Source organism: Nostoc sp. GT001 (genome assembly GCF_030382115.1).
Classification (GTDB): Bacteria; Cyanobacteriota; Cyanobacteriia; order Cyanobacteriales; family Nostocaceae; genus Nostoc.
The window spans coordinates 1-57,671 of sequence record NZ_JAUDRJ010000002.1 but is presented as its reverse complement, the minus strand read 5'-3'; the positions used below and the strand labels follow the sequence as shown (position 1 = coordinate 57,671).

53 protein-coding genes are annotated in these 57,671 nt (G+C 39.5%); 37 read left to right on the top strand and 16 right to left on the bottom strand.

Going from position 1 to position 57,671, the window contains the following annotated elements; translation table 11 throughout:
• Window positions 1-49: 49 nt before the first annotated feature.
• From QUD05_RS01915 to QUD05_RS01805, 23 genes are all read left to right on the top strand, one after another.
• The gene (locus QUD05_RS01915) at window positions 50-2,770 is read left to right on the top strand and encodes a DEAD/DEAH box helicase (protein ID WP_289794693.1); all 2,721 of its coding nucleotides are present in this window, start codon (window positions 50-52) and stop codon (window positions 2,768-2,770) included.
• A 101-nt stretch (window positions 2,771-2,871) separates the two neighbouring features.
• Window positions 2,872-3,618 (top strand): hypothetical protein, encoded by a 747-nt coding sequence (locus QUD05_RS01910; RefSeq protein WP_289794692.1) that lies wholly within the window; start codon window positions 2,872-2,874, stop codon window positions 3,616-3,618.
• 29 nt (window positions 3,619-3,647) lie between these two features.
• The gene (locus tag QUD05_RS01905; RefSeq protein ID WP_289794691.1) at window positions 3,648-3,866 is read left to right on the top strand and encodes a hypothetical protein; all 219 of its coding nucleotides are present in this window, start codon (window positions 3,648-3,650) and stop codon (window positions 3,864-3,866) included.
• Window positions 3,867-3,939: 73 nt separating this feature from the next.
• Window positions 3,940-4,962, top strand: coding sequence for a bifunctional DNA primase/polymerase (locus QUD05_RS01900; protein ID WP_289794690.1), 1,023 nt, complete (start codon window positions 3,940-3,942; stop codon window positions 4,960-4,962).
• 2 nt (window positions 4,963-4,964) lie between these two features.
• Complete coding sequence (locus tag QUD05_RS01895; protein WP_289794689.1) at window positions 4,965-5,459, top strand: hypothetical protein; 495 nt, start codon at window positions 4,965-4,967, stop codon at window positions 5,457-5,459.
• 5 nt (window positions 5,460-5,464) lie between these two features.
• Window positions 5,465-5,887, top strand: a complete 423-nt coding sequence (locus QUD05_RS01890) for a hypothetical protein (RefSeq protein WP_289794688.1) — start codon at window positions 5,465-5,467, stop codon at window positions 5,885-5,887.
• Window positions 5,888-5,930: 43 nt separating this feature from the next.
• Window positions 5,931-6,659 (top strand): hypothetical protein, encoded by a 729-nt coding sequence (locus tag QUD05_RS01885; protein WP_289794687.1) that lies wholly within the window; start codon window positions 5,931-5,933, stop codon window positions 6,657-6,659.
• Entirely contained in the window at window positions 6,656-7,378 is a 723-nt protein-coding gene (locus QUD05_RS01880) for a hypothetical protein (protein WP_289794686.1), read from the top strand. Before QUD05_RS01885 ends, QUD05_RS01880 begins: the two co-directional genes overlap by 4 nt.
• A gap of 2 nt (window positions 7,379-7,380) precedes the next feature.
• Window positions 7,381-7,977, top strand: coding sequence for a Mov34/MPN/PAD-1 family protein (locus QUD05_RS01875; protein ID WP_289794685.1), 597 nt, complete (start codon window positions 7,381-7,383; stop codon window positions 7,975-7,977).
• Window positions 7,965-8,804: a ThiF family adenylyltransferase gene (locus tag QUD05_RS01870; protein WP_289794684.1), complete on the top strand. Its 840-nt coding sequence runs from the start codon at window positions 7,965-7,967 to the stop codon at window positions 8,802-8,804. The genes QUD05_RS01875 and QUD05_RS01870 overlap by 13 nt, the downstream gene beginning before the upstream one ends.
• 62 nt (window positions 8,805-8,866) lie before the next feature.
• Window positions 8,867-9,550, top strand: a complete 684-nt coding sequence (locus QUD05_RS01865) for a hypothetical protein (RefSeq protein ID WP_289794683.1) — start codon at window positions 8,867-8,869, stop codon at window positions 9,548-9,550.
• On the top strand, window positions 9,547-9,897 hold the full coding sequence (locus tag QUD05_RS01860) for a hypothetical protein (protein ID WP_289794682.1): 351 nt from the start codon (window positions 9,547-9,549) through the stop codon (window positions 9,895-9,897). Before QUD05_RS01865 ends, QUD05_RS01860 begins: the two co-directional genes overlap by 4 nt.
• A complete protein-coding gene (locus tag QUD05_RS01855) occupies window positions 9,857-10,909 on the top strand; it encodes a DNA methyltransferase family protein (RefSeq protein WP_289794681.1) in 1,053 nt (350 codons plus the stop codon). The genes QUD05_RS01860 and QUD05_RS01855 overlap by 41 nt, the downstream gene beginning before the upstream one ends.
• Window positions 10,910-11,129: 220 nt before the next feature.
• Window positions 11,130-11,477 (top strand): hypothetical protein, encoded by a 348-nt coding sequence (locus tag QUD05_RS01850; protein ID WP_289794680.1) that lies wholly within the window; start codon window positions 11,130-11,132, stop codon window positions 11,475-11,477.
• Between the two features lie 131 nt (window positions 11,478-11,608).
• Window positions 11,609-12,601: a DUF5895 domain-containing protein gene (locus QUD05_RS01845; protein WP_289794679.1), complete on the top strand. Its 993-nt coding sequence runs from the start codon at window positions 11,609-11,611 to the stop codon at window positions 12,599-12,601.
• 80 nt (window positions 12,602-12,681) lie between these two features.
• Window positions 12,682-14,058 (top strand): DNA polymerase III subunit beta, encoded by a 1,377-nt coding sequence (gene dnaN, locus QUD05_RS01840; protein WP_289794678.1) that lies wholly within the window; start codon window positions 12,682-12,684, stop codon window positions 14,056-14,058.
• 66 nt (window positions 14,059-14,124) lie between these two features.
• On the top strand, window positions 14,125-15,486 hold the full coding sequence (dnaX, locus tag QUD05_RS01835) for a DNA polymerase III subunit gamma/tau (RefSeq protein WP_289794677.1): 1,362 nt from the start codon (window positions 14,125-14,127) through the stop codon (window positions 15,484-15,486).
• A gap of 247 nt (window positions 15,487-15,733) precedes the next feature.
• Window positions 15,734-15,874: a hypothetical protein gene (locus QUD05_RS01830; RefSeq protein WP_289794676.1), complete on the top strand. Its 141-nt coding sequence runs from the start codon at window positions 15,734-15,736 to the stop codon at window positions 15,872-15,874.
• A gap of 35 nt (window positions 15,875-15,909) precedes the next feature.
• The gene (locus tag QUD05_RS01825; protein ID WP_289794675.1) at window positions 15,910-17,727 is read left to right on the top strand and encodes a 3'-5' exonuclease; all 1,818 of its coding nucleotides are present in this window, start codon (window positions 15,910-15,912) and stop codon (window positions 17,725-17,727) included.
• A 329-nt stretch (window positions 17,728-18,056) separates the two neighbouring features.
• Window positions 18,057-18,782: a hypothetical protein gene (locus QUD05_RS01820; protein ID WP_289794674.1), complete on the top strand. Its 726-nt coding sequence runs from the start codon at window positions 18,057-18,059 to the stop codon at window positions 18,780-18,782.
• 144 nt (window positions 18,783-18,926) lie between these two features.
• Window positions 18,927-19,886: a DNA polymerase III subunit delta gene (gene holA, locus QUD05_RS01815; protein WP_289794673.1), complete on the top strand. Its 960-nt coding sequence runs from the start codon at window positions 18,927-18,929 to the stop codon at window positions 19,884-19,886.
• Entirely contained in the window at window positions 19,883-20,731 is an 849-nt protein-coding gene (locus tag QUD05_RS01810) for a DNA polymerase III delta subunit-related protein (RefSeq protein ID WP_289794672.1), read from the top strand. The genes holA and QUD05_RS01810 overlap by 4 nt, the downstream gene beginning before the upstream one ends.
• 78 nt (window positions 20,732-20,809) lie before the next feature.
• Window positions 20,810-21,484 (top strand): hypothetical protein, encoded by a 675-nt coding sequence (locus QUD05_RS01805; RefSeq protein ID WP_289794671.1) that lies wholly within the window; start codon window positions 20,810-20,812, stop codon window positions 21,482-21,484.
• On the opposite strand, the gene QUD05_RS01800 is transcribed toward QUD05_RS01805, so the two are convergent.
• Both QUD05_RS01800 and QUD05_RS01795 read right to left on the bottom strand, forming a co-directional pair.
• A complete protein-coding gene (locus tag QUD05_RS01800; protein ID WP_289794670.1) occupies window positions 21,485-22,183 on the bottom strand; it encodes a hypothetical protein in 699 nt (232 codons plus the stop codon).
• Between the two features lie 41 nt (window positions 22,184-22,224).
• Window positions 22,225-23,403: a hypothetical protein gene (locus tag QUD05_RS01795; protein WP_289794669.1), complete on the bottom strand. Its 1,179-nt coding sequence runs from the start codon at window positions 23,401-23,403 to the stop codon at window positions 22,225-22,227.
• Window positions 23,404-23,640: 237 nt separating this feature from the next.
• Here QUD05_RS01795 and ssb point away from each other — a divergent pair, with 237 nt between their 5' ends.
• A complete protein-coding gene (gene ssb, locus QUD05_RS01790; protein WP_029631537.1) occupies window positions 23,641-24,024 on the top strand; it encodes a single-stranded DNA-binding protein in 384 nt (127 codons plus the stop codon).
• Between the two features lie 72 nt (window positions 24,025-24,096).
• Entirely contained in the window at window positions 24,097-24,516 is a 420-nt protein-coding gene (locus QUD05_RS01785) for a hypothetical protein (RefSeq protein WP_289794668.1), read from the top strand.
• Between the two features lie 229 nt (window positions 24,517-24,745).
• Here the strand turns inward: QUD05_RS01785 and QUD05_RS01780 are convergent, their stop codons facing one another.
• Together QUD05_RS01780 and QUD05_RS01775 are read right to left on the bottom strand one after the other, a co-directional pair.
• On the bottom strand, window positions 24,746-25,036 hold the full coding sequence (locus tag QUD05_RS01780) for a hypothetical protein (protein ID WP_029631541.1): 291 nt from the start codon (window positions 25,034-25,036) through the stop codon (window positions 24,746-24,748).
• 31 nt (window positions 25,037-25,067) lie between these two features.
• Window positions 25,068-26,006: a ParM/StbA family protein gene (locus QUD05_RS01775; protein WP_289794667.1), complete on the bottom strand. Its 939-nt coding sequence runs from the start codon at window positions 26,004-26,006 to the stop codon at window positions 25,068-25,070.
• A 696-nt stretch (window positions 26,007-26,702) separates the two neighbouring features.
• Between QUD05_RS01775 and QUD05_RS01770 the strand changes: the two genes are divergently transcribed.
• The gene (locus QUD05_RS01770) at window positions 26,703-26,957 is read left to right on the top strand and encodes a hypothetical protein (protein WP_289794666.1); all 255 of its coding nucleotides are present in this window, start codon (window positions 26,703-26,705) and stop codon (window positions 26,955-26,957) included.
• A gap of 409 nt (window positions 26,958-27,366) precedes the next feature.
• Here QUD05_RS01770 and QUD05_RS01765 read toward each other — a convergent pair whose 3' ends face one another.
• From QUD05_RS01765 to QUD05_RS01750, 4 genes are all read right to left on the bottom strand, one after another.
• Complete coding sequence (locus tag QUD05_RS01765) at window positions 27,367-28,518, bottom strand: ParB/RepB/Spo0J family partition protein (RefSeq protein WP_289794665.1); 1,152 nt, start codon at window positions 28,516-28,518, stop codon at window positions 27,367-27,369.
• Between the two features lie 3 nt (window positions 28,519-28,521).
• A complete protein-coding gene (locus QUD05_RS01760; protein ID WP_289794664.1) occupies window positions 28,522-29,325 on the bottom strand; it encodes a ParA family protein in 804 nt (267 codons plus the stop codon).
• Between the two features lie 692 nt (window positions 29,326-30,017).
• Window positions 30,018-31,253: a ParM/StbA family protein gene (locus tag QUD05_RS01755; protein WP_289794663.1), complete on the bottom strand. Its 1,236-nt coding sequence runs from the start codon at window positions 31,251-31,253 to the stop codon at window positions 30,018-30,020.
• A 641-nt stretch (window positions 31,254-31,894) separates the two neighbouring features.
• Complete coding sequence (locus QUD05_RS01750; protein ID WP_289794662.1) at window positions 31,895-32,494, bottom strand: carboxymuconolactone decarboxylase family protein; 600 nt, start codon at window positions 32,492-32,494, stop codon at window positions 31,895-31,897.
• 100 nt (window positions 32,495-32,594) lie between these two features.
• Between QUD05_RS01750 and QUD05_RS01745 the strand changes: the two genes are divergently transcribed.
• Window positions 32,595-33,170, top strand: a complete 576-nt coding sequence (locus QUD05_RS01745) for a TetR/AcrR family transcriptional regulator (protein ID WP_289794661.1) — start codon at window positions 32,595-32,597, stop codon at window positions 33,168-33,170.
• A 306-nt stretch (window positions 33,171-33,476) separates the two neighbouring features.
• Here the strand turns inward: QUD05_RS01745 and QUD05_RS01740 are convergent, their stop codons facing one another.
• Window positions 33,477-34,055, bottom strand: a complete 579-nt coding sequence (locus QUD05_RS01740; protein WP_289794660.1) for a hypothetical protein — start codon at window positions 34,053-34,055, stop codon at window positions 33,477-33,479.
• Window positions 34,056-35,078: 1,023 nt separating this feature from the next.
• Between QUD05_RS01740 and QUD05_RS01735 the strand changes: the two genes are divergently transcribed.
• Window positions 35,079-35,465: a plasmid mobilization protein gene (locus QUD05_RS01735; protein ID WP_289794659.1), complete on the top strand. Its 387-nt coding sequence runs from the start codon at window positions 35,079-35,081 to the stop codon at window positions 35,463-35,465.
• Between the two features lie 41 nt (window positions 35,466-35,506).
• Window positions 35,507-37,039, top strand: coding sequence for a relaxase/mobilization nuclease domain-containing protein (locus QUD05_RS01730; RefSeq protein ID WP_289794658.1), 1,533 nt, complete (start codon window positions 35,507-35,509; stop codon window positions 37,037-37,039).
• Window positions 37,040-37,302: 263 nt separating this feature from the next.
• On the opposite strand, the gene QUD05_RS01725 is transcribed toward QUD05_RS01730, so the two are convergent.
• Window positions 37,303-37,557 (bottom strand): hypothetical protein, encoded by a 255-nt coding sequence (locus QUD05_RS01725; RefSeq protein ID WP_221704775.1) that lies wholly within the window; start codon window positions 37,555-37,557, stop codon window positions 37,303-37,305.
• A gap of 47 nt (window positions 37,558-37,604) precedes the next feature.
• Window positions 37,605-37,934, bottom strand: a complete 330-nt coding sequence (locus QUD05_RS01720; RefSeq protein ID WP_289794657.1) for a hypothetical protein — start codon at window positions 37,932-37,934, stop codon at window positions 37,605-37,607.
• Window positions 37,935-38,215: 281 nt separating this feature from the next.
• Between QUD05_RS01720 and QUD05_RS01715 the strand changes: the two genes are divergently transcribed.
• The 4 genes from QUD05_RS01715 (at window position 38,216) to QUD05_RS01695 (ending at window position 49,188) form a co-directional block, all read left to right on the top strand.
• On the top strand, window positions 38,216-38,545 hold the full coding sequence (locus tag QUD05_RS01715; RefSeq protein ID WP_179064380.1) for a hypothetical protein: 330 nt from the start codon (window positions 38,216-38,218) through the stop codon (window positions 38,543-38,545).
• A 145-nt stretch (window positions 38,546-38,690) separates the two neighbouring features.
• Window positions 38,691-39,368, top strand: a complete 678-nt coding sequence (locus QUD05_RS01710) for a hypothetical protein (protein WP_289794656.1) — start codon at window positions 38,691-38,693, stop codon at window positions 39,366-39,368.
• 1,167 nt (window positions 39,369-40,535) lie between these two features.
• A complete protein-coding gene (locus QUD05_RS01700; protein ID WP_289794654.1) occupies window positions 40,536-48,410 on the top strand; it encodes a hypothetical protein in 7,875 nt (2,624 codons plus the stop codon).
• 7 nt (window positions 48,411-48,417) lie between these two features.
• Window positions 48,418-49,188 (top strand): hypothetical protein, encoded by a 771-nt coding sequence (locus tag QUD05_RS01695; RefSeq protein WP_289794653.1) that lies wholly within the window; start codon window positions 48,418-48,420, stop codon window positions 49,186-49,188.
• Here QUD05_RS01695 and QUD05_RS01690 read toward each other — a convergent pair.
• Window positions 49,185-49,430: a hypothetical protein gene (locus tag QUD05_RS01690; protein WP_289794652.1), complete on the bottom strand. Its 246-nt coding sequence runs from the start codon at window positions 49,428-49,430 to the stop codon at window positions 49,185-49,187. The two genes, QUD05_RS01695 and QUD05_RS01690, sit on opposite strands and share 4 nt — an antisense overlap.
• A 258-nt stretch (window positions 49,431-49,688) precedes the next feature.
• On the opposite strand from QUD05_RS01690, the gene QUD05_RS01685 reads away from it, so the two are divergent.
• A complete protein-coding gene (locus tag QUD05_RS01685) occupies window positions 49,689-50,477 on the top strand; it encodes a response regulator (protein ID WP_229485707.1) in 789 nt (262 codons plus the stop codon).
• A gap of 4 nt (window positions 50,478-50,481) precedes the next feature.
• On the opposite strand, the gene QUD05_RS01680 is transcribed toward QUD05_RS01685, so the two are convergent.
• The 4 genes from QUD05_RS01680 to QUD05_RS01665 all read right to left on the bottom strand — a co-directional run bounded on the left by QUD05_RS01680 (window position 50,482) and on the right by QUD05_RS01665 (window position 54,185).
• Entirely contained in the window at window positions 50,482-51,102 is a 621-nt protein-coding gene (locus QUD05_RS01680; protein WP_289794651.1) for a DUF6753 family protein, read from the bottom strand.
• A gap of 55 nt (window positions 51,103-51,157) precedes the next feature.
• Complete coding sequence (locus QUD05_RS01675; protein ID WP_289794650.1) at window positions 51,158-51,964, bottom strand: hypothetical protein; 807 nt, start codon at window positions 51,962-51,964, stop codon at window positions 51,158-51,160.
• Between the two features lie 23 nt (window positions 51,965-51,987).
• Window positions 51,988-52,869, bottom strand: a complete 882-nt coding sequence (locus QUD05_RS01670) for a P-loop NTPase family protein (RefSeq protein ID WP_460341453.1) — start codon at window positions 52,867-52,869, stop codon at window positions 51,988-51,990.
• 1,028 nt (window positions 52,870-53,897) lie between these two features.
• On the bottom strand, window positions 53,898-54,185 hold the full coding sequence (locus QUD05_RS01665; RefSeq protein WP_289794648.1) for a hypothetical protein: 288 nt from the start codon (window positions 54,183-54,185) through the stop codon (window positions 53,898-53,900).
• Between QUD05_RS01665 and QUD05_RS01660 the strand changes: the two genes are divergently transcribed.
• The 3 genes from QUD05_RS01660 to QUD05_RS01650 all read left to right on the top strand — a co-directional run bounded on the left by QUD05_RS01660 (window position 54,175) and on the right by QUD05_RS01650 (window position 57,530).
• Window positions 54,175-54,456, top strand: coding sequence for an anthrone oxygenase family protein (locus tag QUD05_RS01660; RefSeq protein ID WP_289794647.1), 282 nt, complete (start codon window positions 54,175-54,177; stop codon window positions 54,454-54,456). The two genes, QUD05_RS01665 and QUD05_RS01660, sit on opposite strands and share 11 nt — an antisense overlap.
• Window positions 54,457-55,080: 624 nt before the next feature.
• Window positions 55,081-56,175 (top strand): cysteine synthase family protein, encoded by a 1,095-nt coding sequence (locus QUD05_RS01655; protein ID WP_289794646.1) that lies wholly within the window; start codon window positions 55,081-55,083, stop codon window positions 56,173-56,175.
• Between the two features lie 29 nt (window positions 56,176-56,204).
• Window positions 56,205-57,530, top strand: a complete 1,326-nt coding sequence (locus QUD05_RS01650; protein WP_289794645.1) for a hypothetical protein — start codon at window positions 56,205-56,207, stop codon at window positions 57,528-57,530.
• Window positions 57,531-57,671 lie beyond the last annotated feature (141 nt).

The window sequence follows — 57,671 nt, the reverse complement described above, 5'->3', positions numbered from 1 at the left end:
TACTTTTGACTAACGCCTACCTGCTAAAACAGCAAGTAGGTAACTTTTTATGACCCAGCTTGAATGGTTACAAGCAAATAAACAGGTTTATTCTAAAGAACATGGTGTTATCCATATCGCCGCCATCATCGAGAAAAATCTTTACTTCAAAAAGGGAAGTGTAAATCAAATTATTTTTGACTGGGAGCATGAGGTAAATAGCGGTAATTTATTACCTCTTAATCAAGCACCAACAGGTAAAAGTATTCTTTACCAAGAGATAGCCGCTATTCTTGATGGCTCAGGAAAACTACAAAGTTGTGATATAATTCCGGCTCAAGAAGCTAAACTTTGTCCGATACCAGATGATATTCACCCTCTAGTTAAATATGCCCTGAGTCAGTCAGGAATTACGCAACTATACTCTCATCAAGTCGAGGCATGGGAAGCTTACAAAAAAGAGGAAGATATTATTCTTCAAACTCCAACCAGCAGTGGTAAAAGTATCTCTTTTTTAATTCCAATCATTCACGAGTGCCTAAAAGGTAAATCAGCTTTAGTATTTTTTAACTTGAAAGCACTTGCATTTGATCAGGTAGAGAAAATTCGCTCGTTTGTTAGCCACCTAGATGAAGAAATTCGCCCCCAAGTTCTCAATATCAATGGTGATATTCCTCCCCAGGAGCGCAAACAACTTTACAGCCATCAACCCTCGATTTTATGCGTGACACCCGATGTATGGAACCACGAACTGAACAACTATCAGTTTGACTCAAACTGGGGATTTAGAGAAACAATCAGAAAAATTTCAATCCTCGTCTGTGATGAAGCGCATTTCTATCAAGGCATCTTTGGCTCACACTTTGCCCTACTTAATCGGCGAACTCAATTAATGATAGAATCTGCTGGCAATAATATTTCTAAATTACAGTACATCTTTGCTTCTGCAACAATTAGTAACAGCAGCGAAATTGCCCAGAAGATATCCAATCGAGTAGAACAAAGCAACCTTGCTATTATCGACCAAAGTGGGGCAAAACGCTCGGAGATTACTTTCCTTAGCCTCAAAGCACGAAACAATACTCTTTACCAAACTGCCCAAGTTGCAGCGATGCTCGTAAGTAAAGGAATAGTCGGGATTTGTTTCTGCGATAGTAGAGAACTGGTAAAGGTTTTAACTAATGCCATTCGTAAAGCTTTAGTGGAGATGCAATTACCTCACTTGGGAGAAAGCATCTCAGCATTTTATGGCAGTATGAAGGCAAATCAGCGTAACAAAATTATTGCAGATATACAGGGCGGGAAGGTCAAGTTCATTATATCCACGAGTGCTTTAGAAGCGGGTCTGGATATAGGGTCTATCGATGCAACTATCGTACATAGTTACCCAGGCTCAATTCTTGCCTTTCGCCAAAGGGCGGGGCGTGCAGGCAGGCAAGAAGCAGGGCTATTGATATTTATCCCGTCGAAAAGGTCGATTATGGATTCTTACTACGCCAATCACCCGGAACGCCTCTTATCTGACCCTCCAGAAATTATCAACTTTAACCACAATTATGAAACAATTTTGGAGCAGCACATTCTCGCCTGTTGCAAAGAAAGTAAACCGACACAAGCTCAAATTGCTCGACATTTTGGTACTTCTGGCGATGCGATCGCACGACAGCTAATCGGTAATAATCAACTAATTTTCAGTTATAACCAAAAACTGACAACTAATCGAAACCTCGGTTATGTCCACTCAAAAATTAAATTCAGAGGCAACACTGACCAAAACATCAGTTATATCAATCAAGATAGCGCGGAAGAGTTTGAGGAAAGTTCGGCATCATCTGCACTACGAGAAGTTTATCCTGGTGCCATATATCTTGCTCAAGACTTTGACGGCAACCCCGTACAGTATAAATCACAAGAGCTAAATTTAACCGAAGGGAAAGCAATTCTCAAGCCAATTGAGGCAACCAACCTATTTAGTCGTCCCGAAGGAAGCCTAAATTTCGAGGAAATCAAAATTGTAGGGGAAGCCAAAATTATCAATCTTTCCCAAGGGGCAGCTAGATTTACACCTGTTTCAGCCAAAATCAAAGAAGAAATTTACGGGTACAACTTGTACAGGCTGGAACAAAAATGGACTTGCACTAATAACAGATGTCGCAACTTCAATTTAAATTTACCCGGACACATACAAACTTGTCCTGCTTGCAATACCCAACTTATTGAACGAGAATTTGTCGAACTATTGGAGGAAAATAAATACAAGGAAGCATTTGCTCTTAACTACAATACATTCTGCGTTAGGGTTGAAATTAACACTGATGCGAGAAAATATTTTTCAGCTATCGTCAAAAATCTCCGAAAAGAGATACTCAACAAACAGAAATATATTTCCAATGAAGAAAAACAACTATTTGAAAGCAATGAGACTCAGATTTGCGTTCATACTCTCGCACACCAACTCATGCTCAGTTTACCACTTGTCCAACATGGAGCAAACAGTCGAGATATCGATTTCATGTTAATTGAAGTACCATCAAATCATAACATAGTAGGCTATTTCTTCGATACATGCGAACACGGTACAGGTATGTGCGATACTCTCATCAAGTATTTAGAAACCGCTTTTATGAAGGCAAAGTTTCTAGTAGATAATTGCCCTTGCAAATACGGCTGCTCATCTTGTACAACAATTCAACGCTGCCCTGATGATAACAAAGCACTGTTTAAATCAGTTGGGCTATCTCTACTAGAGGAAATAATCAATTCGACACAAACAAAAATCATTAATCAATAATTAAGATAATCCTACCCAAGATGGGTAGGATTATCTTTTCAGTAATTAAACCACATACATCGCTTACGCACAAGATTTATGAAAGTTTGTGATAATAAGCAATGTACATCGAACTATTAGCCGATTCAAGTCAAAACCCTAAACGGTTTCAAATTCTCCATGCACCAACAGATATCCTCCTAGAAACAGATTTTAAGTTAGGAGATTTTGTTGAGTCTAATAGCATCGATTTTATTATCAATCATGCTGTAAATCTAGGATATGAAGTAAAAATATCCCATCCCAAAGAGCAAGACAATGAAAAATATACTCTCCCTCAAATCAGTGAGGAGCTTGCTGATTTGATGATTAATTATCCATCAGACTTAAAATTACGAACTAATGGGATGGTTTTTGAACAAAGGGCATATTTAATGTCTAAAGTTTACGATGAAGTGTGCCAAAATCTCGAATCAAAAGCTCTCTTAAAAGAAGCCGAGTATTGGCTAATAAATTACGCACGAGAGGTAATTGCCAAACAATGCCATTACTTACCAGATATCCTTCTTAAAGTAGATAACCCGGTTATTAGAGCAATGGCAATAGATACACTCATGCTCTGGCAGCCAGATTGGAAAAACGCTATCTCCCAATATGTAGGAAGCAGATTTGAAGCTGGTAACAATGAGTTTGAGGTTATCAGCTACTATCACAATCAAGAAAAAAAGGGTAGGGACGGGATAATGGTACTGTGCAAGGTAACAAAAACCATGAATAATTATCTTGAATTTCCTACGTTTCCCTTCAATACAAACTGTACTCTTGGAACTTATCAAGTCGAAAATGCACTTAACCAAAGGTTGGCTTAAAACAGAAATCAGAAGCTAAAATATCACTCATGAGCGACCAACAAATCAGTTATTTAATAACAGGCATTTGCACGTTTCATTGGAATGCTGACTTTCATAAATTCTGTGAAGTCTGCAACTTTGACCCCAATCATGCTTACTCAAAGGAGAAATGGCAGCAGTGGCAACAATTTGTATCTGGCATAAAGGCGTTTGACCAAAATACCCTTGCCAAGCTAGTTGAAGCAGGCCATCAGTTAGCACCGTAATCATAATATCAAACCACCACACTCACTAACGCAGCTGTGCATGAATTATCGAAATAATTAGCCACATGAATTCATGCACGCCCAAATCCGTCATTTGGTATCTTCGCTTGACAACTTACCCGAAGAATGGCGAATCGTCCCTACCTTTGGTAAACGTCCTCTAGGGAAAGAATGGGAAAAAAATACCTACTCTCCCAGAGAACTACAAGCCGAACTCGTCCGCCGCCGCCTAAAAGTTTGGACAAATAACAGATTGATCACCCCCACTGGTGTAGCCTTGGTATGCGGTTCTAATCATCCCCAAGGATATTTAGTAGCTATTGACTGCGACGGCGAAACCTCCTGGCGACAAATTATTCAAATTAACGAACATACAGAACCAGAAGAACTCAACCAGATAATACCCGCCGAAGCAACCGATGTTCCTACGGAGTCGTTGTGCGATACTCCTATGGAATCGTTGTGCGATCGCGCTCAAAAATACCTTCCTCCCACAATTGCATTTACCTCTGGGAGAAAATATCGCAGCCAGCGCTTATACCTCATCCCAAATTCAAAAGCTTGGGAAGTAAAATCTCGCAAAATCAAAACTGGGAAGGATGAACACCTGGAATTTAGAGGCAAAAACCTAGCCTCGATCCTTCCCCCCTCCTTTCACCCAGAGGGCAGAAATTACAGATGGCTTCCTGGCTGTAGTCCATCTGAGCGCCAAATAGAAATAGCCCCCGACTGGGTAATTGCTCAGATGCTTGCCAAACAGGAGAAAGCAAGAAAGTTTAACCTACCCCAAGAAAAATATAACCGCAGATATGGAGTAGACAGATACGCTCATTTAATTTCCTCAATCGAGACAAATATCCAAACCGCACTTGTACTACTTGAAGTTATCCACCCTCGATTTGCAGATGATTACCACTCGTGGATTCAAGTCGGGATGGCACTTCATAGTGTTAGTCCCATTTTATTTAGAGCATGGGACACCTGGAGCCAACTTTCTCCTAAGTACAAATCAGGCGAATGCGCCTACAAATGGCAGTCTTTTAACAAGACAGGTATTACTATCCGCACCTTATTTAGATTAGCCAATCTCTCTTAATTATGAGCAGTCAAATATTACCTGACGAGAATGTAACTAACCTTGAAGACAGTTATAGCAGTAGAGATTTTAATCCTGATATTCAGGAGAATAGCGATTTAGAAGAAACATTAGATGAATTAGTAAACACTGAAGTTATAAACCAAGATTCATCTACCGAGATAGATTTAGGCAATTCTGACACAAAAACCACCTTAATAACCATTCAACTAATACCAAACTCTGAAACAGTAATTGTCTCAATTGGAATCAAAGGCGCACCTCCAATTATCAAGACGATGAACCTTGCTGAGATAACATCTCATCCTGTCATAAATAACTTGTTACAGGATTTAGAAAAATCTTTACCAAAGATGTTAGATATCTGCAAGCAAAGGATGGAAAAGCAGACTATACATCAGAATAGACAGGAACAATCAAGACAAGTACAAAAGCGTAACCTGTCTGAAGATAAAGACAAAACACCCGCGCCTAACAACCAACTGTCACTATTTTAATTACCATGAAGTACATTGCGATTATCGAAGGACAAGAAATTTCTCTTGATGAGGCGATCGCCCAAGATGACAATACCCTCAAAACAGCCATTAGCGTCTACTTTCCAGAATATGCTAATGCCGAAATTGAACGACAAACAACTGATGATACAGTTTCAATTCGTCTGGTAAAAAAAGCAGGTACTAAGGGAAGTCAATTCAGAGAATTGAAAAATAGTTCTGAAGAAATAAATCCTGCACTAAAGTTAGGGTGGCAGATAAAGCTTCTGGAGATAAAAAATCAAATTAGTCTCGAAAATTTAATTACCCTACAACCTGAGATAGAAAAAGCTATCAAGCTCGGTCAAAATTGGGAAACCTACATCGAAAAAGTAACTCGAAGCCTTAAGCATCAACCTGCTGCCACGAGTAAATATCCCGTACTGTAATAACAAATTTATAGCCGCTATGAGTTATGGCGGCTGATTAATTATGCTTGCGAACATACAATCATTCAAAATACCCATTACTTGTTTAACAGCAATTATCTACCTAGAAAATCTCTCCGAACGAGTAAATTTTTTAAGTCTGTATCAAAAAATATTCCCAGAACAATGGCTAGAATCAACCATTACTATTGATAAACAATCACATCCAACAAGTGCCTACATAGATAGAGAAATTGAATTTATTCAATTGGTGAATGATCATCTATTCCCAATAGAATATATCGATGAGATTGAGTCTAGTTCCGAATATAATAGTATTCCTGTCTCACCACAAAGAGTTGAGTGGTGGTATGAAGATTTTGAGGAACTAGAATACTCAGAAAAGTTCCTACTGTCGTTGATGGGGCAAGGGTACAATATAAGTCAATGGGAACTAAATTTTGGTTTTACTCCTGATTATATTGCTCTAGCAGAAGGAATTTACTTCAATAAACTTGTCAAGCTATGCCGTCGTTATAAAAGTCCTCTTCACTATTTAGATACAGCCATACGAATTATAGATTACTCGACTGAAAATATCTGGCTAGATGTTACGTGTGAAACAAGCGATTGGCTGGAATGGACTTATGAGAATATCATGTTTCTCAATCAAAAGTGGAAAGAAGCCGTCTCGATGATGGAAAAATCAAATAAGCTTACCCACTTTCTAGAAACATCCCTTCCTGCTCGAAAAGCAGCAGTCAAAATTTGGAATCAAGCATCAAAAGCATGAATGTAGATACAAATATATTACCAAGAATTAACTTAGAAAGTATATCGCAAATTCTGCTTGCAAATATTCCCCAAGATGAGTTACTAGCGCAGTTAGTTATCCTCAAAGGACAGTTTATTTTAGTCGAACACGAAGGCAAAAAATCTAAGTACAAATTTCTTTCCCCTGAAGCAGTCGAGAAAGCCTTCACAAGTAAAACTGCTACATCTGGATGGCTTTCTAGCAACACGATTTGGTGGGGTAAAAATCCAGAGGGAGAGGCAATTATTCAGTTTTACTCTCCCCAAAAATATCAAATTCAAATTATGGGACAGGAAACTAAAGTAATTACTGTCCCCATGCCTGCATTTTTGTTGGCTGGATGCGGTAGTAGATATTACCTGTGGGCAGTTAAAGGGAGGGTATTTAAACCAGACGCGCAACTGTACAAGCCACCTCTACCTAACGTCTGGGACGACTCTAGTATTTGCTTTGGGGGAAATTCTCCCGGTATGTGCAGTGCTGCAACTATAAGCCAAACTTGGGATCTGTTTTGGAAATCACCCTTTAATAAGGACTTGTCCCAAGGCAAGTCAAAAACTCATCCCGACAATATCTGCAACCAGCTAATCAAATTGCACGAGTCTAAACCCAAATCCTACCCTTCAAGTGACCTTGTTTCCGTTCATAGCTGGAAAGTCACAACCCCAGAAGACATTATTAACCACCTGTTCAGTTAATCATGAATCCCTTTATCGGTTATCACTTCGCTACAAGTAATAATTTTCCTCCCTACAGCCAAAAACTTCAGGAATACTGGCTGGCAGCAAATGGACTTTTCTTGCGATCGCACCGCCGCGAGTTAGAGGTTTGCTTGCAAATTGCCCAAACTCAAGTTGCTGGACTCCAACCCCTTGAACCCTACTTTCGTCTAAAAGTCCCAAAAGTCCCCAGCCAAGCGATCGCTGATATTATCAATGCTGCCAGTATCAACCCCCAACAGGAAATCCTATTCTACTTAGGAGTGACAAACAACCAATGGTGGTGTCACACGCCACTGCAAACTGCGTCTTCTACTCACGTCCTATCTTTAGAAAGCGCACTCGATAAAAGCTATACAGATGGATTAGTGGAAATACATAGTCATGGAACTCTAGCTGCTTACCCTTCAAGTGTGGACAATCAGGAAGAAAAAGGCAAATTCCGAGTGTTCGCGATCATCGGCACACTGAATACCATTCCCACAATCTATACCCGCATTGGGATATACAATCACTTTTTCGACATCAACCCTAATCAAATATTTGAACTGCCACCACAGGTAAAATGCTCGAATTAACTGCTTACCAACAAGCTTTACCCGTCTTACCTCGCAATCATACCCGTATCAACTTCATCTTAGTGGGAGCAGGAGGAACAGGGGGGTTTCTTGCAGAAGACTTATGTCGAATTATCCTGCAACTCCAGCGCACGGGAAAAGAAATTAACTTTACGATCGTCGATGGCGATACTGTCGAACTTAAGAATATCACCCGCCAAAATTATCAAAAAGCTGAAATTGGGCTACCAAAGGTACAAACACTGGCTGCAAGATGCAGCGCCAAGTATGGAATTGAGATTACAGCCATTTGCGACTGGTTTGAAGAAGATATGATTCACACCACCAATTCATGGAACACCCTAACAGTAATTATTGGTTGTGTGGATAACAGCGCCGCCAGGAGCAAAATTCACTCAGTTCTCAAACTGAACAGTGCAAATGAGCCAGCATCGCTATTTTGGCTGGATTGTGGAAACAGCAACCACTCCGGCCAAGTAGTAGTTGGAACGCACTCTAATTTTGATATAGTTCAAGCTGCCAATAACCCAGACAAACCTAAATTCTGGTTGCATCTTCCCTCTCCGGCGCTGGTTCACCCGGAATTGTTAGTTCCTCAACTGGAAGAGATCACAGACAATAACCTCTCATGTGCAGAAATTCAAGCACGAAATTATCAGTCGCTATTTGTCAATAAAATGACGAGTGCGATCGCAGCCCAGTACTTACTAGAATTAACCCTTACGGGAGGGTTGAAAAAGTTTGTCAGTTATTTTGACCTCAAAGCAATGTCAACCCGAAGTTTATACACAAGTATCGACAATCTGAAAAAATACTATATGCCGTAGACAAATCACCACAACTAGCTCACGCATATTTATCCCAAAAATCAAATTTGGGATAGATTTTTATGAATCGATTCAATCACAAAACACTTGAGTTAGCCGAACATCATCCAGAGTGTTTATCGACGAAAAATTATTCTAATCTCACTGTAAAAAGTGAATCCGAAGTTGCTGGAGGTCAGTTTCACCTCGTCATGCAACAAATTGGGTTAGGGCTACCAGTCGAACCTTTCTTAAAGGAATATCCCCAAATTAATAACTGGGTTGATAAGGTAAAACCTTTTATAAACATCCTTGGAAACAAACAATGGAGCGCTCAAATTCAATATTTATATCACGATATCCTTCTCTATAGCGAGTGTGACCTTATTATCTATGGTGAAAATCAAGTAGTTGGGTTTGACTGGACAATTCAAAAACCTCTTAAATTTGAAATTCTTGAGAGCAAGTGGCAAACCCAATTGAGATTATTTCTCCTTCACGAACGAACTGGAATGCCATTAGAACAAATAAGCCTAGTTTACTTGTTCATAAATACTGATAGTATCTACCAGTTTAGTTACTCTGATAAAAAACATTTGGCTTTCAAAGAACGGTTAGAAGAAACACTGGCTCCTTTTATAGGAGACAACAATAAAAAGAAACATTTAGCCGATAAAATAACTCCTCAAGAAGCACATGATAAATGGCTGGCAAGAGAAATATCAACTACGGAATATTTAGCAGCAATTCCTGAAGTGGAATTATGAATCCAACAGAATTAAATATCACTAAAATCGAACTCACTTCTAACGGTGGTTGGACGCTCAATATTCTCTCACGTCGGGTAGCAACTATTACTGATCCCTTGGGAAACCGGAAAACCAGCTATTTCGGGTTCGATAACAAAGAACAAGCCGAAAAATTTAGAGATTGGCTTGTAAGAAAAAACAAATGTAGTAGTGCAGTGATCCGTCACTCCGAACGATTAGCTACTGAATGGGAGGTAAAAACTTGGAATGTACCAACCTCCCTAATTCTTAAATGCGCCGTTAAAGATTTAAAGGAATCTAGCAATGCAACTATCTCTACTAAATCTGTCCTACAACGAGGATAACTCATCACTAGATATTTTCAATATTCCTAACTTAGAAAAAGCAGAAGCTCTCCGCAAACTAGCTGCCTCAATGCAGTCAAGAATTGACCAAAAGAAAAATCCTACTATTGGGAATCAAAGGGCAACCAAGCGCCGTAAAACTATAGCTCAAGGGATAATCCAAGAAGGAATTGAACTTGAGATTATCCAGTCTTGGTTATTTGCGATCGCACAAATGTGGGAAATAGGAAATATCCCACCAATACTACGCGGTATATCTCGTAAATCACAGGTGGAAGTGCTATTTAGGATTTCTCAAAGTGGAGAAATTAGCCAGAAAGTCCAAGAAATACTAGAAGGCGAATATTACCAAGACTGGGTAAAATCTCTCAGTCGCGCCGGGTTAAATACATCAGGCGAAATCATATCAGCAATAACAGAAATTCAACAGATAGTAAAACCTGAAGCAATTGATACTACCAAGCAACAACTTAATAAGCTTGAGTTAGAAATCATTGGCATGAAATCTGGAGATTTCTTTCCTACTCCCAAACCAGTCTGTCAACGGCTTATTCAACTGGCAGATATTGAACCAAATTGGCGAATTTTAGAGCCGAGCGCTGGTAGCGGAAATATTGCTGAATATATCACTAAAACCTACTCCAATGTCCAACTAGAGGTAGTTGAAGTGAATTACAACCTACGACAAATTCTAGAACTCAAAGGATTTAATCTCGTAGGGAAAAACTTTCTGGAGTTTAACCCCAGTCATTTATACAATGCCTGTATCATGAATCCTCCATTTTGCGAACTTGTCGAACATATCTATCAAGCTTGGAAGTTAATTATATCAGGTGGTGTATTAGTTTCAGTCGTCCCTGAATCGGTTTTCTTCAACCGGAAGTATCAAAGCTTCAAAGAGTGGCTACAGAGCAATAAGAGCTATGTCGAGTTGGTAGATAAAGATGCCTTTTTGAGTTCAAATAACCCTACAAATGTAGCCACCAGAATCATCAAAATAATTAAACCATAGTGTACCACAAACGTATGGCGTACTGCCAAATTGATGAAACTAGGTATGTCACGTACATTTTCCCTAAATTCGGAAACTATGCGAGATACAAAATCCTTACACAGCAAGAATTAGAACTAGCAGTTACTAAGTGTAAGCTTGCTGGTTGGAAAGTCAGTAATGTCACCAAACTTACTAATAAAATGCTTGAAATTAAACCCCAACGAACAAGGAGATAAATATGGCAATTGAAACTATTGCTTCCTACAGATTTATTCCTGGTAAAGATAGTCACATAACAACTTATGGCGCACCTGAAGAACAAACAGTTGCAATTCACAATTCAAGCACAACATCTGTGTCACTGACTTTCACAACTGAAAATACATCTGTTCTTAAACAAATCATCATCAATCTTCAGCAAATCTATCAGACACTTTTAAACACCAAAACTGGAATTATTCAGGAAGACACTTACATGAACAACTTTACCGAATTCAAGAAAGAGTGCATTGAGAACAGCACTGCGAGAGGGTTTACCTCCACAAGCGATTGCGAGGTTTTCTCGATTAAAGGTTCTAAAGTTTAAATGATGAAAACTGTATCTAAATAGTGAAAAATTAATAAATCTTTCAAGTCGTCTTTATAACAGACGACTTTTATTTTTTACAACGGCTTTTTGCTTGACGCATTAAAGATTGATTTCAATTAATTAAAATTATGGCAAGAAATCAAACAAAGCCTACTAATTCTGCTATTGAAGAAAGCGCAGCGTCCGAGTTAGAACCTCCTCAACAAACCGTTCAGAATGGGGCAAACATACAAAAGCGTAAATCAGCTATTTCTAAATTTGCAAATCCTGAGTACAATGCGCCGATTAGCAATATCTGCATCTGCCAAGTCATCAACCACATGGAAGCAGAAAAAGTTGGGTTGTTTATAAAAGATAAGTATTTAGCAGGAATTAACTGGCAAGGACAAGAACCTACACACAAGCACACCTTCTCCAGTGGTACGCCAGAAATGGGAGTGTTGTTGCAATCGCCCAGAATGCACATTCTTGATATTTCTCCCAGATATATTGAACAGCGCGATGATGGCAAAATTGTGGGAGTGTACGAATCACCTGATGGGTACGAAATGTACCAAGCACTCGGCAAAGATGCCGCAGTATTGAGACGATTCTACTTGTTGCAACTTGTCGATGAAAATAATAACAACCTGCACTCAGTACCAATTGTCTTGTCAATCAAAGGCGTTGCATCATCAAAATTTGGCGAGGCTTACAAACAGTTCCAACGCGAACTAGAGGTTGCATTCGCCCGATTTACTGATACAACTGTCGCTGAAAAACGTGCAGAGTTTCATCGCCTTGGTGCATTTCAACCTACCTTCACACCATCCCTTGAACCGAAAGAAGCAGTTAACCAAAGAGATAAATCTTGGGTAGCAGTTGTCACTTCTTACAAATCACCAAACCCGGATGGAAGCGATTTTCTAGAATTCTTCTCAGAGTCCAAAGAAATCCATATCCAAACAACGATGCAGGCAAATCCCGAATTCTCTCACCGCATCGGTAAAACATCAACCGTTGTAGCAGAACATAACCGCCTCATAGGTGCAGCCGATATGCCAATAGCAGCACTTCCTCCTAGTACAGGAGGTCATGATTATACAGCATACAGTACTGAGATGGAACAACTGCCTTACTAAAACAAACTACCTCATCTAAGCAAAAAGGGTGCTATAAATAGCGCCCGTTAAGAAATCATCCACTAAAAACCAAGTAACAAATGAAACTAACCATTGAACAATCTAAACTCGCAGAAATTCTAGAAACTGCTTACCTCGCAATCAGTCCTAAACCCACTGACCCAATTTTAGGAAATATCTTACTGATTGCAGATGAAGACGGGATAGTATCAGCAACAGGTACAAACCTTAACCTCACAATTCACACTACAACCACCGCTAATGTCGAAATTTCAGGTCAGGTAGCACTCCCTGCCAAACTACTAACTGATACTGTTAGTAATGTTAAAGGCGAAATTACCCTAGAAGTAGAAAATCAAGCCTGCATAATTACTCACAATAGCGGTAAGTGCCGACTAATTGGCGGAAAATCTGACGAGTTCCCAACACTTCCAAAGGCAGAAAATCCAACAGAGATAAACTTAAGTGCCAAGAAACTCCAAGCTGCACTTGAAGGGACGCTCTATTGCGCCAGCAGCGACGAAACAAAGTTGGTTTTAACTGGTGTCAACTTCAAAATTGATACCAACAAGTGGCAAGCTGCTAGTACAAATAGTCACAAATTAGCGCTAGTAACAGGAACACTCGATAGCGAATATTCTGACCCAATCGACTTCACCGTTCCAGGTAAGTCACTTGGCGAGTTAAACAAAATTCTCTCTCAAAGCGCCGATACGAGCGTGTGCAATATTCTTCTATCAGATAGAACTATCGAGTTTAGCCTTCCCAATACAAAGCTCATTTCCCGGCTTCTGGAGGGAGAATATCCCAAAATCAATAGCTTGATTCCCCGGTCGTTTGAGTATGAATTTACATTAGAGCGCAAGGGATTTGAGAGCGCGCTGAAGCGGGTAAGTTATCTAGCCGAACGCAAGCAAAAGGTTGTCAAAATCCTCTGGGAATTGGAAGCTACACAAGCAACACTATACACCGAAGCTACTGATATTGGGGATGCAGTTGACTCGGTACTGATGAAATCGGTAACTAGTAATTCAGAAAACATCAGTATTGGATTAAACATCGACTACCTTATCGAAGGATTAAAGCATATCAGTACCGATGAAATCGTGGTGCGGTGCAACAAACCCACGCAACCAGTCATTGTCTGCCCGATGGGAGGGCTGCTCAATCAGTTGTATCTGGTAATGCCTGTGGAAATCAAGCAGGGGTTTGGAAAGGTAAATAGCCAAAGTACAAAGGCGAAAGTCAGCACTCAAAGTGAGCCTGGTACTGAAGAAGTAACAGAAGTTAGCACTCAAACTGAGTCTAGTACTGAAGAAGTAGCAAATGTGGCACAGGCAACAGACGATAGTGAAACTCCTCAAATAGAAACGCCAACGGTAGTAGCGAAAGATATAACAAAGGGGAAGTCAACCTCACGATCGCCACGAACGAAAAAAGAAGCGGCGACTGCCTAAAAAATCAAACTTCCTACCAACCACACTGGTAGGAAGTAAATAAAACACTCGTTTATCATCGAAATTATGTACCAACCACTACATCTCAAATACCGTCCCCAGACCCTTAGTGAAGTAATCGGGCAAGAACATATCGTCCGCACTCTCATAAATGCGATACTCCCAGTAGGGAGTGACTCCGCGATCGCTAAACGCCCGCCTTCTCCTAAAGGAGACGCGCAAGGGACGGCGATCGCACTCCAGAAGATTGCACCCGCCTACCTATTTAACGGCCCCAAAGGCACAGGCAAGACTAGCACCGCCCGCATCATGGCTAAATCCCTTAACTGTCAGTTAACCGATGAGCCAACAACCAAGCCCTGCGGAGAATGCAATTCATGCAAGGGAATTACAGCCTCTTCTTCACTGGATGTAACTGAGTTAGATGCTGCCAGCAATAGCGGGGTAGAAACAATCCGCGAGTTAATTTCCACTACCCAGTTTGCAGCAGTTGAGGGAAGATACAAAATTTTCATTATTGATGAATGTCATGCCCTGAGCAGTCAATCGTGGCAAGCACTCCTCAAGACAATTGAAAATCCACCCCGTCATGTAGTTTTCATCTTCTGCACAACTGAAATACACAAGGTTCCTGAAACTATCATCTCGCGCTGTCAAAAGTTTGATTTTAGGAGAGTAGGACTAGAAACACTTGTTCAGTATTTATCAAAAGTTGCCCAGAATGAAAACATCAACATTAACGCACCTGGTATTTGGGCGATCGTCAAGTCTTGTGGAGGTTTTATTCGCAACTGTCTTGTATTGCTCGATCAATTGAGCAACCTGGGAGTAGATGAAATCACACCAAATTGGGTTTGGGAATTATCAGGTGTCGTTCCCGAACATGACCTACTTACCCTAACAGAAAACCTTGCTAAAGGAGACGTAACAACTAACTTACAAATCCTCCAAGACTTAATTGAGTATGGCAAAAACCCATTCGTCATATACTCAAGTTTAACTGGGTTTCTCAAAGACCTGCTAGTGGCTAAAACTGCTCCTGATAATAGACAAATTACTCAACTGGAGGAAGACACTTGGCAGGAACTCGTTACTATTTCTCAGATGTGGGAACTAACCCAGATTCAGGCAAGTATTGCCCTGTTAATGTCAAGACAACAGTTAATGCGTGACTCGGAGGCAGCTAAACTTTGGTTGGAAGCGACACTCATTGAGTTAACCAATATCAAAGAAGAAAAACAACCTTGGACTAATTGGAAAACAATCCAAGATGCTATCAATTGGGGTAAAGAACAACTCCCACATTTATCTCAATCTGAACTCGAAAGGCATTGGAACAATGTTACTCCCATTAAAGGTAAAAAAGCACCTGCGTGGGTACAACTGGTACAAGAGCTTCAGATGAAGTCTCAATTACAAACTGCCTAATTCAAATGTTCGTCACTTTGTAAAAGCACTTACTTTCCCCAATAAAAACTTTGGGGAAAGATTTTTTCAGGCTTATTCAAAAACTACATTAAATATAATACACTTTCATCTACAGCAATATCTACCTTGTGCAGTAAGCCTCAATATTAATAAAGACTATCCTGACTGGGAAGCAAAAAATTAAGATATCAAGTAATACCACAACAAAATTTAACAACTGGCATTTTAGAAGTATCCGATTAAAATTATGCCAGTTGCAGCAATTAGCCTTCGTACAGGACTTGAATTACCAGCAGCGATCGCAGATTTCGATACGTATATTGATGAATTACCGCGATGCTCCAAATGTTTTGGCGAATCATGCATTATCAAAGGTAAAAAATGCTGATTTATGCCAAAAAACAATAATTGATTTTGGAGATTATGAATTACAACCACCGAGATTTTATTAGCAAATCTGGTAATAAGATTATCGTTGATGAGGAAAGACTCGACATATTCTGGTCAGATACTACCCCAATACCTGAGTGGCACCCCACAGTAAATATTCCGACCTACGGAACGCTCAAAACTCTGGTAGTCGATATTGAGACGGCAGGGATAAATCCAAGAGAAAATCGTATCTATGCAATTGGCTGTATGAGGGAGATAGGAGAGATTGCCATTTTTATGGATCAAGCCGAAAGCAAAATCCTCCTGGAGTTTTTCAAACACATAGAAGCAAGCAAACCAGAAGTAATTTACACCTACAATGGAACAGAATTTGACCTACCGTTTCTCATCACCCGCTGCGAGTTACACGGCATTCCTCATCCATTTAGAATTGCATCTAAGAAGCGCACTATCCGAACTGCCCAAGTACGCGGCGAACCACTGGAAATTCGGGAGGTATTCATCCGCAACTGCCTGCACGTAGATATCTTTATCTGCGTTCTCAGGTGGGATTTTGTCGCCAAGGAACTTACTAACGGGCGATCGCTTAAACAGGTGGTACTGGAAATGGGATTGCGTAAGCAAGCGCGACTGGTTCTCCCCTATGAAGAAATTCTCGCCTGCTGGAAAGCCGGTTCTGGTAGTAGGAGATGGCAGAAAATCAAGGATTATCTTATTTACGACTTGGAAGATACGCAATTCATAGCTAACAGACTTGTACCCTCATACCACTATGAAGCACTGGTTGTACCGGGAATGAACCTCCAGCAGTTAGCCCTCGCTGGTAACGGCACCAAGTGGAAGCAAATATTCTCGCATCACTATCCAGGATACAAACCCAAACCCGACCGTAAGTATAAATTCCAAGGGGGAATAGCCTACTCTATTCCAGGACTATATAAAAAGGTTGGATACATCGATATCAGTTCTATGTACCCCAAAACCATATTGTCGAAAGGAATTGTCTCTCGTAAGGATACAAAGCGAATCGGCTTGAGCATCTTGCAATATTTGGTAAATGAGAAATCAAGGTTGGAACAAATTGCCAGCACCGGAGACATTGTTGCCAAGGAAAAAAGAGAATCCACCAAAGTTTTAGCTAATTCTCAGTTTGGGTTCTTCGGAACATCGGAACTCGCCTTCAACGATATGGAAGCAGCCGCCTTAGTAACAGCTTACGGTCGGCGCATCCTACAATTCATGATTGAGGTAATCAATCAAGCTGGTGCAACCCCTGTAGAAGTTGATACTGACGGGGTGTTCTTTACTCATCCAAACCCAGAAAAAGTATATGCCACACTTCAGTCTCAATTACCCAAAGGGATAACCGTCAAATTAGAGTTTATTGCCAATGCAATGTTTATTCCGCAAAGGGGAACTAAGAACTATCTGTTATGGCTGAAAGATAACAGAATTATCCCCAAAGGTAGTTGGAGAAACCGTTCTCGCTCAAGGCTAGAGAAAGAATTCCCTGTTGAATATCTAACCTACTTAATCCAAAACCAATCTACGGCAGAGGAATATTTCAGAGAAGTAAAATCGCAGATTTTATCAGGAAAATACCCGATAGAAAAACTCTGCATTACTCGCAAAATTCGTGTTGGGGAAAAAGAACTTCTTAAATTAGGAAAGCCTGGTGATGTAGTAATTTACTATTACGGAATCAGAGGTATTACTAATATCAGCACAAATGAGAGCTATTCACGTCAATACTATCTTGACCTAATCGAAAAAAGGCGAGAAGAAATCCTCAAAATAGCCGCTCCTGAAATACTAGAAGGTAATAAACGTCAGTTATCCCTTTTCTAGATGAACAAACTTGATATTTAACGTAACCAATGAAAATAATAAATATCAAGTCTTTTTTTAAATTCATGAATTATCAACAATTGGTAAATAATGACAAATACCTACAAGAAAATCGGCTTTCGTTAAACTATTTTCAGTCCTTCATACAAACAAAAAATTATCGCTAAAAGTCAAATTAGTAAAAACAGTATCAGTCATTAATTAACTGATTAAGTTCGTTAATTTATTGATGTATTAATGGAGATGTCATTCTTAAATTGGAAAAGTAACTAATGAAAAATAAATCCTCATATCGCAAGCCCAGGCTTAATAAAAAACAAAGGGCTTGGGTGAACTCATTCCTTGCATCTCATCCTAATGCCAGAGTTAGAAATATCTATGAATTAGATGGCGATCGCGTTGTTGAAATTGAGTGGTGGGAAAATACAAACCCAGTAATATTAGACCCAAAAACCTACATTCAAGGAATTATCAGCTACAAGATGCGGGTCAAATTAAGGAAATTTGGCGATGCAAGAAAAACAGCTGAGTTCTCGTACCGGATCACCCCGCCAGAAAAACGAACTGCATCATGGCACTTAACAGGTCAACTTTCTCTAGAACTTCCCCAGTGTTACGAAGTTGCAGACCCAAACAACCCAGTTATCGTTAAAGCAAAAAGGAGGAATACTAAAACCAAGAAAGTTAAAAAATTAATTCAGCATACTCTTCCTCTATCAGGAATTAGTGCCCAACTTCATACTATAAACATCGAAGATGGTGGTGTTCCTTTATCAGAAGAAGAACTATTACTAGAAAGGTTATCACACCTAAATTTAGATACTGGTAAAGAGACTAAACTTCCAGGAGCTATAGTCAAAATTCTTTCCAAGAAAAAAGCTAGCTTAAAGGAGTGGGAAACAGCTATTGCGCTATATGAGGTAACTGGTTCTAGTGGAGTCGTAGAGTATCTCCAACAATTGGATTATTGGCGGAAATATTTGGGTACTCAACCAGTAGAAAATACTGTTGAGAAAGTCTCAAATCATAAGTCAGTACAGCCAATACAAAATTAAGTGTAAGGATTTGCTGATCGCTATATTTTGCTAGCGGCTATATAACAAACACTAAGGATATAGAAAGAGTTAACACTAACTCTTCTTTTTTTAAACCACCGCTTACGACTAACGCCTGATAAATAAATGTTTATCTAATCTATCATGACTGTATACCTATACTACGGCGAAGATAGCTACTCACTCAATCAAAGAATTGATTATTTAGTGAATCAAAATGTTCATGCACAATGGAGAGCTTTCAATTACGTTAAGCTATCTGGAAATGAGAAAAATATTGCTACCAAAGTCTTTACCGAGGTTATGACTTTGCCCTTTGGAGAAGGTAACAAAATTATTCATACAGACAGCGACTCTCTAATTGGAAGCTTATCAAATGAAGATAATAACCAAGAACTTGAAAATCAACTTTCCCGAATACCGTCAAGCAATATTCTTCTAATTACTGGTAACAAAAAGCCAGATTCGCGCAGAACAGTAGTAAAAACTATCCTAAAATATGCCCAACAAGAAGAGTTTACCCTCGTCCCTAGTTGGGATAAAAAGGGGATAGTTAACTTGATAGGAAAGTATGCAGCCATCCATCAAGTTAAACTCACACCAGATGTCACTGATTACCTAGCTGAAGCAATTGGGAATAACGCTGCACGAGCCAATAGCGAATTCGCTAAACTTGCTGTTTATACAAGTGGAAAAATAATCTCTATTGAGGAAGTAAAACAGCTCGTTGGGAATCATAATACTGACTATATAAAGCTTACCATTGCTATGTTAAGAAACCATCCCATTTTAGCAATATTGCAAGTATCTAAACTACTAGATAATAATGAACATCCGCTCAAAATAGTAGCAACACTTACCTCTATTTTCCGCACTTGGTTAATAACCAAAGCTGGGATAGAAACTAAATTATCTGATACTAAGATTGTAGAAATAGCAGAACTGAAAAATCCCAAAAGATTGTATTACCTCAAAGATGAAGTCAAGTTTGTAGGCGTTCAAAAGCTTAAAAACAGCCTTACTTTACTTGTACAACTCGAAGCCGAACTCAAAAGCGGAGTTGACAACCTAACCAGTCGAATTGCTGAAATTTCTACGATATGAAAAACAACCCATTTACAGAAATCACCGGACAGCATACCGCCAAACTTCTCCTGACTGAAGCAATCGAACAGAATAAAATTGCTCCTGCATACCTATTTAGCAGTCAAATTGAGGGAGTGGGGAAAGGAAAAACTGCTCTGGCGATCGCCACTGAGATCGCAGGAGAAAATAACCATCTAGACATCTTACAAATCAAACCAACCCATCCCGAAAACACCTCCCAGCAGAAAGGTATACCTGCTATTCGAGTAGAACAGGTGCGCGAGGTAATTGAATTTCTTTCAACTAGTGCAGTCAAGGCCAAGCAAAAGGTGGTGATTATCCACGAAGCAGATATGCTCAACCCTACCGCCGCCAACAAACTTCTCAAGACGCTGGAAGAACCGAAAACTGGAACATTTATCCTGATCTCGTCCTATCCTCAAAAGCTATTACCCACTATCAAGAGTAGGTGTCAAATCATACCTTTCCAAAGGTTAACTGATGAGGAGGTTATTTCTGTTCTGAAAGACCAACAAATCGAGGTAACAGAAAAAATACTAGCTATGAGTTCAGGCAGTCCTGGTCAAGCGATCGCCAACATCACAATGTTAGCTTCCATCTCAAAAGAAATCACAAGTCAACTGGAAGTGCCTCCTGACGATATTCTCAACGCACTCAGTTTGAGTAACTCCATCTCAAGCTGGAATCATGAGACACAATTATGGCTGCTTACCTACCTGCAACACGACTGGTGGCAGAAATTAAAAAACACTCAATTGCTAGCTAAATTTACTCAAGCAAGGAAGCAATTGCTGCATCACGTTACTCCTAGAAGCGTTTGGGATAACCTACTTCTGCCATAGCAAAACACACCCATTATCAAAAAGCACTGCCAGTTAGAACTATTTCTAGCTGGCAGTATTTATTTACACATAAAGAATATGAACCAGCAGCAAAGCTTATTCGATGTCGAAGAAAGCATCCGTAACAGCAAAAGCCAAAAAGCTAGCGAAATTCTTACTCCTAGCACTAGAAAGATGCTTCAGCTACTAACCAGCCAAGGGATTAACAAAGCTGTAACAGCCAGTCTACTCGATCTAGCAGGAGCAAGTCGTGAAATTGTTCAATACATCGTCGGGCCAATTGTAACTCAGCAAAACGGCTGGCAACAGTCAATTCCATCCTGGGTAGGAAAAGCGATCGCAGTCGATAGATTAGATGCAGCGCTAGAAGAGATAGACAAGGGAAAAGTAGGTAAACTCGCCTCTAGTAGCGAAGTTGTTGCACTTATGATGCCAATTGCTTTTGAAGTGCCGCTTTCATCTGAATGGACGGATGTTTACCTCTGGGCAAGTTATGATGCCCTGGTAAGGCACAGACCTTTTGAGAATTTCAAATACGATAAACTGTGGGAGAAAATTGGTACAACCCCAATTCAGTATGACAAAATCCGCTCTGATTATGAAACCCTAGCTGCTGATATCCGTTCCCGTATAGTCAAACACGCGGTGAAAGAAGGTTGGGGTAAAAGGTTGTCGAATAAGAACAAACACCCTGTTAAAGCAACTACAACTGAAAGTAATATTCAGATGGAGCAATTATCACTGTTCTCATAATTAATTTTCAGTCCTTTTTTCAACACTCTTTTCAAAGTCCTTCCTCTCCTTGTCTGTGAGAGGAGGTAGTTCTTCTTTATAATAAAAATTACCTAATTTCTGACACTGATTGACATAAATTCGTCTTGCTGAATCACTAGCTCTCAAGTCCTGACGTAAAAGTAATTTAAACGATTTTTCACGCTCTTTCAATTCCTTCACTGCTACAAGCATTTCTTGTGATATGGCAGGATTTTCATAAGTAGAAGAAAGTTCCTCACTTGATGAATAAACCTTTAGTTTATTGCCAGCAGGTTGAGTTAGAAGTCGCTGAGTATTATACGAACGCCACAGACCCAGTTTCTCGCGCCGTAATGACTCAATTTCAACCTCGCCAACTCGGTCTGGAGTACTGGGCCGCACGTAGACAAAACAACCTTTATCAGCTGCTACAGTCAAACTCACTTTCACACCATTACCATCAAAATAGAACAAGTCAATTAAGTCGTTCTCTGCATTAACTTCTCCAAGCTTCTCTTTATTCGATAAATCAGGCAACACTTCTGGATTTAGCGATGGCGTAGCATTATTAACATTAGCTGAGGATAATGATGGGGTAGGTGAAGAATTTGATTCTATAGCCGAGACTTTATCTTCTTTTTCTGGAGATGAACATCCAACGAGTAAGAGTAACAATCCTATAAATAAGTATTTATTCATAAATATAAATTTGTATTTGTAAACCAACAATAAAATATTAATTATTGCTTCCCATTTAACCGACCTGTTTGATAAAAATCACGCAGACTAGGGAAAGCTTTTTCTAAAAGCCAGTTGCGCCCAACTTCTGATTCAGGAATATTTGAAGCAGCCATGTAATAACCACTTCTGTAAGCAGCTACACCCAAACAAGCTTGTAAGCTGGATATCGCCCGTGAAGAAGCTGGAATAGCCATCAAATCTTGCAGATGACTGGGATGATAATTTTGCCCTACCAGCATGAAATAAACCAAAGTATGAACCAACCGGGACAAGACAACTGTTCTATCTTGCCAACGTTCTAAATGAGACTTGATACGGAAGTAATCAGGTAAATCAGCCGCCTGAGATTCATCATCAAGGAATAAATCGCTCTGGCTTTCGATAAAGCTGGAATCCAGGCCTATAAACTGTTTTAGAAAAACAAGCGTTTTCCCCCAACGTTCGTGTCCCTCAGTTTCAGCAGAAAACGCACCTTCTGAATACTGCGAACCATACTTCTGTTGCAGTTGGGCAACAGCCTCTTGATTGATATCACCCTGCCAATCAGATTCAGTAAAAAACTCTTTTAAAATCTCTTGTAAATAGATAGGTGAAAACTCACTAATCTCTGGAGATTGATCCTCAAAATCGTCTTCATAAGTATCAATAATAAATTTATCTAATTCGATTTTTAGCTCTTGCTTTCTATTAACTGGCAGTAATGATTTAGCGTCTTCTAACGATAGAGGAAAATCTAAATAAGGATGACCTTTGGCTAAGTAAGAATCACCCAAATCTGCTAAAATTTCAAGCGCGATAGTCCGGGCAAAATACTCATCTTGTGGATGCATGCATACTCGGTCTAATTCCTTATCCACTAGCATCATGGTAGTTGCCAGTAGGGCAAACCATGACGCATCGTGCAAACAAGTCGGTAAATCAGCAATTAAATCTACTAACTTTAGTTCTAGAATTTCTCCCCAAACGCCTATCCTAGTTGTATTTGAAACATCACAAAAATGCTCTACATCTTCTCCAACAGATGTTTCTCCTAACCAGGTAAGATTTTCTACCCGCAAAGAAGATGAGTAGCCAGAAGTCAGCTGGTTTTGGCTATCCTCATCCGACTGTATCCACATCAAAGCCAAAAGCATCAGCTTACAAATACTTACTCGCTTCAGGAGAAGATATTCAGGCATAAGTCATTACTTATAATTTTTAGATACAGACCACATTAATTGCGATACCACCATAGCACAGGGTAACTTGTCGTTCCCTAGTAAAAACCACAACTTTACGAGAAACAAGGACAAAAAATAACTTATAAGTATGAATAAAAAAGAATGTGGTTTAAATAAAATAACTCGTCAAAACAATAAATCCTGAAAGAACTAATGCTGACGCAGCAATAAGAGAAATATATAAATTCTCGCGTTATGAACTATATCAACAAAGTCATGCTGGTTGGCAGATGCGGACAAGAACCAGAACTCAAATATTTCGAGTCTGGCGCAGTTAAGGCTTCAATATCTATTGCAGTCAGACCACCCTACAGAAGTGAACAAGCCCTTTGGTTTGATTTAGTAGCCTGGGGAAATCAAGCAGAAGTGATTGGAAATTACGTTCGTAAAGGAACCCAAATTGCAATTACTGGCGAGTTTGGATTTGATCGTTGGGCAGATAAAAATTCTGGCACTATGCGGCAAAAACCCGTAATTACAATCAACGCTATTGAATTGTTAGGTTCACCCCGTAAGGAAGAATCTACATCCACTTCTGCACCAAACGAAACACAGACTGTAGCTAACGCAAATTTTTAGGAAATTACAAATCGCCTATGACTATAAATCGTAGGCGATAAACCATCTAATCAATCTACAAATAAAACGAACATGATTCATAATACTGCAACTATCAATCTTAAGTCAGTGAACATTACCCACGACAAAGAAGGTTCCTTGATTGCCTTTGGGATCGCCGAATTCTACTACCGTTCCAAGGAAGGAGTAGTTGCTGACGAGATGCCATTCCGTTCCAAGGGCGCACCCGCCGTCGTTATTAACGAACAGGGGGAAGGCGTACACGGCACAGCAGAAGGATATCTCGATTTGCTAGTTGATAACAGGGGTGATTACAAAGAAAAGATTGCCACATTCGTAATCAGAAACTTTATGTCAGCACAACCCATCAACGAACTCACCCAGGTTAGTAAAACCCCTCACTCGCCTGAAACTCCCGATTTTGCCAAAGAACTACTCGAAGATAACGTTACTTCGACAGATGAAGACCTAGATCAAGAACCTCCGTTCTAGACCCAATTAACTGAATAATGCTAGTACATACAGGCTTACTTGTTAGTACTGGCATTATTTTTTTATAGAAATCCAGAATAAAAATCTACTGTTTGGTAGAATCGCTGACATCAACTCATCTTATATAGTACATAAATACTGAAATACTTACACAAGAGCTAAATTTAAAACTTTTTTAACATAATTACCCCACGAGTTGGGAATTACCGTTGTCAACTTCATCTGACGGTTATAATTCAAAATCAAGACTGAATGTTTCGCCATCAGGATCTTCTAGTTTTTGGTCTGTAGATGGCTGGGGAATTGGCTGCTGGAGTCTGTTTTCGTTAGTAGTAAGCGGCGTGAAAGCTACTTGTTGTGTGGCTAATCCAGCCTTGATGAAAACAAAATAGCAATCAATGATAAAATAAAGCGTCTCCAGGTAACTTTTACCTAGTTGTTGGGATTCTGCAAATATGCGTTCTCGGTAGTTTTCTTTGAGCCGAATTTTTACCGGAGCTAAGTCTTGTTTATCTGTCATTGTTATAACTTCACTTTCCAGATGTGTTTGGTTAATTCTTGCTCGTAATGGTTTTTGCCATTTCTAGAAGCCCAAAGACATTAGCTTCCACTGGATTGTCCAGGATTTTGAAGCCATTCTTTTCTAACAACTTTTTAAATCCTGGTAAGAGGCAGCCTCCACCTATCGCCCAGATTTCATCCCCTTGATGCTTGGCATCAAGTGTCAAATTCACCACTTTCTTCAAATATTTTTCATACCAATCTTTCAAACAAGCACTATATATATCTTTAATATCGATGTCACGGCTGTACTTGGTATGTCCCATTTCCAGACAAAATCGGATTTTGGAAGCATCCCCAATTTTTCCGCCATTCAAATGTTTCATTTTTTGGGAAATATCATCGATGAGAACTTCTACACCGATGGGGTACGCAGAGTGAACTTCTCGCTTCCCCTGGTTGTAACGAGAATACAGAGTCGTTCCATTGCCAAAGTCTAAAATTGTTAATTTTTTGGGTAGTTGATGCCCAAACAATGCACCCATCCCCTCTAGAACGACTTTTAGCACTTCTACTTTCACCTCTGATTGTTTACCAGCAAGTATCGGCTGATATTCTCCACTTAGTACTTTTTGCAATTCGTCAGCCAGACCAACATCATGTAAGCTGACAACTAATTTTAAGTGCCAAGCCTTACGGTGTGACAGATGTGCCAACGCACCGAATAATGTCAACAACGCATTATTGACTTTGTTTTCATTGTTATCCGTGTTCCGGTCAAAATGATAACCTGTACGGAAAGCTGATTCCCCGACAGTGTAAGCACTACCATTAAAAACTACCCTCCCTGGTACATCTTCCATGTCGGCTGTGGAAATATAGCTGGGGACACGAACTACTTCAAAGCCATCGACTAAAAGTTTTAGGCTTCCGTAACCGTTATCAAACCCAGCAGGAAAAATTTTTTGCAAGGCGTGAATGTTTGACATAGGGATCAAGTCAATACGTTTTGATTTTTGAAAGTTATCTGTTCAGATTATCTAGGGGAGCAGGAAAGCAGGGGAGAGAAGAATAACTTGCTATGAGTTTTTCTCCAGAACTCTGCCCCTTCCCTCTCTAACCTCAAGAGCTTATCATAACCCCTTGGGGGCTAAGTGGGGTACATTTGCTTGGACGACACTTTGTACCCCATATAGCCCCCAGATAATACCCACATGGGTGTCAAATTTCCCTAAAAGCTCTAGTCTATCTTTGGGGTACATATAGCCCCCATATAGCCCCCATTAGCAATTTTTGAAATCTTTTCTATCAACGCAGTAGAAATTAACTTACAAAAAAATAGAGAAAAAGGAATAAAAAACTTTAGTTGTGGATCTAAGCCAACTTAAAAAAATATTTCTTTCGAGACGCATAGAACGAAATACAAAGCGTCCTTGCTTCAATCCCGCGTTTCAAAACATTGGTTCCCTACACCCTCTAAAATGGTTGACTATTTGATTTATAATCTCCTGTCAATGTCTTTGTTATTAAATTAGCTTCCCGCAAGATGTCTAGCCCTATATCTGATACAGTTGGAATTTACCTACGAGAAATCGTAGCTTTCCAAGGCTATTGCCAGAGTAAAAGATTATCTACACAAGACTTGTAAGGTCAATGCAAAACTTGATAAGCAAAACGATTCTCAAGTGCAACGACTAGAGCGTTCCCCAACTAGGGCTGAACTAGCTACCGAGGTAAATAAAACAGAAGCACAGTTAACCCAAATCCAAAAGCTTGGTCAGCTGGCTAAACAAAAAATGATTACCGCCAACCTCCGATTAGTGGTTGCGGTAGCTAAAAAATGTCGCTGGAGTAACCTGGAATTTCTGGATCTGATTGAAGAGGAGTCATTCCAAGGTACGCTCTGCTCATGGACAAGGAATGAAAGCTTTACGAGGTGAGCAAGACCAGATTAAAGATTATTTGGTTTCTTGAAAACTTATTTATGTCCAAGGAGAAGGAATCGCTATTGTAGAAAGCACTTCTCCCGTACTCACTCTAATAGCAGTTTACTCAGAGTTGGGGCATTGAACTTTAACTTGGATGATTGAAGTCCGTCCATTATATTCTCCAACTACAGGCTCACCCGTAAACTCACAAAGTATCTCCTGTTGGCAGTACCAGCACTCAAATATAATTCGGATCACTGCTTTGTCGCAGTCTAGAAATCTCACATGCTGAAACCGTTCCGCTGATAATTCTGGTTTGACTCTGCGGGATTCAGGCGAAAGCCATTTGGGTAGTTTAGATAGGCACTCACAGATTACATGGACATCTCCGATTCAGGGAACTAAGTCGGACGAGATAGTATTAGTCCAACTTTTTCCGAATCTCTTTTGCCTTAGCTTCTAATACAGCCAATAAATCTCTCAGTTGCTCTTGCTGGATATCTTCGACTTTAGTTGCTGAGACATCTCGAATTAGAGAACTGATTTGGTGACTTGGTTTAGGTTTTGTTTCAGGAGCATGTTCAGCAATAGTTTGGGCAACTAGAAAACGAGTTTGAGCGACTGTTAGCCTTTCTTGCAAAACTTGTGATGTAGCATCTTGTCGGATTTTAAGAGCTTTAGTTTCCTCAATTTTTAAATTTTTAGAATTTAGTTTTTGGAGTGAACGGGCATGGTTTGCACCAAGTCCTGATTGTCTAATCGCAGTTTTTAAGTCTTCTGAAAGCCGTAAGCAAGGAAAGACATTTGCATCTACTGATGCTGGATTTTGTTGAAAACGTAGTAATAACAGAAGAATACTTTGTTCTATTTCGTCTAAATTAAATGCTTTAATGCCTTCTGACTGCTCTTTTCTAGTTAAAATAACCAATTCAGTTAATTGGGGCAAAAGCTTTTTTGCGTTTAATCTAGCTATTGCTCTCCTAAGCGCTCTAACTACTTCTTCCTGTTCAAATTCCAAAGCTAACTTAGCCTGTTGAATCAAACCTTCGGCTAAATCTAGCTCATTCAAGCTTTCTCGGTGAAGACTAGTTAATAAAGTGCGTGCATGTAATTCCTCTTCAGAAAGAACTTTCTGAAGCATCACTGCATCAAGCGTTTCAATTTCTGGCTGTAACTCTTCTGCAACTGATCTCCATCTCCGTTCTCCATCAAAAATGAGATTTCCCGGTAGTAAGATAATCGGCTGTTGTTGCCCTTCCTCTCTAATTGAAACAGCCATACTCCGAATACTATCCGAAGTAAATGTTTGCCTTGCTTGTTTCGGATTGGGTTTTATTTCACTATAGTGAATTTTAAAAATTCCAGATGCTTTCAAATGTTCTCGTAGGTCTTCAATAGTTTGATTGAGGACTGTACGTTCTTCTTCAGCGAGCTTTCCCTGTGCTTGTTCATCTTTTAATCTTGTAATCTCTGCCTGTAAATCTTCTACTCGTTCTTCAAGCTCAAATACCTGTTGAGAATCAGCAGCAGAAGCAAACATTCCAAGTACACTCGGTTTGTTTAATTTTGTCATCGATCAACCTCTTATTAGCTTAAGTTCTTGAACTAGTGCATCAACAATTGGCAGAAAATCTCCTCTTGCCTCTTTACCTGGTCTGTAAATTCCCAGAGGTAGCCCTCTACCAGAAGCATTAAGAATATCAGCTGATTCTCGAATTGGGCTAAAATACTGAATTCCCAAATTTTTACAGACTAGGGGAAGTTCCTCGACAATACTTCTATGCGCTCCCCAATCACTTTTCCAACGAGTAGGAACTATACCTAATATTTTTGGAGTCGGTTTCAATCTCAGCCGCTTGCAGTTGAAATAGTACCACTCAATCATCGCCGCAGCACTTTGAGAAGCCTTGTATTCAGGTTGAATTGGAATTAACACGTGGCTAGAAGCTGCAAGAGCAGTCAGTGGTAAAGGCTCCAATGTTGCAGGACAATCGATAATTACAAAATCGTGAGATAAGGGATAATCACTCAACCGATCTGCAAGAGTATAAGCTCCACGCAGATCCTTTGAAACTTCCCGAATTGTTTCGTGTAATTCTTTTCCGCCTTTACAAACTTGAATTTTGTCAATCTTACCTTGCCAAGCTGTAACTAAAGCCCAGTTCCCATTGAAGTCTGGATGGTAAACATTAGCCATTGTTCCCTGAGTTTTAAATTCTCCTAATCCGCAAAATAATGTCAATGATTCGTTAGGATCGATGTCTAATAGTGCCACTGAATAGCCACGAACACCCAATTCATACGCAAGATTGTATGAAATAGTACTTTTCGCCACTCCTCCAGCGTTTGTCTCAATCGAAAGGGTCAAATTGGCAGGCATAAATTTTTCTCTTTCTTGATTACTATATTTCCGACTCCCAGTCATGAGATAACGTTATATCAGTTTGGGCGAAGAATTTTGAGATAATGTTATATCATTTTTCTGATTTCTCTAACAAGGATTGCTATCAACACAGAGGTTGACTGCAAGTAATATCGACCTAGCTACACAGATTGCCTATTGTGGAATTGTACACAAAAAGAAATATACCCCGTCCAAGAGATATTCACTCAGCACTTGCTCAATCTAATAGTTCCGTAGGAAAGCATTATTGCCTTTGTGCAAGCTGGTTATTGAGTATAAAAACCAACGGCATAATTCTAATGTGATTTCAACCTTTAAAGCTGTGTCAACCAGCAGCTATTAATGCGACTTTTTTGAGCTTATTGAGAAGAAAAATCTTCTGTTGACATAATATAACCACCTTGCCATGAAGATTCTACGCTGAACAACAGTCTTTGTTCAAAGTGTACTCGATTGAAGCGGGATAACAATACTGTCTATCTACCTGATGTCATTATAGAAAGGGGCGCTGCCAACAAGGAATTATTTTCAATCCCCCTAGAACTAGCTATTCTCACCTAACCACGAGTAATCGGCTCATTCATGCAGTGGTTATTGAGAAGTTACGTAAAAAGCATCCCAGAAGTGTAGTTGCAGTCCTTGTAACTACACTACTTTTTCTGAGCTAATCAAACATTCTCGTTCACAGCAATAAAGGTACTAGGTCGCTCACAAGGCGTAAAATTATACTTACGTTTAACTTCTTCATCTGTACTACCTTCAGCGGATTTAGTTAGCAGTACAACCTCAGAGCGGGTATAACCAGTCAACTCATCAAACTGAATAATCATATATTGGTAGAGCGCCCAGACATCCGCCATCCGATTGCCAATACCGGAAGATATCTCATCAGGTATAAAAATATTACCGTGCCAAGATACCTTAATCCCCTCTTTCTGGAAGTAAGCGTCTATTTCTGGACGAATATAATCCGCAGTCCCTCCGCAAAACACCAGTTCTTCAATATCATCATCCATCTTCGAGCGCAACCATCTGACGATCGCACGCCAATATTCATCTCTAGCAAGCAATAAAGCCTTGGACATCAATTCGCCATCAAGTTGAATTTCATCACCTTTGCGCTTGCGTGAGAGTTTCTGCATCACCTGGGAGTCACAACTAACCCCAGCTTCTACCAACACCTCGATAATATTGGGATTATCAGGGCTTAGTCCCGATGTCTTGGAAGTAAAATTATTCATCAGCCAAGACATACCAAAATTACTGGTTATTCCCGTACCAATTGAACCACTGCGAAAGGTGAAAATACTTGCGTTGCGATAACCAAGCATCACATACATAGAAGCAGGCATATTATTGCCAAGCGATCGCCTACGGTGAAAAAATATCCCACTACCCTCAGAAGCTGCATCATAACGAAGCATTTTTACCCGCATCTTACCTGCTGGTGTATCAAATCCTCGAAACGCATCTTTCAACCGCACTTGTAACTGTTCTTTGTCTTGCATTTCACCGGGCGGCAGCAGGATGCTCAAGTAAGCTGCAACATCATTACCCAGGTTCAACTTCTCCTTAGCCAGCCAAAATGCACCACAAATTTTAGGGACTGCCAGTTCGTACTTTAGCTCCTTCAGTTGCGATATACCCCCAAATCGACGACGGGCAAGCTCTCCCAAGGCGCAGTACTCATCACCTATTCCTACCCAAATACGAGATTCAGGACTACCTTCTTGTTGAACGCTCTCAATCGAAGCTTTAGCAACATCTGCTACTTCTGAGTCGAAAAGTAAAACAACAGGCTTTCCCTCTGGATACTCCTGAGCGATCGCCTTGGTTTTACTTGCACCCATGTCAATCGTAATTACTACCTTTTTTACGTCTGTTTTCTCCTTAGTTTTGGGCATATCTTTATCTTTTATTACCTTTACTATCGTTCCCAATTTAACCGAAATGGGAAAAATACTGTGGTGCAAAACACTTTCTTTACAGGGTTTAACAGCTTTTTTACATAGAAAGTGCGTAGAGAAAAAACTATTACGGCGATGTTCTTCGATGGTGCTACAGCATTCATACTCAATGGAGTTGAGTAGGGAGTCCACTGCAAACTGNNNGCAACCAAGTTCAAATTGCCACGGGGCTAACTGAAGTACCTCCATAGCACTAATACCAAATCCAAACCGTAGATTCTAACTACACTAATGTACTAAAAACTGCTTTAATATTCACTGTCAAATCACCTCCTAGATCATGACTAAATTACCCCAATCACACCCAAATTCTGTATCAACTAAAAGTTGAATTATTAAACAAAATTAGCTTTTTGGCTGTAATTCAAACAATGTGATTGTCATCATTACACCCCGTATTACCTCAACCATCCCCGCAATTACCCCAGTAAAAAGTATCGTTATTGTGGAGTCTTGGGCAATAACAAGGTATGTCAGATGGGGTCAATTACACATTTGCTTTGCTGTCAAATTTTTGATTGTAGCTTTTACAGATGAGATATATGAAGTGATTATTCCAGGCGATCGCACCTCTAAAACTAGAATGCGATCGCCTTTCCAGTTCGGTCAAATACTGTTGATGCCCTCGACAAAGGCTTTGACCAAATGTATGGCTGAAATGGTTTATCAAGGGGCGTTTTAGCAATGTGATTTGTGTAGTTGTGCATCACTTTAATTGCTATGCCCAGAATGACTTCTAGCACTTGCTGTTTACCATAACCATCTGCTAAAAATTCCTCAATTTCACTATCTTCAACCCAACCCCGTGCTTGAATCATTCGTTGTGTAAAATGACGTAGTGCTTGTAATTTTGAATCTTGGAGTGGGATGCCATCACGTAACGCTTGAATATCTTCACTCTTCATACCCATCATCTTTGCCAAGCCGGAATGGGCTGCCATGCAGTAGTGACACTCGTGTTCATAATTCACTGTTAAATAAATGATTTGCTGTTCAATTGGGCTGAAACTTGTCGTAGCAAACAAATCCCATAGTGCCATCGAACCTTTAAGTAATGCAGGTGCTTGGGCGAAAACTCCCTCTAAATTTGGAATAAACCCAAACGTTTGTTGTGCGTGAACTAATGCCGCTTTAGAGTCTTGAGGTGCGGTATCAATCGTGTGAATAGTAAATTTCATCAGTTGTTGCCTTAAATATGCGCTTAAGTAGACAAGCTTGTCTACTTGAAGTTGGTGCTATTGTATTTAAAAGGAGACAATATTGTCTACTCATCCAACTATGACTGCCCAATCAAGCCACGCTCGACAACAAATCCTAGAAACGGCTTCTGAACTCTTTTATCAGAAGGGAATTCAGCATGTCGGCATTAATGAAGTCATTGCAGTATCAGGTGTTGCTAAACGCACACTTTACCGTTGGTTTCCGTCTAAAGACCTGTTAATCGAGGAAGTGATGAAATATCGCGCTGTTCAGTGGTTACGCTGGTTTGAGGATGCAGTGTCAGAGCGAGGCATTACACCCAAAGAACGTTTACTAGCAACGTTTGATGTGTTGCGTGAGTGGTACTCAAGTCCCAATTTTCGCGGTTGTCCGTTCATCAATGCTGTTTTAGAAATTGCCGATGCCTCTCATAAAGCACATCAAGTTTCAGTAGAATTACGTGAGTCGATTCGACAAATTATTGTGCGCTTGGCAGCTGAGGCTGGTGTCAAAAATCCAGAATTCTTTTCACAACAGTACCTTCTGCTGATTGGAGGAGCCAGCTTAATGGCAACAATCGAACAGTCAGCCAACGGAGCAACGTTTGCTCAAAGTGCGCTCTCAGTTCTGATTGATGCGAATATAGAGAATTGACATCGGCACTTACATGAAAGAAATTAGGTAGGCTAAAAACCTTTGCCTGATTCGTGCGCGAATCTTCGGTTCGATGCTCTATTCCAACAAGTCGCTTGTACTATAACTTATACTCCCTCAACAGTTAGCTGCGCCCAGTGGAGAGGTGAAAAGCACCTCCTAACAACAGCGCCAGGCGATCGCACTTCAGGAGATATTGCCCACAACGACAAACAGGACAAGGGCAGGACTTACGCAAGTATCACAAGCAAAGGCAGAGAGTATGCTTTTCTCCAACACCTAACCACCCATATCCTCATAATCCCCTCACTCCAGACGAAATCCCGCATCAACTTCTATTTCTGCCTTAGCAATTGGGTCATCCTCATCATCATTAAAGAACCCATCATCTTCGGAATCTTCTCCCACAACATTTGATCCGACTGGTTCTGTCTCAACAGTTAACGACACAGGACTTGGCCCAGTGGAATCAAAAAAAGAAACTGAAGGGGGAACCGAATTAGCTGAAATAGGAGTTATTTCCACGCCATTAGTTCCAACTGTTGGTTGTAACCCAGTTGCACCTTGCGAGAAAACTCCACTATGAGGATTAACAAGAACTATCTGGGGCAACCCCTCCATCCCAAACGTCCGTTTCATCTTAATGATCTGAACTTCAAGTTGCGCGATCGCATCATGGAGGGCTGACTGCAATTCAACACCACATACCCCCGCAGCAGATAGCGCAAACGGTAGGTAATACGCCCGCAGCGCCTCACATACTAACTCAGTTTGCCCTCGCTTCTTTGACTGGAGATAGCTAATTACTATACCGTCCTCCATATCTTTATTCCGCATGATACGCGCCAACTCAACCGAATCAGCTGGCTTACTCGCTCTTGCCATAACTTCTCTTCTATATAACGTGCAAATCAAGCTTCTCAGTAAGCTATTTGTCAATACTCATACTTTAACCATACGATGGGAGAACTCACCCCCGTATTTACTCCTAACTACCCCAATTCACACGCTAATTACCCCAATTAAGTGAAATTGGGTTTGATTTTTGTCAATCAAAATAAATAATTAACTTAAAAATAAACTCTAACAATCCCCATAGTTGAGGTATTCTGAGGGCAAATTAACCCAATTATTTCAGCATTACGTAGAAGTTAATCAACTTAGGATAGAACCCCACAATCCGCTCTGCACAAGCATTTACTTTAGTCGCATTCCACTACAGACCATTGCTGTCGCCGTACAGTCCTCTAACTAAAACAAGGTATGTTTAGTAGGGTCATTTTATCACTAAAGTTATTATCAATAAACTAGATTAATTGACAGTTCTTTAATACCAATCATCTTATTTTGTAGCACAAAATACTACTTTTGTCGTATATTTACTGTTTGATAAGGGATTACCAAGAAATAAATTATCCACTCCTGTGGGATGGACATCTTGTCCGCCCCTTTCCACGGGCGGGCGAGACGCCCACCCCACAAGAAAAGTTGTATATTTTTTTATTTGGAAGTCCCTAAATAAATAGATTAAAAATAATACCTATAAACAGTTGTAATTACGTGTAATTGAATCCACGATTATGGATAGTACCTACTACGCAATAGCGTTCGCGGAGCGTCTGGCAGAGAAGCGCCGACCTGTCGGTTCGCACGCTGGCGACATAGCCATACAATCTCTACAACCCAACAATTGCATCATTAAAAACAAGGTTTACGGCTTCAGTGTCAGTTACAAGACGAACCATAAGATATTACCTTGTATTATCACAAGTTACAGTACTCTCACTGGCGGCATCTAAATCAAGTATAGTTTATACCAAAAGTAGCAGCAATATTGTCCGCAATTGAGACCATACACTGTTGTCAGATTTCCGGTTATCCCCAACTCCCTCAGTGCAGTCTCTAACTATGCCACTCAGTCCCATAGTAAAACAAGGTATGGTAAGTAACTCCATAAAGCGAACCAAATCCATCAAGGTATACCTCTTTGAGCAAGAGAAAACTACCATTGAGGAAAAAGCGATCGCCACAGGGGTAACTGCATCTGAATATTTACGTTCCTGTGGGTTAAGGCGGGTACTAACGGCAAAACCATCTGTCGACTTGATAACTATCCGCGCTACTGCTGGAAACCTCAAAAGCGAACTGATGATGTTATCTCACTTAGCAAAGGAAACAAACAACCAGCAAATTTTGGATACTGTCAATAATGCGATCGCACTCGTAGATCAGACCATAGCTGCTGCATTTAACCTAGACGTTCCAGACAAATCACCCTCAAGCCAAAATAAATAAGGCATTACAGGTTCTATATATCCACTTTAAACTCCCTCAATTTGATTCCCGTCATTTATAAAAAACCGAATTTTCTCGACACGCTCAAGTATGTCTTGGGGAAAGATGATGCTGCGATTGTCGATACTAATATGATGGGAACAAAGCCAGATGAATTTAACCAGCAGTTTCTCACCATCAAGTACACCAACAAAGCAGTTAAACGGCAGTGCGCGCACCTCATCATCTCAATCGCACACCGCCCAAACTACCACGAGCATTTATCCAACAGTCAGTACAGTTATGTAGCAAGAGAATATCTCAAAGATATGGGATACTTGCCCAAGGAAGAATCATCTGTAGCAGCTACCAGTCAGTTCGTTGCAGTACGCCACCACGATCGCAACCACGAACACCTGCATATAATCACCTCCCGGATTCGGTTAGATGGCAGCTTAGTTAATGATTCCTATGATTATTTCAACTCCCAAGTCTCAACTAGACGCATCGCGGCGGTACTAGGATTGGAAGTAACACCGACAACAAATGAAGCCGTCGCCTCTAGGTTAGAGCAAGAGTACGGAATAATTACACTCACCAGTCCCAACCGATCAAAAAGTATTAGAGCAGTCAACAGTAAGCACAAAACCCCAACAAGTAAGGAAATTATTCGCCAAGCAATAGGAGAAGCCATTAAGGATAGTCCCACCGTCTCTACGTTTATTCAACGCCTGGAAGAAAATAACATTGGAGTATTGCCTAAGATGCAGGGGGAAGAACTACTAGGCTTTACCTACACTCATAATGATGTAAAAATTGCTGGTTATCAAGTATACAAACCTTATAGCTGGAACAAACTGCGGTCTGAATATGGAATCATGTACGACCCAGATAAAGATAAAGAAGTAATTCAACAAGCTAAAGCCAAAGCAATTGCTCGCATAAATAGTATAATTTTAAGTAACATTGATTACTTATATAGTGATAAACCTACTAATAGCAGTATAAGTGATAGTAATGGTGATACCGATAGTAACTCTAAAAAATTTGTTACTATATATACACTAAACAGTAATTATCCCAGTGAGATTTCGATAATACAACCAAAATTAGAATATAACCCCACTTCGGAAGCAAATAAGACCAAGAAAAAAGTTCAGCCGCATCCAAAGAAACAGAACCCACAACAGGATATTTCAGAAGAAAACGGTCTTACTACTCAACAAATCCTGGAAGAGCAATCTTCCCTTATTCCTGCTTCTGTTACCCTTCTGCCTTCTACTCTCAAACATCTGCCTTTTATAATTACTGACTATATGCTTGTTACCAATAACTTCCGTATCAAAGGACGGGAGTTGAGTGCCAGCTTAGATAACAATACTCTGAGTGTTTACCGTCATGGGGATAATACTCCTGTGATGCAAATCTGCTACAGTCAGAGAACCTGGTACGAAGAGATACCAACTCGACTAACAACAAACGAAATTGAGCAGATTGAAAGTTTGCGTTTCTTTACCCAACAAGCGTTAATGAATAAATCGCGATCTGCGCTTCGCAGCAGCGCTTCGCGATCGCAAAGAGGTATTGAGCAATAGTAAATCTGTAGATAGAGAGAGTTTAATCTACTCAAAATTAGGGGTAGGACTGGCAAAGACACTGTTGGCGAAGTTGTCACCAAGTGCAAACTAAACAGTTTAGGTTTTAAAAATTTCGTTTAGCAATCCGGGTTCTTTGTCTAGCTGGATGTGAATTTTGGGGCAGCTATTTGTGGATTTGTGGGGCATAAAAAATTGTTTTGTCTATTGGTGTCTTAGCATCAAAAGTACAACTTTTTGCGCTCGTATTTGTTAGAGATGAATTAAACCGTAAAATGCAGAAATTCACTAACTTCAAGCCAGGTGCGTTCAACAGACAAGCTATCTGGGTTGATTCCATGAAAGTCTAGATTCTTTTTCTCATAAGTTTTTAGCCTACCTATTGTGCTTTCGGCTAATTCCTTGGTTTTAAATAAGCAAGCTTCTTCTATTTCAAAAGTCCATTCAGTATTTGATACATAATAGTAATTTAAATCTAGAAAGTGACCAAATACTACCCAGACATCTTTTTTAGGCATAACTTTTATTATATCTTTTATGAAGAAGAATTTCCTTAAACTGATTTTTATCTATTTTTGATTTCATTTTTTTCATAATCGTAAGTAAATTCAGGCATTTTACTAGAGGATTCAATAAAATAAGTTAAGTAACTTTTAATAATTTTAATATCTTCTTCTAGTCGATTTTTAGTAGATTTTATTCGGAATAATGCAATGTACAAATAAGTATCGATTGAATCTTTATCAGTTCCTTCTGCAAATTCTTCTTTTAAATCTTCTAAATTTTCAATTGAAAAATCTAAGTGGCTAATATGACTGCCAAAATCATCTAAATAGCAAGAGACTCTAGCTACAGCTTCTTTAATATCAGATGCTATCGTTTCATCTATGCACATAATCAAAAGTTAGATTTTGTTTCAAAATTAGTTAGCTAATTCTATAATTTTACTTTCTTGTGACATAACTCTTGTTTTGTCATAAATGTTGAAAGTAACATAACAATTTTACATTATTTTGTATTTTTGCAGTTCTGCAATATCTGCTAAAATATAATTTTGACAACATAACTCTCACAATAAAGACAGTTGCCCAGGCGATACATTACCCTTACGTCGCGTACGAAGACTGAGGTGAAAAAATGTACACAATACACATAAGTTTGTCCGATGATTATCTTATGACACAAAATTTTATAAATTACATGGATCTACTCGATGAGCTTTATATATTAGATGAAAATAAACAACCTATTAAGCCCGGCAGTCTTGAGCAATGGTCTGATTGGCGGAAAAATGAGAACAATATACAAGTAGCTTTAGATACTTTTTCGTGGGGAAGAGTATCTACCATCTTTTTAGGAAAGGATTATTCTAATTTTCCTAATCAAGAACCACAGCTTTTTGAAACTATGGTTTTTGGAGGTGAATATAGTGGTAAATTCTGGAGATATTCAACTTGGGAACAAGCAGTTGCCGGACATCAAGAAGTTTGTATGATAGCTATTTGAGCCTATTGATGAGAAAAATTTAAACTTATAAGAATAATCTTAAACCTAATATCGTTTATCTTGCCCATAACCCCATAGGAAATAACTGTACCTAGTTCTAGCTATATTAAATTATAAAAGTAACTAGAATAAAAGGATGTAACCTATGCCCAAGAAAAAATGCGGACTTGGATTTGACTGTGCCAGTATGATGCAATACCCAGGCATAGACTCTGGCGACTGCTTAAATTACAAAACCTGTGGGAGTGCGGTTCAACTAAGCCCCGATGAAGAACTTGAACTTGTTCGTATTCGGGAAGAACAAATGCGCCAGTATCAAGAACAAATTCGCCTGACCCGTCGTTCTGCCGCTATCATGATGCTGATGAGGCGCGGTTGCCCGCAATCACCAGAATCGTTAAGTGTTATCCCCGCAATTGAGGCGATCGCCACCACATTAAATAATATTCGTACTGGACTTACCAACTTCGACGGACAGTACATCGCGCCACCTGGTTGCGAACTCCACATCTACAATGTCAAACGACCGAGTGGTACGTACTCGTACTATAAACTAACCGCCGAAAACGCAATGTTTGCACCTTCAGAGAAAGAACAAGAAGTACGGGTAATTCACCTCAGCCATCAGCATGATGCACGGTATATAGAAGCACAACTTGGTATCGAACGGCGGAACAAGTTAACCCAAGTGCGAACACTGCTTCACAACGCAAGCGCATTGCTTGAGGAAGCAACACGCCTACTCGAACAAACCACAGATATGAACAGTCCAAACGCAACAGTTGAAGTTTTAAACACCGATGAAATTATATCCATCGGCTAATAAAACCAGCAAAATGGGAAAATTTACTTCATTACTGCCACAAAATATAGATACTGAAATACAGGATTATTTGTAAAGCTGCTTTACCTACCAGTAGGCTGTGATGGTTACGAGCGAATCGCTCTGATAGGTATACCAACAGGCTAACAACCGACTAGGGGGAAATGAAAAATGACCATAAGTTTTAGAGAATGGCTCAAACAATTTAAAAATCAAGATGCACCCTTTGGTGATTTATGGAGTGATGCCACATCGACTAAAAGAGGAAGATTNTCAGACTCTTGGCAGGGTGACACTATAGAAAGCTTGATAGAGTTTATGGTTAAAAACGAAACATCATATNNNTCTCATAGTGTTCTTAATGAAGCTAATGAGGCGTATCATAATTATTTAGGTTTAGAACCTATAAAATCATCTAAATTGGAAGAGTTAGAGAACCAACTTAAAGCTAAATATTACGCAGAACGTCTACAACACTATACAAAATTATCTATTTTATATAGGAATCCTACTTGAATCTTGCTCAGTATACTGAGAAGTCAAGCTTTGTATGTCAAGCTTCTAGGCAGCTCGATTGTTCAAAAATCAAATAGGAGTCTTATATATAAACAAAATTAAATTCTCCTTTATGAGTTTGATCTCCATATAGGTGTCACTGTACTACTGCGACCCAACTACAGTGATGCCCAATTCAGTCACAGAGAGTAATCCACTTTGTTCTAGTTATTTTAAATAAAAATAATAGCTAGAACCAAAAACACACTCAAAATTGAAAAACTACAGGAGAGTAAAAAATTAGGGAGGCATAAAATTATCAAGTTGCTGCCATGCTAATTTAGCTTTCTCTCTCAAACTACAAACATCAGCACAATGGCAAACATTAAGAATGTTACTACTGATTTAGCATTAAGCAAGAAATAATTGAGAAGTTTGTATATTTTTTTCATACTTAAATTTTGAGATCACGCTGAATTATATCTTTAAAAGCTATCTTCTAAGTAATAGCTATATTTTGGTGTATAAAAAACTATATTTATTTTGCAAGTGGAAATTAGAAAATTGTTTAATAAATTACCAAGATAGAGAAAGTAAAATCAAGCTTTAAGGGTATTTTAGTGCCAAAAAGTAAAAATTTATATTTAATTTTATAAGTTTAATTGTTAATATATGACAATTCAAGCTAAACATTTTGACACTAGATTAAATCAATGGATTCATACAGATGGTAATACAAATAATCCAGATTCGCTGTTAAAGGAAGAACTTAATAATACCTTACTAGAACATTTCTTTCCTGGGGTAAACTTTTCGTTTGGGCATATAGACGAAAAGTCTACTGTGGAACAATTAATTAATCATCCTGAAGGTCATAAATTATTATTATCATCAAAAACTCGGTTGTTATATGGGCCAGAAGAATGTCTAGATACAATTAGACAATTATGCCCTGATAACAAAGATAGAGGTGCTTACGGGTCTATCTTTCTTGGTTCATGTCAAAATGCTGTCAAGAAAGAGTTAAATATTCTAATTGTCGATGATAATAATGGTGAGAATGGCGGCGTTATTAGTAATGACCAAGCATATCAGCTAACAGGAGACTGTTACGGGCAAATATCCACAGACCTATATTACGAATTAACTAAGCATCAAAAAGGTGATAAATATCGAGTAATTCAACACCGCTTCGGTTGGACTGACCAAGACGGAGATGATAATAAATACCGCTTTGGCAAAGGTACACTACGCCCTGCAAACCTTGACCAAATTCTCAATTATTCAGATCCCAAGAACTCAACTAGAATTGACTTAATTCTTCCCTTATCTGCATTCAAGGGAACTGATAAAGACAACCCTAATGGGCCAAGCAAGCCCCAAATTCAACCTGGACTGTACAGGCAAAATATCTGGCTAGGTGAAAAATCACAATCTGAACTCGGTAAAACAGCTATCTCGCAGTTACTCGCTTCATTCCCTAACGGGCTGAAAGACTTTACCGAACAGCTAGAACTTGAAGCCAAAAAGCTGAATGTTGTACAGGACGACCCCCGGCAACTTGCACAACTTTACTGCGAAAAGTACGAGAAGCGGAAAGCTTTTCTTGAAGAACAAGCAACCACACTAGAAGAACAAGCAGCAGAAGATCCAACAGTAGCAGAAGATTTAGAACTTTTGCGCGATGGCGCAGGAGCGCCCGCCGTAGGCGATCGCATTGCTACTGATTCATTTATTTACAAACTCATCAAAGCTGATCTGCAAGGAGAAGGTCAACTTCTCGAAACTGAGAAAGTACAGCGCGAACTGGCCCGGTTCGTTCAAAACGAGTGGAAAGAAATCGCCATCGGCAAGACGCTCACATTTGAGCGGGCAATGGTGATTCCCTCTAAAGACCTACAAAATGGGGAAATCTCCATCCCGCATTATCAAGATGGGGAAGAAGTTCTCAACTTCCGCTCCCCTTTCCTCAACTCAAATGGTCTGTGCGTCTCAACTAACAAAATTGTAGAAGACATCCTTGGGCCTGATGGTCAACCTCTCGCGGGTGCGATCGCTGTCTCAGACGAAACAAGCGATCGCATTTATAACCGTCTAAACGAGCAAATTAAATCTGCCCTACCCGAAGCCCAAAGTAAAAATATTCAATTAGAAGGTATTGAAAATTACTTATATAAAAACATCGGCAAGCTCGAAACTAAAGACAAAATCGAGTTTACCAACAAATTTAATCAGTATATTTCAGAACTACAATCGGCTGGTTACGAGCTAGAAATTCTTCCTCAAGAGTCCGAACAAGAGCGTCAAGCACGCGACTACGATGGTGATTGTATTGGCTTTGAGCGGGCAAGCAGGTATCCAAACCTCACTGCCGAGGCAAGGGAGCGCAACCTGCCTGAAAACGCTTACGATCCAACTGTTAAACTCAAAAAACAATCTTTTTACCAGGAAGATGGCAGTCAGCCGGAATTTGAAGAAATCGCCATCCACATGAGCGATGGCATTAGTGTCGGTGTTATCAACAATCACCTGACCTCAATTGAGGCGTTAGAGTCAGAAATTACTATCCTGAAAAACTTTGGTAGTGAAAAAGACCAAATTGAGTACGTACAGCAGGTAGCCAAACACTACGAAGATTTATTTAAAACAGAAGCCTGGGCAAAATCCAAGGGTATTGAAGGGAAGGAGATTCCGACCAAGTATCGCGGTTACATGGAAGAGTTTATCAAAACTGTTCAGCAAGAATCCCTAAACCAGGTCAATGCACTGGTGGCAATGAATACTAACATCAAGATATACCGCGAAATGATTGCCGAGGCAGCATTTCAAAACCAAATTGCAGTTGACCTCTTCAAAAGTGCCAAAAAACCCGAAATGGAAATTATCCGCAACAACAATCGGATTCTCCACCGGGAGGTTAACTATATTAAGGATAAGAAGAAAGACGTTTATATTGACAATACAATTCAACCCACGGGATACTCGCCTGTTGAATTACTAATTGCTCAAACCAACCAGTATTTTGAAAAAGCTCGTCTCGAATCGCGTGAAATCGCCCAATTTCAAGCTTTATTTAAAGGTGTCGAGTTTTCTAACGAACAGCGATTAATAGCTACTCTTGTCAAAAAAGAATTCGACAAATCCTTTAACCAAGCGAGTCAGCTATCTAGACAAAGAGAAACTGAAAAAGGGCCGTCTGCAAATATTACCCTTGCTAACGGCAATCAAGTAAGTGTAACTAACCTTTTACAGTATGACAACGAATTTATCTGGAAAGCTAATAAAATTACAATCAAGCTATCAGAAATATCTGAAGACAAGCGCAACAGTAACCGCCCACATAAATATCTAGTTTATGCCCAAATTAACGATGAAACTGAGAACAACAAACCCAAGTTTAGGGCATTAGGAACACTTGCTAAGGAGCAAGAAAATAAAGCCGAAGAGATAGGAATTGGACTTGGACAGGAAGTAACGTCTAACAGAATAGCCTTCCAAGCTGAACTAAGCGAAGGTCAAATTAAACTTCTTTACCAAAAAGCCTACCAGATAGCAGAAGAATTTTACAATTCAATTCCAGAAGGACAAAAGCTAGCAATGGCAGCTGCTACCTGGGCAGTATCAACTACTCGTGAGAGTAGTAGTGATAAAAGTAGCGATTACCAAAAGAAAGTTTCTAATTTCGCCTTTGCTGCCTTTTCTGAAGAGATTATCAGTCAGTTAGACACACTCAGATTTAACGAGTTTAGTATCACTGGCTTCGACAGGAGTAGTGAATTATTTCATGAAAATAAACCTCAAAATATTCGATTTAATCTAGCTGAAGATGGAAAAAGTGTCATTGAACTCCAGAACCAGGAAGGTAATTACGAAACATTTGGAAATATAGAACAAAGTAACGCCAGACTACCAATTGGTAGTGTTGCTATTGCCAGCGTTGAAAAAGGTGAAGTATATACCACCTCTATTACAACCAAAGTACCCGGACTTCCAGAACTTACCTTTAAAGTAGGTGAAGTTAATAAGTTTGGAAATTCCCAAAGGTTCAATAATGAGCCTGTAATGTTAACAATCGAAAAGGTTGACCTTATTCGGGAAGACTATAGCATTTATCTTCAAAATGGTAATAAACCTGAGAAATTAGGCAACATTGATAAGGAATCAATTAAAGAGGGTATTGCTGAAGGTTGGCTAGCAGAAAAACCCGGTAATGGGCAACAGTTACAGCTTAAAATTCAAACCATCATCACCGGACAAAATGCCTATGCAATAGCAGAGACATCTAAGGGAAACTTTTTACGAATTAATATTACTAATCCAAAGTACAAAAAACAGGAGATTAGCAACCAAGCATTTAAAGAAACTTTAGTTCGGGCATTTGATAAAAAGCACGTTTATATTGCTAAAATTGGCGATCAATCACTCGGTATTATTGGTCAGCATAGTGAACGCCTTGAAACCGAGTTAAATAGAGAGAATGTACAAAGACAGTGGCAAAGGAAAGAAAGTAGCACTGTACAAAAACTAATTGATACGGGTATTATTCGCTTAAACCAACAACGAACTACTATCCCTGTACAGATTACCAGTAATGAAAGTACCTGTAAAATAACTATTAATCCAGAAACAGTAGAGTATCCCGACAAATGGGTTAAGCGCAGTCAGCTTATCAGTAATGAGAAGTCTGTCAGAAACGAACAGCAAGAAAAACGTAACCAAATACTCGGTAAAATTAATGAACGTCCTACAATCATATTCCAAGATAAAGAACAAAAATTAGTAGGGCTTTTAGGATTAGCAGTTGACGAAAATATAGCCGACAAAACTAAAAAGTATCTAGAAAAAGTAGGAGTATCATACGAACAGCTTACCGGATCACAAGCTCGGTTAGAAGCCAAAAAAGGTATGAGTGTATTCGTACTCGATGAAAGTACCATGAGTGGCGAATTAAAACAAACATTTATTGACCGGGCTGGTGGTAATATCAAGAGTGCAAATACATCATCACAACCCACTCCAATTATTCCAGAACAAACTGTATATTTTTATAACCCAAACCAACAATATAGTTCTCCAGATGGATCGCAGATAGAAACTAAAGAAGCTCTCGGATTAGTTGTTCCCGCACAAGACGCGATCGCTGTAACTACTTGGCTAGAATCAAAATCTACTGAAAATCATTATTTTATTGAGAGTAACACAGCTACATTTATTTTTAATAAAAATGAGATTAGTGAAAAAATAAACGAAGAATTAAATAGTTTACTTGGAGAACCGATTAATATCGGTGAAGTTGAGGGATTTTACCACTATGAACAGCTTAGTGCAGAGTTAAATCAAAAAATTGCGACTGAAGGTAGTCGTTTAGAATTAAACCAAATTCCAGAAAATAGTGAGTACAAAAAAGCTCTACAAGCACTACCTAACCGTCCCAGAGAGCTTAATCAAGAAGATTCTCCAGTACTAATTATTCCTGCAAAAGCTGTACCAGAAAAGAATATAACTAACATTCAATCAGGTATTAATGCCACAGTTGCAGGAATTTCACAAATTTATCAAAACTCAGTTGAAGTACAAGTATCAAAAAAAACGAAAATAGAAACTAAAAACCAAGCAATATTACTACCAAACTCGCGTCAAGCCGATCAAACCAAAGCTGTCGAAATATTGGGTAAGATAAGCGAGGAAAAAGTAGAACAATTGCGATCGCACCTTGAAACCCACCTCAAACCTATACTTGAAAACGATAAATCCAACTACGCACTACTAAGACAAGTCGCATGGGTCGGTGCAAAATGGGATTTGAAGGATAAAGACTTCAAGCCAGGGATACAAGACGACAAGTTAATGGAACTTGTCAAGCAAGTATATCCTGATGCTGATATTGTGCTGGTCACTTACTCCGAGAACCCCGGCACTGGCATCAACTACCACCGCGATGACTCCTATGCCACAACGGAAGCCCGCAGCATTAATATCGGAAATTCTGATTGGGGATATCGCGCCGCTAAGGAACGAATGGCATGGACTAGGGAGGAGAATCAGGACGCACAATACCAAGAGTTTAAACTTGAGTCCGGTACTGTAACGCGCTTTAACTGCAAGAACGAACACGCTGCCCTCAATACTGAGGCTGGCAGATGGTCTATCAACATCTGGTCAATTAAAAATGACCTGGGCAGAGAAAACAGCGTTCGCCAAAAATTTGAGAACTTCCTCGCCTCAAACCAACCTCCTCGTGCGATAGTCCAAAGCAACAGCGACCTCACCATCAAAACTAACGAGTGGACACCTGGGGGAGAAATTAAAGTAGAGCGCAGTTATACCAGCCTCAGAGAAGCCACCCGAAACATACCCTCACACCCTTTAAACCAACCAACTGTAGAAGAAATTATCGCCATCGGGAATTCCACTGCCGCACGCGCTGCTAACCCTGAGATTCCAGACAACCCGACTATATCTGGAAAACCAGTACCAATGGTTTATTCGCTGCATCTGCACGGCGAACCTTCCAAAGTACCAGCTGATACAACTATCGATGCCATGCGGGGACACGGTAGAATACACACTACCCGAGGTGTAGACTACCACAAAACTTATGGTGTCAAAGAGGGAGATATTGCGATCGCTCAAGGTAAAAACGGCGAGCAAGTTGCTTTCCGGGTGGGTAAGCAATACAAAATTACCCCCGAAATGATTCAAGATCCAAGTTACCAGCAAGCGTGGGCGAAATGGGAAAAGCATTCACCGAAAGAACTTACCCAAACCCAGGCGAGTAAGAGTCAGCTATATGGCTTATTCATGGAGCCGCTAGGGGATTATGTCAATGGCAAAGTTGTTCCATTCCCAGCCATTCAAAAACAACCTGCAACTCCAGTAAATATCAGTCCTGACTCCAAAGATGGGCTTGGAGTAGCACTCAGTCTTGCTACTGCACTCGCAAAAGAACAAGGCAAGCTACAAAACGATTACCAAGTTTCAGTCAATAATAATCCAGAAGCTCCCGCCGGACAGTATGGAGTAGAGAACCATGTCCAAAAACCTGAAGGAGTAGCATACGCATCCGCCGAACACGCATTTAACCACCAAAAGCAGTTGCATCCATCGGCTGATGAATACAAGCTAATGGTAGAAGTGCTTCAGGCTAAACTCGAACAACACCCGCGGCTAACTGAGGCGATCGCTAAACGCGGAGGAACTGAGTGGCTGGAAAACTGTACGGCAGTTGCTACAACGGGGGGAACCCCAACGGACAGTTGGCTCAAGTCGGGAAACCCGCCCACGCGACTGTCCTCCACAACGCACTGCCTCACCAACATAACTAACGCCCAGGATAAAAGGTGGGAAGGTAAAGGTAAAGAATCCGCATTTATTCAAGCCCTCAGCGAAGCATATATCAATGTAGTTGAAAAGTCACAACAAACTACAGTACAAACCCAGCAGGAAAAGTCCGAACAGACTGATCGCCCGCTGACAAATCCACTATCCCAACTCGAACCGATAAACGCCGCCGTCGCTGAACACATGAAAAAAGATATTGCGATGGCACAAATAGCTACCCAGTTTATCGGTAAATCAGCTGCGCCCCCCGAAACACCTTCAAGCACTCGGAATTACGAGCAAGCATGGGGAGAACGCGCCAACACTGGAAATTACTCAAAAGACGACATCATTATGGTATCCGGATTGAGCCCGTGGCGCGGAGTGACAAGCGAGCAAATCGCCCAAACTTTTGAAAATCATTACAAACGGTTACTTAATAAGGCAATAGAAGCCAAAAGCTCTTTCATAGTCGGAAACGCACAAGGAACTGATCAATTAGTTGAAAATTATCTTCAAGAAAAAGGCTACAAAGTAGAACAAACTTCCCAAGGATACGCTGTATTTAATCCTATAGAAAATATCAAAATTAATATCAACACTATTTCTTCCAATACACAAGTATCACATAACCCATTTATTACTAATGACAAGAGCATTTTATCTCCACAACAAAGCCAACAACCAAATATTGACCAAGCACTTGCATCACCTTCTCAACCCAGAATACAGCAGTTTGGAGCGATGGATAGCATTATCGAGCGGATGAAAGCTAATACAGTGCAAAATCTTCAAGACTGGTATGTAGCAGCTGAAAAGCTCGGTAAATCAGAAACATATCTCAATAGAATTCAGGAGGTAACTGATTTATACATCAAAGAAAATATCAGTCTTGAGAACGCTTTTAAGGCAATGGAGCAAGATATTAAGGAGCTAGAAAAAATTAATGAAATGACCAGTCTTTCCCAAAGTTTAGTTAAAATCATTGGACAGGAAGATATCAATGGCATTATGTCAGTACAAACAGAAAAATACCAAATTGCTACAAAAGTTCAAGACAAAATTTACTTAGTTAAAGATAAAAATGACAACATATTATTATATGTCAAAGAAGGAAGAACCCAAGTAAGTAACATTAGTGATGAAACATTACAGGACTTTCAACTCATGAATTCCCGTATCGATAATGCTCTCAAAAATGTCAAAAAAGATTTAGTGGAGAGGTAATTTTAGCATGAAAGAACTAATCGAACTTCCAGTAGAAGGTTTAACTCCGGCTATGCAAGCCAGTCTCCTCAGAGAATTGATCAAACAGCTTAACATCCCTGATGATAAATTTGAAGAATCTGCAAAAAAGCCTCCAACTGCTGAGGAACGAAAACAGGCTGTGTTAAACTTAAATTCAGAAATGAATAGAATCAGTGAAATAGCGCAAGAGGAAGTAAAGTTAAGCTCGACAGAAATTGAACCTATCATTTCTGTTAATTCAGTTAGTCAAAAACTATCTTTACAACCCGAAGTAAACCAGTCTAAAGAAAATACAATTGAACCAGAGATTCTAAAAAATCTCACAACTAAAAATGACGACAATAATGGCAAACCAGTAGAAGAAACTCCAGAAGACAAAGTACAATCTCTTACCGCAGATTTTCAAATTAGACAGTTTGTTATTCCTATAATTTTAGACCGCTTAGATATATTGGGAAAATCAGATAAAGAGACACAAGGTATTATTTATGAAAGTGAAGAATATACCGCAAGTCTAAAATTAGAAGAAGATTCGCAAACTCTTAGCCTTGATAGAAATTGGCCTGATTCCGAACAAAGTCGAGAAGTACTCTTGGCATCTTGTGACAATAACTCAGAAGAGTACTCTATCACCATTAATAATCTCACCAAAGAGGAATTTCAACGTTTCAAGACTCTGTTCAATGAGCAACAAGCACGCCGTGAACAGAGTCAAAAAAAATTCAAAAACCAGGATTCTGCTAAAGAGCTAGATTAAATCAACCCAAACCACACACCATACATAAAAGCTATAAATCCAAAAATCAGCTTTTTATTAAAACTCAGTGGAGTCTTTGGACAAATAACAACCACAACAGCAAAATAGTAAAAAGACGCAGTAAAGTCAAACAAACTCGTCGGGTTAACAGGCAATCTGCCTAACCCGACCAAACATAGCATCCCCATTAAAGACCAAACAACAATCGTTTCTATCCATCCTAAAATTTTATCGCTCTTCATAAAAAATTATTTATTCCTCCATCAATTCGCTAATAACTATTAAAACCAGTACTGATAAATAAAATCATCTAGTAAATAGATTGCTTAATGAAAACTATATAAACCACCCAATTACTTTGTAAAATTTTTACAAATAATAATAAAGATTTTAAATAAGCTAATTATTTTATAGTAATTGTAAAGATTAAAAATTCTAAAAAAGCTAAGTGCTATAAGTATTATTATCAGGGACAATACCAAACCAAAAAAGCATATAATATGAAACCTATTAATGTTGTCATCATTGAAAATGAGAACATATCTAGGATTGGCGCGGCAACAATATTATCTGAAACTGGTGCAATCCAAGTCTGTGGCGTTGCCAAATACGGAAAACAAGGAATAGAAATTGTTGACAAAGAAAAGCCAGATATCGTAATCATAAATATTGATTTACCGGATATCGATGGCATTGATGTAATAAGCACAATTAAATCCAAACACGCATCAATTAGAATTGTGGTTATGACTGCAAATAGCAGCCGAGATACCATTAACGCAGCAATTAGTAATGGCGCAGACTGCTACTACGCTAAAAATAGCGTTAGAGAAGAAGTAGGAGAAAGATTCGTTGAAGCAGTAATGGCTGCGTACAATAATGAATCATGGATTGACCCAACTATTAATCGTATTCTGATTGATAGTCTCAGGTCAAATGACACACCCGATAGAAATGCACTAGATTTGCTAAGTGATTTCTCTAATAAAGAAATCACAGTTCTTCAATTAGCTGCCGGAGGCATGAAAAATAATGAAATTGCCAATGTCATGTATGTTTCAGAAGGTACAGTAAGGTCATATCTACATAATTCATTTATAAAGCTAGGAGTCAAAGATAGGTTAAACGCTATCCGCGAAGCAATCCGCCTGGGAATCCTCAGCTTTACAGACATGAAAATCGAAGAAGAAGTTACTCAAGAAACCCACACAAGAGTCAAAACAAACCAAAAAAGTCAAAAAGATACAGCTAAAACGAGTAATAAGGGATACAAAGGCTGGGTTGCCTAAAAAATTAATCAACTGCAATTATGCAGCCACCTGAATACTTTTTCTGCTGGCGGCAAGTTTTAATGATGGCGGCGTTTCTAACATAAATACTACGTGCTATCTTACCTTCATTGGATTTAGCCCAATCTAGAAGCTTTTTATCTTCAGATTGTAAGATGGCAGATCCAGAAGCCGCCTGCTGAAAAGTTACACTTCCAGCGATAGTCTTGTATGTAAAAACACCAATTGCAGCGCCTAAAGCCAGTACAAAACCCAATACCCCGGCCACTTGTGCCAATCGCCAATTACTTACACCGAAGTGAGGCAAAATCCCACCAGCTTGCTTAGTCATCTTAACTAAATCCTTCGCCGCTTCTGCGATCGCACTTTTTTGTTGGTGTATAGCCACCTTAGAAGCACTATTAAGCTTATCGTCTACCATGTCAGTCCAACCCACCACAAGGGAGTCAAGCCTACCTGGTAGCTGCTGCAACGCAAACTGAGTTGTACCCAGTTCCGCATATAGGTTAAACAAGGGGTCATCAGGCCGAATACCCAATTTAAGTATCCAATCAGTAACCTCTGCTTTTTTTTCTTCAGAATATTCTGCAACAACTTTTTCAACAACTTTTGCAATATTGGTCATAGGTTGTTTAAATAGTCAATTTTAAATCTCACGGTTAATTTGGTAAAGCAAATACTTACCATTTCTCAGATTCAACATCTTCAGTTACATCAAGATTGGAAGGACTTTGTTTACTTACACCCGGAGAAACTAATTCTGCACAGTTGATACTCAACCCTAGATAATTAGAAGCTATTCCATTAGAAACAATAGAGTTATGAAAATTCTCCATCCAGTTGAATACTATCGAACGCTGAATAGTATTAAGAGGAGAGTTAGTTTCAATCAGTTGAGTATAAGGTAAACTAGCATCCTCAAGCAACTGGTAAAAGTCATTATGCAATCCACCTAAAACTAGTTCCAAGCCGTTTAATTTTTTAATATCAGCTTGGAATTGACTCCCCTCATAGTGTCTAAATTGCTTGCCAAAGTAATGATTTTGGATAACAGCATAATCAACCTGACTACCAAAATGCTGATATAAATCCTGAAGATAATCTTCAACACAGTCTTTACGGTGTGATATCGGGTGCAAGAAAGTAACACGATATCCCAGACAATTAAGGTTTTCTATCAGTGAAACATCCCTCTCAAAAAACTTGAATTCTCGGAGGTTTTGACCTGGCATATCAGTCAAAATCACTTCAATTTTCGGAAACATTTCTAAGTCGAGTAATAACCTATCAGAATCACCTCTAGAGAATCCCAAATGGTTTATCTCAAAGCGTTGTGTTTGATACATCGATAGCTTATTGCGATGCCCGTGGTAGAAAACACGCACATTGAGTTTATTTTTCAAGTACAACTCTAGTAAGAGCCTAGAAGCTGTGGACTTACCTACACGAGCATCACCCGATGTAATCACAAAACGCTTTCTAAACATAATAAACTAAGCAAACTACTAAATTAAGCAGCTATATTTTCAGATTGTAAATTTGAATCTTGATTTTTAGCTTTTTCTTTTTCTTCATTTTCTCTAAGCTCTTTAGACTTTTCAACAACTGCTGGATAGTAACAATCATCTGGTTGTATATCAAAACCAAATAAATTAAATGCTGGCTTGATTTGCGCTTCAAACTCAGCAAGCCAAGATTTAATTCTCGACTTAATCACAATATTTGTTCCTTTATGAGTCTGACCTTCATTAAATGTCAGAGCATGGCGGTCAATAAAGTCGTAGGATTTGTAGAATAAATCTGGCATCACAAGTTCTACTAGACCTTCTGCAAGCATATTTTGACGTAGAAAAGCGTCATTATATCGCTCAAATTTTTCTTCTTCACCATGAAATAAGTTCTTGACGACAATATAATCTACTTGATCTTTACAAAGTTCACGCAGTTTTTCTAGAACATTTATGGAATCAAGAACCCTACTAATCACTGAAACCATCGTAACTTGACAATTAATATCGGTTTTAAGCACTTCAAAAAATGAAAGTTCTTTGACATAACTTTCAAAGAAACCTCCAGATTGTGCTGGTAAGTCTAATAGCGTAATAGGACAATCACTCTCATCTAAATTAATTAATAAATCGTCAGCACCACCTCTATGGAAAATATCAATGTAACGTATTATTGGTCGGTAGTCTTTTTTGAAATATCTTTCTAACTGAGGATTTCTTAAGTCAGCTTCATAAGTAACACAAGGTAAATTTTTATTAATGTACAGTTGAAACAGCGCCCGTGCAAAGGTGCTTTTTCCCACGCCACCTTTATCACCTGTGACAATTATTAGCCGCTTTTGAGGTTTACTATTATTACTATTGGTTGTATTATCATCAGACATGACTTTATTACCCTTATTGGTTCTATTTTGAGACATAGCAATCCTCTACAACGCAAATACACTTTGTTGATGTAAATCGAAACTTTTAAACCTTATTTTTCATAAAAAATCATTTGTAATAATTGAAATACGTTTAGTATAAGCAAGCTTTAACGATGAGACTAATTGGTTATATAGGTATCTGCAAACCACATAAAATGGCTACATCATTCTATGAATACTTCCAGAATAAATAATCATAAATATACTTATGCAAAAAATTTAATATCTGTATCAATTCTAAAATGCTCATATACTTGCCCTGATAATTAGCTATATAAGGAAGCAAATAAATACTCATTATTCAATGAAATCTGACTACTCTCTTTTACATAGATTGGTTCTATTATGTAAGCTCTATCTCAAAAAGCAAATCAACAAAAATTCAATATTTAACCAACATTCGTTGATATATAAATTAGTAATAAATTTCATACAGTTTGCTTAAAATACGGATGGCTACATATTTGTTAATAAAATCAATAACTTTATAAAAACTAATTTTCAATATTTTCAAAGTTTGGGTAAACCCTTATTCTAAGAAAGTTTAACTCTACCTGAGACACGTAATTTAATTAAGGGTATTAAAGCTAAGTATTTAACATCAGAACAATCTGAATCGAAAGAAGTAAAAGTAATTATTCAANNNATCAGTAGTGGATTATCTGAGATAACTTTAGCTAATGCTATAGGAATCCTACTTGAATCTTGCTCAGTATACNNNGCAAGAAAGCTTTGTATCTCAAGCTTCNNNGGAGTTNNNTTGTTCAAAAATCAAATAGGAGTCCATAGTCGTGAACAACTTCAATCTTTACAAGAAATCTTGGAGCAGAAATTAAATGAAATTGGTAAGTTAATCGGATAAAACTTTTTTTATTTGGACTGTACTGACTCAACAGCCTGCTCCAACTCAATCAGCTAATGGTGCAAAAACTTAAACTCAAAGCCAAAAAAATTAAAATTTAAGTATTGCTGTCCCTTTCAATGTACTAGCTTGCTAAACCAGGCAAACCCCGCATCTGACGTAGAGCATTTAAGCAGGGTGGGCAATCGCAGCCAAATAAAGCTATGGAAGTTTCACTCTCTTCATGAGTGAATTCTAACTCAGGAAACTCTTGGATACGGGCATAGGCTAACTCTACAGCCCTACCCTGCTCTAGTTGGGCTTCGGGAGCGGTAAACTCTACAACTCTATCCTCATTTGGTTGAGCTTGGGCTGGTTTCACCTCTGGTGTAGATGCAGAAGCAATAGTATTGCTAACCCGTATGCAGACCATTTTGATTCGCCGTCAGCGAAAGTCTTTCTGGCTCACCTTAGTTGGGTTAGTTTGCATGATTCTGATGTGGCTTATCTGGGCATTATTTATTCAACCGATTAATCAGCAAATTGATACCTGGACTCCAGTTAATGCTCCAAGTAACTGGGCTGACCTTCGTTATCAGTGGCCTTTTTACCATTTGGTTCATCTCGGAATTGCATCGCTGGGGATGCTGGCACTAACCTTATCATTGTTACTTGCAAAAAGAGTGAAATGGGCAGTAGAGTAGAAAGTTACATTAAGAACTTAATGACCCAGGTTTAATATTTTTATCACCCTAATTGAATCGTCTAAAATTTAGGAGTCTCAGACCCTTGCTGTGTTGTATCAAATCACTGTACCAAATAGAGTTTAGACTATGACCTGTCTGCACCTCACAATTTTGTACATCGAAAGTGGCAGTGGTACTAAACAGTTTTTTAGCGGTATAAACCATATCATAACTACTGCTGTTTGAAAAAAAATTAAGATTTTGTTTAAAATTTCATCCTGTTTTCATCGTCAGCGTTCAACATAGAAATATAAGTTCTACTCAACTATGAATAGAACTTATATTTTTTGTAATAGGCTTGAATGAATGACTTTATTAAACATAAATTCCTCCCTAAGAGTGATATTTTGTCATTCTGACACACCATTTGCTACAGCACAAAAGCCAATTTACAAATAACGACGGTGGCTGATGTAATTAGACATTGCAATAGAGCTATACACAACATCCTCTTTATTTGCAATCTCACTAAAATTAGGCTGTAAGCATAACAGAAAATAAGCCTTATTGAGTGAGCGAGTTCATGAAGCAGTACTTACGGTAATTTTGCCAAATTACTCATTCTTTTAGTAGATGTTAAATATGAATTATCTCACCCAATCTTCATCGTTCAAGAACTTTTCTAGCTCTGAATGTAACAATCGTAATAGATACAAAAAGATTGGCTCTGTAGATGTTACCCAAGCACTGGGAAATGTACCGATTGTACGGCTGGGAAACATCTCTCGTGTATGTCTTGAATCAGAATGTTTATTAAAGCTTGAGAGCTGCAATCCTGGAGGATCAATTAAGGAGAAAAATGCGGTTTACCTCGTTACGCGTGCGGAGGAAGAGGGACTTCTTACACCTGGAGGTACGATTATCGAGTCAAGTTCAGGCAATTTTGGCGTTGGGCTGGCAATGGTGGGAGCGGCACGAGGATATCGAGTCATTATTGTAGTTGATGCAAAAACTGCTCCACCGTTTCGGGGAATGCTTGCAGCATACGGTGCAGAACTTGTGGATGTACCTCTTCACGAAGCAGACGAATCAGGCTCGATGCAAAAGGCACGAATGAAACGGGCGAAAGAGCTTGCAGCAACTATTCCTCATGCTTGGTATCCGTGTCAGCACTTAAATCCTCTAAATCTTGAGGCACATTCATACTACACGGCGCGTGAGATTGAAGCTCACTTTCCTTCTGACCTCGATGCTGTGGTGGTTGGTGTTAGCACTGCGGGGCAGATAATGGGAATTGCCCGCTATCTTTTACCCCGGTTTCCTGGACTGCAAGTTGTTGGTGTCGATGTGGAGGGGTCAGTGATTATGGGAACACCAGCAAAACCATACAAGATGACAGGTATTGGGTTATCATTTTTTCCACCTAATCTCGATCTCTCGCTCCTAAGTCGTGCTTATGTAGTGCCTGAAGCGATCGCCTACTCGGTGTGCCATGCACTTGCACGTCGTGAGGGATTACTTCTGGGTGCGTCAACTGGGGCAATTGTGGCTGGTGGTTTGCATCTGGCGCGTGAGCTTGGCCCCGATGCACGTATTCTCATGATCAACCCCGATAGAGGCGATCGCTATCTTGAAACTGTATATGATGCCAATTGGCTTGACCATCATGGGTTTGCACTGATCGAAGGAGAGCATCTTGATCAGGCGATCGCCTCACTGAGTCCCGTGTATTTTTAGTATCTCATCGGATAGCATTAAAAAATTTCATGAATACCCCACCCCAGCTTGAGGAAGGTAAGAACGCACTTCAAGAGCGATCGCTCCTGACGCTACTCACCCAATTTATCCCTCTTTCTCTGTCCGATGTAGCCATGACTCTTGGCGATCCGCTTCAGACAGCAGCACTCAGTCGCCTTGCATTCCCTCAAGAAACCTTAGCAGGAGTAGGTGTCGTCAAGGCAGTTGCTGTATTTCTGGAAAGCCCCATTATTATGATCCTTCATGCCTCAACCGCACTGGGGAATTATAACGCGTCTCGGCGGGCGCTTTGGCAGTTTACAATGATTGCAGGACTCTCCCTCAGTGGGATCTTTCTGGTACTCACCTGGGAACCTCTATATAACTGGCTTCTTATTGATGTATTTGGAGTCAGTTCTTTCATCGCCACACGAGGCAGAACTCCCTTTCTTTTGATGTTCCTGTGGCCGTTCGTCATTGCTTGGCGACGATTCTTTCAAGGGCTTCTGATCCGCGCTCGAAAAAGTGTTCCTGTAGGATGGGCAAGTGTTGCACGATTTACTTGGGTAATTGTAGCCTTGGCAATAGGAGTGAATCTTAAAAGTGATGGGGCAGTGCTTGCGGGTATTACTATGATGGGAGCAATACTTATTGAAGCAATGCTAGTCACATGGTTCTGTTCGCGTCTTAGTATTGCCACTATTCTTGACCAGCAGACACACCAGGATATTAAGAAGCTTCCTAAAACCTTTCAAGGTGTCACATTTTACTATCTTCCCCTTGCCTCAACAATGCTGCTAATCTGGGGTGCGAGGGCAATACTCTTGAGTTTCGTTGCTCGCTCATTCGATGGTAGTCTTGCTCTTGCTGTATGGCCTGCTGCCTGGGGACTGGTTCTTTCTATTGCCAACGGTACACGAATGGTTCAGCAAGTAGTAATTTCCTCTTATGAAGAGACTTCAAAGCAGACACTTGCTACTTTCGTAGTTCTTGTCGGTTTGGGTTTTACCTCGATACCACTTTTTCTAGGGTTTACCAGCCAAGGATTCTCGCTGCTTCGCCAGTTTTTTGGTGATAATCCATCTCTTGTAGAAGCAGCAATTCCAGTCATACAAGTGCTTTCGTGTTTACCCCTCCTCCTTGCACTCCAAAATACATTTCAAGGGCTTTTGATTCACCGCGCAAAGAACTGGTTCATTAATCTGGCAACGTTAATTGCGGCTGCCCTCACCTTGATAGTATGTGGAAGTCTCATTTTCACTGGACATAGTGGAGCTACTTCAGCAGCCTATGGAATGATTGCGGGAATTGTGAGTGAAATTCTGGTACTTATTTTCGCACTGCAACGTCAATAATTCAGTGCAAAAATGGCGTTGCCGAATTGAATGATGAAATTCCAAATACAGGAGCGATCGCACTAGACAAACTACTATGGTGTATGGGTTATAGATGTTTGCGTAGGTGCGATCGCTCCCTATTTCTAATTTACAGTTTTC

What these genes read in the sequence shown, in the direction of transcription:
- QUD05_RS01740 (WP_289794660.1), bottom strand. Translation starts at nt 34,055, where the DNA reads ATGGCAAGAGCGAGTAAGCCAGCTGATTCGGTTGAGTTGGCGCGTATC.
- dnaX (WP_289794677.1), top strand. Translation starts at nt 14,125, where the DNA reads ATGTACCAACCACTACATCTCAAATACCGTCCCCAGACCCTTAGTGAA.
- QUD05_RS01665 (WP_289794648.1), bottom strand. Translation starts at nt 54,185, where the DNA reads ATGGTCTGCATACGGGTTAGCAATACTATTGCTTCTGCATCTACACCA.
- QUD05_RS01760 (WP_289794664.1), bottom strand. Translation starts at nt 29,325, where the DNA reads ATGCCTGCCAATTTGACCCTTTCGATTGAGACAAACGCTGGAGGAGTG.
- ssb (WP_029631537.1), top strand. Translation starts at nt 23,641, where the DNA reads ATGAACTATATCAACAAAGTCATGCTGGTTGGCAGATGCGGACAAGAA.
- QUD05_RS01830 (WP_289794676.1), top strand. Translation starts at nt 15,734, where the DNA reads ATGCCAGTTGCAGCAATTAGCCTTCGTACAGGACTTGAATTACCAGCA.
- QUD05_RS01715 (WP_179064380.1), top strand. Translation starts at nt 38,216, where the DNA reads ATGACACAAAATTTTATAAATTACATGGATCTACTCGATGAGCTTTAT.
- QUD05_RS01885 (WP_289794687.1), top strand. Translation starts at nt 5,931, where the DNA reads ATGCTTGCGAACATACAATCATTCAAAATACCCATTACTTGTTTAACA.
- QUD05_RS01660 (WP_289794647.1), top strand. Translation starts at nt 54,175, where the DNA reads ATGCAGACCATTTTGATTCGCCGTCAGCGAAAGTCTTTCTGGCTCACC.
- QUD05_RS01745 (WP_289794661.1), top strand. Translation starts at nt 32,595, where the DNA reads ATGACTGCCCAATCAAGCCACGCTCGACAACAAATCCTAGAAACGGCT.
- QUD05_RS01915 (WP_289794693.1), top strand. Translation starts at nt 50, where the DNA reads ATGACCCAGCTTGAATGGTTACAAGCAAATAAACAGGTTTATTCTAAA.
- QUD05_RS01695 (WP_289794653.1), top strand. Translation starts at nt 48,418, where the DNA reads ATGAAAGAACTAATCGAACTTCCAGTAGAAGGTTTAACTCCGGCTATG.
- QUD05_RS01895 (WP_289794689.1), top strand. Translation starts at nt 4,965, where the DNA reads ATGAGCAGTCAAATATTACCTGACGAGAATGTAACTAACCTTGAAGAC.
- QUD05_RS01875 (WP_289794685.1), top strand. Translation starts at nt 7,381, where the DNA reads ATGAATCCCTTTATCGGTTATCACTTCGCTACAAGTAATAATTTTCCT.
- QUD05_RS01680 (WP_289794651.1), bottom strand. Translation starts at nt 51,102, where the DNA reads ATGACCAATATTGCAAAAGTTGTTGAAAAAGTTGTTGCAGAATATTCT.
- QUD05_RS01725 (WP_221704775.1), bottom strand. Translation starts at nt 37,557, where the DNA reads ATGCCTAAAAAAGATGTCTGGGTAGTATTTGGTCACTTTCTAGATTTA.
- QUD05_RS01735 (WP_289794659.1), top strand. Translation starts at nt 35,079, where the DNA reads ATGCCACTCAGTCCCATAGTAAAACAAGGTATGGTAAGTAACTCCATA.
- QUD05_RS01655 (WP_289794646.1), top strand. Translation starts at nt 55,081, where the DNA reads ATGAATTATCTCACCCAATCTTCATCGTTCAAGAACTTTTCTAGCTCT.
- QUD05_RS01670 (WP_460341453.1), bottom strand. Translation starts at nt 52,869, where the DNA reads ATGTCTGATGATAATACAACCAATAGTAATAATAGTAAACCTCAAAAG.
- QUD05_RS01720 (WP_289794657.1), bottom strand. Translation starts at nt 37,934, where the DNA reads ATGTGCATAGATGAAACGATAGCATCTGATATTAAAGAAGCTGTAGCT.
- QUD05_RS01785 (WP_289794668.1), top strand. Translation starts at nt 24,097, where the DNA reads ATGATTCATAATACTGCAACTATCAATCTTAAGTCAGTGAACATTACC.
- QUD05_RS01750 (WP_289794662.1), bottom strand. Translation starts at nt 32,494, where the DNA reads ATGAAATTTACTATTCACACGATTGATACCGCACCTCAAGACTCTAAA.
- QUD05_RS01650 (WP_289794645.1), top strand. Translation starts at nt 56,205, where the DNA reads ATGAATACCCCACCCCAGCTTGAGGAAGGTAAGAACGCACTTCAAGAG.
- QUD05_RS01810 (WP_289794672.1), top strand. Translation starts at nt 19,883, where the DNA reads ATGAAAAACAACCCATTTACAGAAATCACCGGACAGCATACCGCCAAA.
- QUD05_RS01845 (WP_289794679.1), top strand. Translation starts at nt 11,609, where the DNA reads ATGGCAAGAAATCAAACAAAGCCTACTAATTCTGCTATTGAAGAAAGC.
- QUD05_RS01700 (WP_289794654.1), top strand. Translation starts at nt 40,536, where the DNA reads ATGACAATTCAAGCTAAACATTTTGACACTAGATTAAATCAATGGATT.
- QUD05_RS01800 (WP_289794670.1), bottom strand. Translation starts at nt 22,183, where the DNA reads ATGAATAAATACTTATTTATAGGATTGTTACTCTTACTCGTTGGATGT.
- QUD05_RS01865 (WP_289794683.1), top strand. Translation starts at nt 8,867, where the DNA reads ATGAATCGATTCAATCACAAAACACTTGAGTTAGCCGAACATCATCCA.
- QUD05_RS01825 (WP_289794675.1), top strand. Translation starts at nt 15,910, where the DNA reads ATGAATTACAACCACCGAGATTTTATTAGCAAATCTGGTAATAAGATT.
- QUD05_RS01795 (WP_289794669.1), bottom strand. Translation starts at nt 23,403, where the DNA reads ATGCCTGAATATCTTCTCCTGAAGCGAGTAAGTATTTGTAAGCTGATG.
- QUD05_RS01690 (WP_289794652.1), bottom strand. Translation starts at nt 49,430, where the DNA reads ATGAAGAGCGATAAAATTTTAGGATGGATAGAAACGATTGTTGTTTGG.
- QUD05_RS01860 (WP_289794682.1), top strand. Translation starts at nt 9,547, where the DNA reads ATGAATCCAACAGAATTAAATATCACTAAAATCGAACTCACTTCTAAC.
- QUD05_RS01870 (WP_289794684.1), top strand. Translation starts at nt 7,965, where the DNA reads ATGCTCGAATTAACTGCTTACCAACAAGCTTTACCCGTCTTACCTCGC.
- QUD05_RS01685 (WP_229485707.1), top strand. Translation starts at nt 49,689, where the DNA reads ATGAAACCTATTAATGTTGTCATCATTGAAAATGAGAACATATCTAGG.
- QUD05_RS01855 (WP_289794681.1), top strand. Translation starts at nt 9,857, where the DNA reads ATGCAACTATCTCTACTAAATCTGTCCTACAACGAGGATAACTCATCA.
- QUD05_RS01880 (WP_289794686.1), top strand. Translation starts at nt 6,656, where the DNA reads ATGAATGTAGATACAAATATATTACCAAGAATTAACTTAGAAAGTATA.
- QUD05_RS01900 (WP_289794690.1), top strand. Translation starts at nt 3,940, where the DNA reads ATGCACGCCCAAATCCGTCATTTGGTATCTTCGCTTGACAACTTACCC.
- QUD05_RS01675 (WP_289794650.1), bottom strand. Translation starts at nt 51,964, where the DNA reads ATGTTTAGAAAGCGTTTTGTGATTACATCGGGTGATGCTCGTGTAGGT.
- dnaN (WP_289794678.1), top strand. Translation starts at nt 12,682, where the DNA reads ATGAAACTAACCATTGAACAATCTAAACTCGCAGAAATTCTAGAAACT.
- QUD05_RS01805 (WP_289794671.1), top strand. Translation starts at nt 20,810, where the DNA reads ATGAACCAGCAGCAAAGCTTATTCGATGTCGAAGAAAGCATCCGTAAC.
- QUD05_RS01850 (WP_289794680.1), top strand. Translation starts at nt 11,130, where the DNA reads ATGGCAATTGAAACTATTGCTTCCTACAGATTTATTCCTGGTAAAGAT.
- QUD05_RS01910 (WP_289794692.1), top strand. Translation starts at nt 2,872, where the DNA reads ATGTACATCGAACTATTAGCCGATTCAAGTCAAAACCCTAAACGGTTT.
- QUD05_RS01775 (WP_289794667.1), bottom strand. Translation starts at nt 26,006, where the DNA reads ATGTCAAACATTCACGCCTTGCAAAAAATTTTTCCTGCTGGGTTTGAT.
- QUD05_RS01765 (WP_289794665.1), bottom strand. Translation starts at nt 28,518, where the DNA reads ATGACAAAATTAAACAAACCGAGTGTACTTGGAATGTTTGCTTCTGCT.
- QUD05_RS01890 (WP_289794688.1), top strand. Translation starts at nt 5,465, where the DNA reads ATGAAGTACATTGCGATTATCGAAGGACAAGAAATTTCTCTTGATGAG.
- QUD05_RS01780 (WP_029631541.1), bottom strand. Translation starts at nt 25,036, where the DNA reads ATGACAGATAAACAAGACTTAGCTCCGGTAAAAATTCGGCTCAAAGAA.
- QUD05_RS01755 (WP_289794663.1), bottom strand. Translation starts at nt 31,253, where the DNA reads ATGCCCAAAACTAAGGAGAAAACAGACGTAAAAAAGGTAGTAATTACG.
- holA (WP_289794673.1), top strand. Translation starts at nt 18,927, where the DNA reads ATGACTGTATACCTATACTACGGCGAAGATAGCTACTCACTCAATCAA.
- QUD05_RS01905 (WP_289794691.1), top strand. Translation starts at nt 3,648, where the DNA reads ATGAGCGACCAACAAATCAGTTATTTAATAACAGGCATTTGCACGTTT.
- QUD05_RS01710 (WP_289794656.1), top strand. Translation starts at nt 38,691, where the DNA reads ATGCCCAAGAAAAAATGCGGACTTGGATTTGACTGTGCCAGTATGATG.